Here is a 55627-nt window from a genome sequence, read left to right on the forward strand (position 1 = left end):
TGGAGGGGGTCACCAGTGACCTCTATCTGGAGAAGGCCAACGATGTGCAGCACTACAGCGTGATGTACGAGCATCTGCGCGCCGAGGCGCACAGCCCGGAGCAGACCCGCGATTTCATCGCCGAGATGATCAAGGAGTACACCGTCGCCTAGGGCCTCCGCGGGCCGGACGGCCGCGCCGCCGGAGACCGCCGTCGACGGGGCCCGGCCGGGAAATCCGCATAGGTTACAGGTCTTGGGTAAACATATCCAGAACCGCCTCCATCCATCGCCCGGTTGAGTGATGGATCTCACCGTCTGGGCCACCTGGCTAGTACGGTCACGCCCACACACCGCCGCATGAGCGGGCGTGCAGTACACGGGAAAGGCCAGTGGCACTCATGGCAATGCAGCAGGGCAAGACGCACAGATGGCAGAAGTCCTCCTATTCGGGCGGCAATGGCGCCTGTCTGGAGGTCAGGTCTCCAAACGACGAGACCTTTCTGGTGCGTGACTCCAAGGTTCCGGCGGGGGCACGGCTGGGCTTCCGACCGGTCTCCTGGGAGGTGTTCGTCGCAGCCGCCGGCCGGGGCGCGCTGACCGGCGGCGCCCAGGGCTGACTCGGCCTGCCGCCGACCGTTCCGGCGGCCGGCGGCAGCACCCGCAGCGGTCCCGGCGGGGCAACGGCCCGGCGCGGCAACGGCCCAGCGGGGCAACGGCCGTCACGAAGGGTCACCGGACGGGGGTCACAGGCGGCGGGGGTAGCGTTCCAGCCACGCGGGGGACGCCCGCCCGGGGCTGTGCAGCGCCGGCCCCTGGGTCATCTCCATGGCGAAGTCGTCGGCCAGCTCCAGGATGGTGGCCCGGCCCTCCAGCCCGGCCAGCAGATCGGGCGGCAGCGCGGTCTCCCCGTACATCGCGCCGAGCAGACCGCCGCACACCGCACCGGTGGCATCGGAATCCCCGCCGTGATTGACCGCCAGCAGCAGCCCGTGCCGGACGTCCTCGGCGACCAGGGCGCAGTAGACGCCGATGGCCAGCGCCTCCTCGGCCGTGCGGCCCTCGCCCAGGGAGGCCACCCGTTCGGGGCCGGGCAGGCCCTGCCGGACCGCGCCGAGGGCGCGTTGCAGGGCCTCGGCGGTCTCCTCGTGACCGGCCCGCACGGAGAGCTGGGCCAGGGCCTTCTGCACCGCCGAGTCCAGGTCGTCGCCGCGCACCACGGCGTGCACCACGGCGGCGAAGGCACCGGCCGCCAACTGCCCGGTGGGGTGGCCATGGGTCTGGGCGGCGCACTCCACGCCCATCTGGAACACCAGCCGCGGGTCCCAGCCGGCCAGCAGCCCGAAGGGGGCGGAGCGGGTCACCGTGCCGCAGCCCTTGGAGCCGGGGTTCTTGGGCTTCTCGACGGTGCCCATCACGGCGTCGGCCAGGCCGCTCAGGCAGGCCCGGGCGGGGGCGCGCCGGGCGTAGAGCCATTCCTCGCGGGCCAGCCAGCCGTCCTCGGCGCGCCGCTCGTCCGGTCCCCAGTCGCGCTGGGTGCGGTACCAGCGGCGGTAGGCGGCGTGCACATCGGTGGGCGGGTGCCAGGCACCGGTGTCCCGGCGGACATGGGCGCGGATCAGACCGTCCACGGTGAACAGGGTCAGCTGGGTGTCGTCGGTGACCGCGCCGGTCCGGCCGTAGGCGGGGACATAGCCGGTGACGCCGTCCGGGCCGTACCGCTCGCGGATCGTCTCCAGCGGGTCGGAGGCGATGCCGGCGCCCAGTGCGTCCCCGATGGCGCCGCCGAGCAGACAGCCGCGCACCCGGCTGCGGAACGCCTCCTGCTCCGCCCGCCCCCACAGACCCCCGTCGGCGGTCGGTGCCGTCATCTCGCGCTGCCCCCTTGTCGTCCGGCCCCCGGCCCCCGGCCTCCGGCAATCGTTGGCAGCGTAAGACACCGTCCCGGCCTTCGTCATGAGCCCCCGGGGGGAGGTGTCGGGCACGCACCGTGTGCATCCGGGCACAACCGGGGGGCACCGGGCGCACACCGCCGCGCAGCCGCGCGGTCGACGCCGTCAGTCGGGTGCGGTGAGGGGCAGGAGGGCGGGGAGGCGGCCGTCGGCGGCGAGGGCACGTTCGGCGCGCTCGGCCGGGACCTCGCCGTAGGTGGTGGTGCGCAGCCGGGAGGGCCGGCCGGCCGCCTCGGCGATGGCCCGCAGCTCGGCCACCGAGCGGTGCGAACCGTAACGGGAGCCGGCCATCCGGGAGATGGTCTCCTCCATCAGGGTGCCGCCCAGGTCGTTGGCGCCGCTGCGCAGCATCTCGGCGGCACCCTCGGCACCCAGCTTCACCCAGCTTGTCTGGATATTGGTGATATGCGGATGCAGCAGCAGCCGGGCCATGGCCGTCACCACGCGGTTCTCCCGGGCGGTGGGGCCCGGCCGGGCCAGCCCGGCCAGATACACCGGCGCGTTGGTGTGCACAAACGGCAGGGTCACGAACTCGGTGAAGCCGGCCACCCCCAGTTCCTCGTTCTCCCGCTGCATCCGGGCCAGGGTGCGCAAGTGCCCCAGCCAGTGGCGGGGTTCGTCCACATGCCCGTACATCATGGTGGAGGAGGAGCGCAGGCCCAGCCGGTGCGCGGTGGAGACGACCTCGATCCAGTCGGCCGCGGGCAGCTTGCCCCTGGTGAGCACCCAGCGGACCTCGTCGTCCAGGATCTCCGCGGCCGTGCCCGGGATCGAGTCCAGCCCGGCCTCCTTGGCGGCGGTGAGCCAGTCCCGCACCGAAAGCCCGGTGCGGGCGGCGCCGTTGATCACCTCCATCGGGGAGAAGGCGTGCAGATGGATGCCGGGGACCCGCTCCTTGACCGCCCGGGCGAGGCCGAAGTAGGCGCTGCCGGGCAGATCCGGGTGGATGCCGCCCTGCATGCACACCTCCACCGCGCCCACCTCCCAGGCCTGTTCGGCCCGGTCGGCGATCTGCTCCAGGGAGAGGGTGTAGGCGTCGGCGTCGGTGCGGCGCTGGGCGAAGGCGCAGAACCGGCAGCCGGTGTAGCAGACATTGGTGAAGTTGATGTTCCTGGTGACCACATAGGTCACTTCCTCGCCGACCACCTCGCGGCGCAGCGCGTCGGCGATGCCGCACAGCGCGTCCAGTGCCGGGCCGTCGGCGTGCAGCAGGGCCAGGGCCTGGTCGTCGGTGAGCCGGGCCGGGTCCTCGGCGGCGGTCCGCAGCGCCGCCCGCACCTCGCCGTCCAGCCGCTCCGGGGCGGCGCCGGCGCCGGCGCCGGAAGCACCGGCCCCGGCGCGTTCGCGCAGCGCCTCCCAGTCGCCGTACACCTCGGCGAAGTCGGCCCGGCGGTCGGCGCTGCGGCCGGCGGTGTCGATGGTGCGGTGCAGATCGGTGCGGCCGGAGGCGGTCAGCGGCGCGTCCGGCTCCTGCCAGGGCAGGCCCCGCGGCTCGGCCCCGGCCCTGGCCAGCCCGGTGTCCGGCTCGGCCAGCGCCGTGACATGCGGCAGCAGCCGCGGATCCAGCCAGGGCTCGCCGCGCCGGATGAACTCCGGGTAGACGGTGAGACGTTCCCGCAGGGTGAAGCCGGATGCGGCGGTGCGCTCCGCCAGCCGGTCGATGTGCGGCCAGGGGCGTTCCGGATTGACATGGTCGGGGGTGAGCGGCGAGACCCCGCCCCAGTCGTCGATCCCGGCTCCGATCAGCAGGGCGTACTGCTCCTCCTCGGCCAGATTGGGCGGCGCCTGGATCCGGGCCTCGGGCCCGAGCAGCAGCCGCGCCACGGCGATGGCCGCGGCCAGCTCCTCCGCCCCGGCGTCCGGGGCGCCGCGCATGGCCGTGTCCGGCTTGGCACGGAAGTTCTGCACGATCACCTCCTGGATGCCCCGGTAGGCGCGGGCGACGCGGCGCAGCGCGAACAGCGACTCGGCGCGCTCGGCGAAGGTCTCCCCGATGCCGATCAGCAGCCCGGTGGTGAACGGCACGCTGGAGCGGCCGGCGTCCTCCAGCACCCGCAGCCGCACCGCCGGTTCCTTGTCCGGCGAGCCGTGGTGCGGGCCGCCGGGCTCGGACCACAGCCGGGTGGCGGTGGTCTCCAGCATCATCCCCATGGAGGGCGCCACCGGCTTCAGCCGCTGGAAGTCCGCCCAGCTCAGCACCCCGGGGTTGAGATGCGGCAGCAGGCCCGTCTCCTCCAGCACCCGGATGGCCATGGCCCGCAGATAGTCCAGCGTGGTGGCGTAGCCGTGCGCGTGCAGCCACTCGGCGGCCTCCGGCCAGCGGTCCTCGGGCCGGTCCCCGAGCGTGAACAGGGCTTCCTTGCAGCCGAGTGCCGCGCCGCGGCGGGCGATGTCCAGCACCTCGTCGGGCGTCAGATACGGCTGCCGCCCGGCCGCGCGCAGCTTGCCGGGCACGGTGACGAAGGTGCAGTAGTGGCAGCGGTCCCGGCACAGCCGGGTCAGCGGGATGAACACCTTCCTGGAATAGGTGAGCACCCCGGGACGGCCGGCCGCGGCCAGCCCGGCGTCCCGCACCCGGGCGGCGGACCGGCAGAGCGCGGCCAGATCCTCCCCGGTGGCCCGGAGCAGCACCTCCGCCTCCGCGGCGTCCAGCGCCACCCCGTCCCGCGCCCGGCGCAGAGCGCGTCGCATGGCGGTGGGTGTCGGCCCCGGCACCGGCGGCACCGTGCCCTTTCCCTGCGCGCTGATCGTCATGGACCGAGCATAAGGAAGAGCACGGCAAACATAAGAAAGAGGTGCGACACGCCCGTTGTGCCACCGGGCACACCCGCCCCGGTGGCCGCGTGCACGGCCGGGCTCACTCCCCCCGGAACCGGCGGTCCGCCCCCGGCGTCACGTCTCGGTACCGGAGAGACACGGGACAATGAGCGGTACGAAACGGGTCCACGGCCCCGATGTGCCCGTTGACGTGGACGCACCCTAACGAAATCGGCAGGCACAGGGCAGACTTGCACAAGCGCTCAGGCGCACGCGCGAAAGCAGGTCGGCGCAGAAAGCACAGAGGTATCAGATGACCGACGGTGAGGGGACCTCGGTAGCGGTGCCGGGCCCCCGCGGAGCCACAGCGGACGGAGCCGGTCGGCAGCAGCCCGCCCTGCACTGGTCCGTGCTCGGCCCGGTGCGCATTCGCCTCGGGGAACAGCAGGTCGAGGCAGGCCAGCCCCGCCAGCGTGCGCTGCTGGCCACGCTGCTGCTGCGCGAGGGGCGGACCGCCTCGGCGCAGGAACTCATCGGCGCCCTGTGGGGGGAGGAGCCGCCGCAGCAGGCCAGGGCCGCGCTGCGCACCTACGCCTCGCGGCTGCGCAAGGCGCTCGGCCCACGCGCTGACGCGCTGGTCAGTGAATCCGGCGGCTACGCCCTGCGGCTGGCGCCCGGCGACACCCTGGACACCGCCCAGGTGACGGAGCTGGCCTCGGCGGCCGAGAAGGCCGCGGCCGGAGGTGACCCGCTGCGCGCGCACGCGCTGTACGGCGAGGCGCTGGCACTGTGGGAGAGCGAGCCTCTGACCGCCGTGCCCGGCCCGGACGCCGAGGTGCACCGCAGGCAGTGGGAGGAGCGGCGGCGGGTTCTGCTGGAGCAGCGGCTGGAGAAAGGGCTCCAGGCGGGCCTGCACGCCGAGTCGGTCTCCGAGCTGACCACGCTGACCAATGAGTTCCCGACCAGCGAGCGGTTCCGTGAGCTGCTGATGCTGGCGCTGTACCGGTCCGGCCGGCAGGCCGAGGCGCTGGGGGTGTACGCCGACGCCCGCCGCTATCTGCTCGACGAGCTCGGCGTCGATCCCGGCCCCGAGCTGGCCGAACTTCACCAGCGCATTCTCAACGCCGACGAATCACTGATCATCCGGGCCGAGAACCGCACGTCGGCCGGCCCGACCCCCGTCACCCCGCATCAGCTTCCCGCGGCCGTACCCGACTTCACCGGTCGCAGGGCGTTTGTCGCGGAACTCGGCGAACAGCTCGCCTCGGCCGGCGGCTCGGTGATGGCGCTGTCGGCGGTGGCCGGCATCGGCGGCGTGGGCAAGACCACCCTGGCCGTGCAGGTCGCGCACGCCTGCCGGGACCACTTCCCGGACGGGCAGCTCTACACCGACCTCCAGGGCGCGGGCCAGGACCCGGCCGAACCGGGGGCCGTGCTCGGTGCCTTTCTGCGCGCCCTGGGCGTCTCCGGCTCCGCCATGCCCGACGGGGTGGAGGAGCGCGCCGCGCTCTACCGGTCTCTGCTGGACGGGCGCCGGGTCCTGGCCCTGCTGGACAACGCCCGGGACGCCGCCCAGGTGCGCCCGCTGCTGCCCGGTACCCCCGGCTGCGCCGCCCTGATCACCTCCCGGGTCCGGATGATCGACCTCGCTGGGGCCCATCTGGTGGATCTCGATGTGATGAGCCCGGAGGAGGCGCTGGCGTTCTTCACCCGGATCGTCGGCACCGAGCGGGTGGCCGCCGAGCGGCAGGCCGCCCGTGATGTGGTCGGAGCCTGCGGTTTTCTGCCGCTGGCCATCCGGATCGCCGCCTCCCGGCTGGCCTCCCGCCGCACTTGGACCGTGGCGACCCTGGCCGAGCGCCTCGCCGACGAGCGCCGCCGCCTGGACGAGCTGACCGCCGGAGACCAGGCCGTGGCCGCCACCTTCGAGCTCGGCTACCAGCCGCTCGACCCGGAACAGGCCCGTGCCTTCAGGCTGCTGGGCCTGGCCGACGGCCCCGACATCTCGCTGCCCGCCGCCGCGGCGCTCCTCGACCGCGGCCCGGCCGTTACCGAGGACCTGCTGGAGTCCCTGGTCGACGCCAGCCTGCTGGAATCCGCGGCGCCCGGCCGGTACCGCTTCCACGACCTGGTCCGCCTCTTCGCCCGGGCGCGCGCCGAGCGCGACGAGCAGCCGCCCGCCGAACGCGAGGCCGCCCGGACCCGGCTGCTGGACTTCTACCTGGCCACCGCCGCCACCGTCTACGGGATGCAGCGCCCGGGGGACCGGCTGATCACGCATCTGGAGCCGACGGCCCATCCGGGGCTCCGGTTCACCGACCGGGGCTCGGCGCTGGACTGGCTCTATGCCGAGGGCGAGAACCTGCTGGCCGCGGCCCGCCAGGCGGCCCACCGTCCGGCCACCCTGCGCAAGGCCGCCGATCTGCTGCTGGCCGCCCAGGATCTGGCCGAATCCGGCGTCTGCTCCCATCAGTTCGAGCAGGCCGCGCAGGTGGTGCGCGCGGTGGCGGCGCGGGCCGGCGACGCGCGGGCGCAGGGGCGCGCGGTGTGTGTGCTGGCCCACGGCCACAGCCTGGGCGGCCGGATGGCGGAGGGCAACGCCATGGCCCGGGAAGCCCTGAATCTCGGCGAAGCGGCCGACGATCCGGTGGTGCGGTGCACGGCGGCCAACGATCTGGGCATCATCGCCCACTACCAGGGGCGGCTGGAGGACTCGGCACGCCACTTCGAGCGGGCGCTGGCCGCCTTCCGAGCCGATGAGAACCTGACCGGCCAGGCCAGCGTGCTGACCAATGTGGCACGCATCTACTCCGACCAGGGACTGCTCGACCAGGCGATCGACAGCGCCCGGCACGGGGTGGAGATCTGCATGTCGCTGGGGCTCGCCCTGCGGCTGGCCAACGCGCGTTACTCCCTCGGCATCACGCTGACCAACGGCGGGCGGCCTGAGGAGGCGCTGACCGAACTGCATCTGGCGCTCCGCGGTTTCCGGGACAGCCGGCAGCGGCTCTGGGAAGGGGTCTCGCACTTCCGTATCGCCGAGGCCCATCTCGCCGCCGGACGCCCGGGCGAAGCGGCGAGCCACGCGGAGACCGCCCTGGTGCTGGGCGGCATCGGCGGTGAGTGGCGGCGCGGCACCGTACTCGTGGTGCTGGGCAGGGCGCTGGACGCGCTCGGCCAGACAGACCGGGCCCGCGCCTGCTGGCGGGACGCGCTGGCGGTCTTCGAGGAGCTGGGTTCACCGGAAGTTCCCGTGGTCAGGGAGCTGCTGGGGCTCATGGCCCCGGTTTCGGTGGTGCCCGCCCGCTGACGGAGGCGCGGCCGGGAACCGGCCACTGACCTCCGGCATACTGGCCTGTTCATCAGATGTTTATCGCCGACTGCGAGTCTCCTGCGCAGCATCGCTGGGCTCTGGGGACCAGCAGCCGACAGACCGGCGCCTGTCGCGCCGGAAGCGGGTGAGCCCCGGTGGACACCTGCCTGCTGCCACACCCGAAGAAAGCACAGAGGAGTGACCTTGCCCGAGGAATCGAAGCCGAAGATGCCGCTGACCGAGGACGTGCTCGCCGATCCGGAAGCGTCCACCGACCCGGCCGCCGCCGGAAGCCTGGAGGACCCCCAGGTTCCGACCAAGCCGAAGGGTGACAACCCAGAGCCCGACGATCACTACACCTCCTGATCCGGGAGGACATCGAGCCCAGGAGGCTCGCCCCGCGGTCCGGGGCGAGCCTCCCCGGCATGCGAAGGGCATGCGCACCGCTGTGCCGCCGAGAATGTGCCGCCGACAAGACCACGGGTGGAGGACTCTCACCATGAACCGTTTGCGCGCCACCGTCACCAGTCTGCTCCTCGCCTGCGCCTTGGCGGCGGGGGCGGCCGTCGGCGCCTGGGCGTTGCACGCCGCGACCGGGGACGACCGGGGAACGGAAGTGCTCGCCGACCACTCCACCTCCTGAACTCCCCCCCCGCATCGGGCCGCAACCGGAAACGACGTTTATCGATCGTTTACGGCCGGCTGTCAGACTCGGTGCAACGGGGTCGCCGAGGGGGAACGGCGGCCCGGGGGCGGCCTGTTCGGCGGTCGCGGGGGAACCGCCGAACAGGCCGCCGGCCACGGAGGCCGGTTCCGGTGACGCGGAGGGGACGCCACCGGAACCGGCCTCCTATCGTGCCGCCATGCGTCATGCCGTCAGCCCGCGCCGGATCAGCGGAGTTCACCACGGCACTGGCCACCTTCCGGCAGAACCGGCTGCGCCTGTGGACCGGGATGACCCTCTGCCGGCTGTCCGTGGTCCGTCTCGCCAAGGGCGAGCCCGAGGCGGCGGCGCTGGCCGGGGAATCCCTGTCCACACTGCGGGGAATCGGTGGCGACTGGCGGCGCGCCACGGTTCTGGTCGCGCCCGGCAGAGCCCGCCACGCCCAGGGACGGCTGGAAGCCGCACGAGGCCACTGGGAGGAGGCGTTCGCCCTCTTCGACGAGCTCGGCCACCCCGACGCCCGCGAAGCGGAGGAACTCCTCCAGGGGCTGGGCCCGTGAACCGGCCCGGACCGACGAGCCGCCCCCTGGCGCGGGTCAGTCGGCCCAGGCGGCGAGGATGTCCTGCGGTCCCCACAGCAGCCGTACCGCCGCGCGGTCCACGGCCGTGTGGAGCCCGGAGAGGGAGACCACGACCGGCTCCGTGGTCCCCGGGTCCAACCCGGGCACCTCGGCGGCTCCCCGGCGCAGGGCGGCTAGGTCGTGCTGGTCGAACGGGGTGCCCAGCCACTTCACCGACCCGGCGAAGAACAGTGCACGCGCCACCGGAGCGCGGTCCGCGCCGATCAGATCGATCTCCGGATCGAATCTCCGGTTCCACCAGCCGCCCACCGCTTCGACACCCGGCCAGGGCAGGTCACCCGCCAGCGCAGCGGTCTCCAGCGCTTCCCGCACCAGCGGCTCGACCGCCCGGCCGCGCCAGGCCGTCCAGCGCCGCCGGATGAGCCGGAACGCGGCTTCCGGACGGCCGCGCCGGGTCTGTTCCTGGGCCCCGCGCAGGGCCGCCAGATAGAGCCGGAGGTTGCTGTCGGCCACCCGGTACAGGGCCGGGCGGCCCGGACGGGTGGACAGCGGGCTGTCCACCGCCAGCACCCGCTTGTCCTGGGTCAGCCGGCGCAGCAGGGGTGAGAGCACACCGGACGGCAGTGCCCCTTCGCGCCCCCCGGCCGCCGCCGCGATGGTGGCATGCGTCCGTTCGCCGCTGCCGACTGCCTCCAGTACGCGCCTGGCCTGGTCGGGCGCCGGGAATTCGGCCAGCAGCGCGGACTCGGGGACGCCGAAGAGCGGCGAGGCCGGGTCGGCACACTCGGCCTCCATGAAGTCCAGCGGCGGGGTGCCCGGCGGCCAGGCGCGGATGATGCCGGGCAGCCCGCCGGTGACCAGATGGGCGTCAAGGACGTCGGCCGCGGGGAGGTCCAGGGCGGCCCCGGTCTCCGCCGGATTGAGCGGGCCCAGCACCAGGTTGTCCGCCCGGCCGTGGAAGGGCCGCTCGTAGGCGGTGAGCCGTTCCATCATGTGGAGGTCGCTGCCGAGCAGCAGGAGCAGCACCGGACGGGAGGACAGCAGCCGGTCCCAGGCCGTCTGCAGGGCACCGTCGAACACCGGGTCCTGCTCCGCAAGCCAGGGCAGTTCGTCGAGCACCACAATGCTCGGCCGATCCGGCAGGACGGCACTCAGCACCCGGAAGGCGTCGGCCCAGTCGGCCACCGGCCCGGCCGGGATGCTCTCCCGGTCGGCGGGCAGCGTCGACTCCCGTACCTCGGCCAGGAACGCGGCGACGCCCTCCACCGGGGAGGCCCCCTTGGTCGCGGCGTAGAAGACATACGGCGCCCCGGCCCGGTCGCAGAACTCCTGGACGAGCCGTGACTTCCCCACCTGGCGCCGCCCCCGGATGGCCACCGCCACCCCCTGCCCGGTCCTGGCCACTCGCTCCAGGCGTTTGCCCAGCAGCCTCAGCTCTGCCGCACGCCCGATGAAGGACTCCACCTTCCCTCCGATCTATGTAGAAATCTTCTACATAGATCAAACATACACTGTCTTCCCACATGCATCTCGCCCGGCCGCGACGTCCTCGGGCATGTCACGGGTGAGCCCGTCCGCCGCGGCGCCGTGCAGGGCCCGGCGCCAGGCGTCGGCCTCGCCCTCTGGAAGGGCGGCCGTCAAGGCGTCGTTCGGGTCCTCCGCGCCGGTCTCCGGCTCCTCCGGTCCCAGAATCCGGTCGGTGAAGCCGAAGCCGTCCTCCCGCACGCCGGAGACCGGAGCCGGAACTCCAACGGGGTGGAGTCCAGGCCGTGCTGCCCAAGCCCGGAGATGTCTCCCGGATCTGCAAAGGGGCGGGGCAGGTACTCGAACCCCTGCTCACGCATGCAGTCGGCGGTGAGCCGCTCCGCCTTCTGCCATGCCTCCTCCTGCCACTCCACGATGTCGCCCGGCGTGGGCTGTGCGTTCTCCGATCCTGCTTGGTCCGTGCACCCCGTGGTCGCCGCCGCTGCCGTAACGGCGGAGAGCAGTGCCGCGGCATACCGTCTTCTCACCGGTGAACCCCCGTCTCGTCGCATTGCTCACGGTCCGCCGTGGCGAGCACGGCACTTCCTGTACGGCTCCTGATCCGGACCGGGCGCGCCCTGCCGAATACCGCCGGGGGCGTACCCGGCGGCTCCCGCCGCCGGGTACGCCCCCGGGTGTGGGCCGGGCCTGCGGGTCAGGAGACGGTGCAGGCGGTGCCGTTGAGGGAGAAGGAGGACGGCTCGGAGAAGCTGCCCGAGTAGGTGCCCTGGAAGCCGAAGGACTGGCTGCCGCCCGCCGCGATGGTGCTGTTGTAGCTCATCGGGGTGGCGGTCACCGAGCCGCTGGACGGGCTGATGGTGGCGCTCCAGGCGCTGGTGACGGACTGCCCGCTGGGCAGGGTGAAGGCCAGCCGCCAGTCGTTCAGCGGCGAGGAGCCGTTGTTCCGCACGGTCACATTGGCGGTGAAGCCGCCCGGCCACACGTTCTCGGTGTAGGTCACGGCGCAGCTTCCGCCGGTCCCGCCGGTGGTGCCCCCGGTGGTGGTCGTACCTCCGTTGGTGGTCGTACCTCCGTTGGTGGTGGAACCGCCGTTGGTGGTCGAGCCGCCGATGCTGGGGCCGCCGATGGTGGTGCTCCCGCCGGAGCTGCCGCCCTCGTTCACCTGGGCCGAGAAGGAGTTGACGGCCAGGCCCGCGCCGCCCTCCCAGGGTTCGAAGCCGGCCTGGATGCTGGTCAGGTACCAGGAGTTGTCCGCCATGCCCCGGCGCATCGCCTCGTTGATGAAGGGCATGACGTCGAAGTTCCAGCTGTTGATGGTCGAGTCGGCCAGGAAGGAGATGACGTTGTTGCTGCCGTTGCTCCCGGTCCAGATCTGGAAGCTGCGGCCGTTGATCGTGGTGCTGGCCGTGGGCGAGCCGATCGGCTGGACGGGCCCGACCCGGTTGAACCAGATCATGATCTCGGTCTGGTTGACCCCGTCCCGCTTGGGCGTCGGGTCCAGCCAGATGTCATAGGAGGCGTTGTATGTCGCGTTGTTGACGTAGCTGTAGTCGATGCTGCTGGTCACGCTCTGGATGTCGCTGATGCGCATCGGCAGATTGGTGCCCGGCGAGCAGTTGGTGTAGTGGCAGCCCAGGAAGATGGACGGGTAGGACTTGGGCGCGCCGTTGGTGGGCACGCTGCCGTCGGCCTGGGTGACGCGGAAACCGCTGCTGGTCACATCGATGCACTGGGTGGCGCTGGTGCCCCAGCGGTTGTTCTGCACGACATAGCGGCCCTGGACGGTGGTGCTGCCGTACTGCTCGCAGATGACCGGCTCGGCCTGGGCGGCCGGCAGCGGCAGCGCCACGACGGCAGCGATCGACGCCAGCGCGGCCAGAATGGCCAGGGCGGCGCCACGCAGTCGAAATCGCATGGTGCTCCTCGGGTAGGGGGTGGCCTCTGGTGCTGCGGGAGCGCTCCCATGACGCAATCCGCTGCGGACAGTAGGACGCTTCCGCAGCAGGGACAAGAGACGGAACAGAAGTTGCCTGTCCGAATCGAATCCCCTTCGACACGGGGGGCGCCCCGGCCCGCCGGCCGACCCGGGTGACATGGGCGCCCGGTCCCTGGCCCCGGCCGCTGTGAGACACCCCACACCGCTTGATCGGCCGGGAGGATCCCGGTATTTCTGCCGCATGACCGAGGTTTCCCTGGACGAGACCGATCTGCGGCTGCTTGAGGTGCTCCAGCGCGACGGCCGGGCCAGCTTCGCGGAGCTCGCCCGGCAGGTCTCGATGTCCGCCAGCGCCGTGACCGAGCGGGTGCGGAAGCTGGAGGAGAGCGGCGTGATCGGCGGCTACGCCGCGGTGGTGGATCCGGAGAAGCTGGGCCTGACCATCCAGGCACTGGTCCGGCTGCGCTATCCGACCAACAACTACCGGCCGGTCCACGATCTGCTGGCCGTCCTGCCGGAGGCGGTGGAGGCCCACCATGTGACCGGGGAGGACTGCTTCGTCATCAAGGTACTGGCCCGTTCCATGCGCCATCTGGAACAGACCGTGGGCCGGATCGCCGGGCTGGGCGCCGTCACCACCAGCATCGTCTACTCCAGCCCGCTCCCCGGCCGGCCGCTCTCCCCCGGCCTGGCGCGCCCGGGCCCGCCCGGTCCTCCCCGGTGACCGGAACTGCTCAGGGTGCGGGGCGGGACGACGGGGCGTAGCGTCGGGAGAGGCACGAATCCGTGGACGAGGCAACCTCGGTGGAGGAGGCAACTCCCGATGGTGCGCAATGTGCTGGGGGCCGGAATGGCGCTGGCCGCGGCGGCGGCCCTGCTGATCAGTCCCTTCCTGGACTGGTTCGCGGGGCAGCCCGGACGCGACATCCGGCTGCTGGATCTCTTCGAAACGGGCGACCTGGGCGAGCCCACGGCCGGCCTGCTGACCGGGCTGGCGGTGCCCATGGTGGTGATCACGGTGGTGGCCGTGGTCGGTGTGGTGCTGCGCTCCCGGCTGCTGGTGGGGCTGGCCGGGGTACTGGCCCTCGGCCTGACCGTGCTGTGGATGGTGCGCCGCTACCTGGTCACCGACTCGCTGCTGATCGGCGGCGAGGGCGTGAACGCCGGCGCGCTGACCGCGCTGGGCGCCGGGGTCGGGCTGCTGCTGGCCGCAGTGGTGATGGCGGGGCGGCGGCAGCCGGCCGTGGCCGGGCGGCACGCCCGCACCGCCCGGGAGCCGGAACGGACGGCGCCCGAGCCGGAGCCGTATCCGGAGACGTATCCGGAGGATGCGCGGACCGAACGGCAGCACGCGGCGGGGGCCGGGCCGGGCGGGGAACCGCGGCCGACTCAGGAGCATCCGCGGTGGGACGGTGAGCCGGAGCAGCAGCCGGGGCAGCGGGAGCCGCATGCGCACCCGTACTTCTCGCCCCCGCGGCGCGACGGCGGCCCGGAGGGGCAGCGGCCGTACCGCTATCCGCCCGAGCCTCCCCGGGACCACCGCGACGCCGCCTGACGCCGGGCCCGTCCCCGGCGGCACGGCCTCAGCTCCGGTCGGCTCAGTCCCGTTCGGCTCAGTTCCGGTCGGCGGGGCGGGCGGTGCCGAGGGCGGCGTCCAGCGCGTAGACGCAGCGGTCGGCGCTGCAGGCGAAGACCATGCCGTCGGCGGCCACCGGTGAGCCGGTGATGGCCCCGCCGGTCTTGAGTTTCCAGGTCAGCCGGCCGCCGGCCGCGTCCAGGGTGTAGAGGCAGAAGTCCTCGGAGCCGAAGTGCACCCGGCCGTCCACGACGACCGGCGCGCCGACGATGGGCTCGCCCGCAGCGAACCGCCAGCGCGGGGTGCCGCTGACCGCGTCCAGGGTGTACATGGCGCTGCCGCTGCCCAGATGCACCAGCCCGTCGGCCACCACCACCGGCTCCGGGGACTGCCGCGGCTCGGTGGCCAGCCGCCAGCGGTCGTCCCCGGTGGCCGGGTCCAGGGCGTAGACGGTGCCCAGGTAGTCGGTGAAGAAGACGCCGCCCGCGCCGCCGGTCAGCGCCGCCGGCGCGTACACCGGCGGGCAGAGCACCGCGGCCGGGGTGTCGAACCGCCAGCGTTCCCCGCCGCCGGTGGCGTCCAGCGCGAACACCCGGGAGCCGGCGGCCACATAGACCATGCCGTCCCCGCCCGGGTGCACCCGCACCGGGACCGAGCCGGTGACCGAGGAATCGCCCACCCGGTGCCGCCACAGCCGGTCGCCGGTGCGCGCCTGGAAGGCGTAGAGGTGGTCGTCGCCCCAGAGGTAGACGGTGCCGTCGGCGATCACCGGGCCGGTGCCGGCGGACTCGAACTCGGCCTGCATGCCGGAGACGTCCCACAGCGGCTCGCCGTTGGCGGCCTCCCAGGCGGCGACGGTGCCGCCGCGGGCGGCGGTGACGACCGTGCCGCGGTCGGCGCTGAGCGAGTAGATCCGGCCCTCGGTGGGCCGGCGCCAGCGGTCCGCGCCGTCGGTGGAGTCCAGGGCGTAGAGGCTGTCGCCGTCGGTGGCCAGCACCCGGCCGCCGCTGACCGCCATCGTCCAGGCCACCTCGCGGGTCTTGAACTGCCGCCGCCCGCTGGCCACGTCCAGCGCGTGCACCTCGAAGGAGGTGACGTAGAGCAGGCCGTCCCGGACCGTCGGGGAGCCCCACAGGTCGTTGGACATCCGGAACCGCCAGGGGCGCCAGCCGGGCGCGGCCCCGGACACCCGGCCGGGACCGACCGAGGGCGGCGCGGCGACCGAGCGGGAGTGCCCGTCCGAGGACGGCGCCGGGGCGGGTGCGGCATGGGCGGGTGACGGCCGCTCGGCGGGTGCGGCCTCGCCGCCCGCCGGGCGGGCCCAGCCCGGCGTCCGCTCGGGGGCCGCCGGGCCGGCGGACCCGGAAGCTGCGGAAGCCCCGGAAGCTGCGGAAGCCGAGTGGCGGGGCAGCCGCACCGTGCCGGCGTCCTCCTCCGGGCCGGGCGGCGGCCCGGGGGACCGGGCCGGAGCGGCGCCGGGCGCGGAGGGCGGCGGTGCGGCGGGCTGCGGGGGCACCACGGGCCGCCCGGGGGCCGGCGCCGCCACCGCGGCGGCCGGTTCCCGGGACGGATCGGACGGGGCGTGGGCCGGGTGCCGGGCGGGCGGGCGCTCCGGGCCGCGCGGCGGAGCCGGCGGCGGGGGCGGCCCGGGCTCCGCGCCGCCGGACACCGGACCGGGCGTCCCGGGCAGCACGGACGGCGGGGGCGGAGACGGCGGTGCCGAGGGCGGCGGCGGGGAGGACGGCGGGGAGTGCGGGGAGGGCGGCGCCGAGTGCCGGCCGCGCCCGCCGCCGGAGGCCGGCGGCCTGGTCCGGGCCCGGCCGTAGCGGCGGCGCTCGATCAGGGCGACCGCGCCCGGCGGCAGCCAGGCCGAGGCCGTGCCGCTGTCGTCCCCGGAGGCGAACAGGTGCGGGGCCAGCATTTCCTGGAGCCGGCCCGGGGTGGGCCGCTCCTCGGGCCGCGGGCACATGCAGGCCTCGATCAGCGGGCGCAGTTCCTCGGGCAGCCCTTCCAGATCGGGCTGCTCCCGGAGCAGCATGAAGACCGTCTCCACCGGGTTGGCGCCGTGGAACGGCGGATGGCCGGTGGCGGCGAAGACCAGGGTGGAGCCGAGCGAGAACACATCACTCGCACCGGTGACCCCCCGCGAGTCCCGGGCCTGCTCGGGCGACATGTAGGCGGGGGTGCCCACCGCCACATTGGTCATGGTGAGGCGGGTGTTGGAGACACCGGAGGCGATGCCGAAGTCGATCACCCGCGGGCCGTCCTCCATCACCAGGACGTTGGAGGGCTTGAGATCGCGGTGCACCAGCCCGGCGCCGTGGATGGACTGCAGCGCCTCGGCCACGCCGGCCGCCAGCCAGCGCACCGCCTGCGGCGGCACCGGACCGCACTCGTTGACGATCTCCTCCAGGGAGGGCGCCGGCACATAGGCGGTGGCCAGCCAGGGCACGGCGGCACGGGCGTCGGCGTCCACCACGGCGGCGGTGTAGAAACCGCTCACCGCCCGGGCCGCCTCCACCTCCCGGCTGAACCGGATCCGGAAGAGCTGGTCCTCGGCCAGCTCGGTGCGCACCGTCTTGATCGCCACCCGCCGCCCGGACGCCGAACGCGCCAGGTAGACAAGGCCCATTCCCCCGGAGCCCAGCCGCCCGAGGACCTCGAAGGGCCCAATCCGCCGTGGATCGTGCTGCGTCAGCGGCTCCACCATGTCCTGCCACCTCCCCGTAAGGGCGCTGAGAAATGCCGCCCACAGCAGCATCTCATTACGCCGGGGCGATGCGGTCCTCAGGAATGATTGTTGCGCCAGGGACCGACACCGGCGAAGCCGGGGCCGGATCCGGCCGGCGCGCCATCGTGCCGTCGTACCGTCGTGCCGTGCTGCTTCTCTCCGGTCGTCCTGCCCTGTGGTGTCCTTCCGGTCCCCGGCTGGCGGCGGGATACGGCGGGGTACGGCGGGTCACGGCGGGTCACGGCGGGATGGAGCGTACCTTCCCGCCGCCCGGCCCGGATGAGGGCCCCGGCACCGCCCGCCCGGGGCCGCACCCCATTCGGATGCGATCAGATCGCGCCGTGATCATTTGTCGATAAGCTGACGGCATGACAGGACAAGTGACGACCGTAGACGGGCGGGTGGCCGGCCGCCGCGGTCAGGCGACGCGGCAGAAGCTGCTCGACAACCTCGGGAAGATGCTTGGCTCGTCTCCGTACCGCGATGTCAGGGTCATCGACGTGGCCCGCAAGGCGGGCACCTCGCCGGCCACCTTCTACCAGTACTTTCCCGATGTGGAGGCGGCCGTCCTGGAGATCGCCGGCGAGGCGGTGCAGGACAGCGCCGCGCTCTCCGACCTGGTCACCGAGCGGTCCTGGACCGGGCGCGCCGCGGCGGAGTCCGCCGAGGGCCTGGTGGACGGCTTTCTCGCCTTCTGGCGCAAGCACGACGCCATTCTGCGGGTGATCGACCTCGGCGCGGCCGAGGGCGACCGGCGCTTTGTGCGGCTGCGCACCAAGGTCCTGGGCGCGGTGACCAAGCCGCTCACCGGCACCATGGAGGAGATGCAGGCCAAGGGCCGGTTCGACAAGGAACTGACGCCCGCGGCGGTGGCCGGTTCCCTGGTCTCGATGCTCGCCTCGGTCGCCGCCCAGCCCAAGGCACTGCAGACGCTGGGCGCCAAGCAGACCGATCTCAAGCCCGCCCTGGTCCACCTCGTCCACCTGGGCATCACCGGCAAGAAGCCCGCCAGGTAACCTGCCGGGCGGCCCGTGGACGAGCCCGCCGGCCATCCGGGCCGGCCGCGACCGCGCCGGGCGCGGACGTCGCTCGACACGGGCGCATAACGGACGGCTCGCACCTCTGCTGGGGCATTGCGCCCCTGCGTATGCTCGGGACATGCCGATAGCCGACACCCCTTCCCCGGTCTGCGTCATAGGCGCCGGTCCCGGCGGCCTGGCCACCGCCGCCGCGCTCCGGCAGCGCGGCGTCCGCACCGTCGTGGTGGAAAAGGGCAGCGATGTCGGGACGGCGTGGCGAGGCCATTACGACCGGCTGCGGCTGCACACCACCCGCCGCTGGTCCGCACTGCCCGGCCTGTCCATACCGCGGTCGGCCGGCCGCTGGGTGGCCCGCGACGACTTCGTCTCCTATCTGGAGCAATACGCCCGCCACCACCGGCTGGAGCTGGCCACCGGCGTCGAGGTCTCCCGCATCGAGGCGGCCCCCGGACGGCAGGGCTGGCTGCTGAGCGCCAACGGCGGCCGGGAGCTGCGCGCCTCCTCCGTCATCGTCGCCACCGGCTACAACCACACCCCCCGGGTGCCCCGCTGGCCCGGCCGGGACGGCTTCACCGGTGAGCTGCTGCACGCCGCCCGGTATCGCGAGCCCTCCCCCTACCGGGGCAAGGACGTGCTGGTCGTCGGGGTGGGCAACACCGGCGCCGAGATCGCCGCCGATCTGGCGGGGAACGGCGCCGGACGGGTCCGGCTGGCGGTCCGCACGGCGCCGCACATCGTGCGCCGCTCCACCCTCGGCTGGCCCGCCCAGGCGAGCGGGGTGCTGTGCCGGCGGCTGCCGGTGCGCCTGGTGGACCGGCTCGCCCGGCCGCTCGCCAGTACCCTGCCCGATCTTTCGGAGTACGGCCTGCCCCGCCCGGAGACCGGTCTCTACTCACGGGTTCTGGAGGGGGCGATCCCGGTGCAGGACGCCGGCCTGGTGCGGGCCGTGCGGCGGCGGCTGGTGGAACCGGTCGCCGCGGTGCAGGGCTTCGAGGGCGGCAAGGTGCTGCTGGCGGACGGCGAGATGATCGGCCCGGAGGTGGTGATCTGCGCCACCGGGTACCGCCGCGGGCTGGAGACCCTGGTCGGGCATCTCGGCGTGCTGGACGGGGACGGGCTGCCGCTGGTGCACGGCCGGGACACCCATCCGGCCGCGCCCGGGCTGCGGTTCACCGGCTTCACCAACCCGATCAGCGGCATGCTGCGGGAGCTGGCCCGTGAGGCGCCGCGGATCGCCGCCGCGGTGGCCCGCGAGCTGAGCGATCGCGGCTCCGCCCGCCGGGGCCGCGAACGCGCGGCTGCGGACGGCACCGCGGGAACCACAGGAACCACAGGAACCACGGGCACCGCGAACGCGGCGGGCACGCCGGGCGGCCGGGGCGCCTGAGCGGCCGGCCGGGGCGGGCATGTCATCGCGCCGGATCCGGCCGTCGGCACCTGGCTGAAACCTTTCCGTCACCGGCCCGACACGGACTCCCGGGTCTCCGGCCGGATTCCGGCCGCGGCCCGGTCCGCGCAGTCCAGCTCGCACCAGATCCGCTTGCCGTCCCCCTCGTATCCCCAGCCCCAGCGGTCGGCCAGCAGCTCCACCAGCTCCAGGCCCCGCCCCCCGGTGTCCTCACCGCCCGCGCTGCGCCGCACCGGAGCCCGGCTGCTCACATCGGCGACCTCCAGCCGGACCGCGGCGTCCGGCCGGCCGGCCTCCGGCACCGCGAAGGCGAGCCGCAGCACGGCGGGCCGGGCGGTGTGCACCAGCGCGTTGGTGACCAGTTCGGAGACCAGCAGCACCAGGGTGTCGACCTGCTCAGGGTCCGGGCCGCCCGGTCTGGCCTCAAGCTGTGCCCGTACCCAGTGCCGGGCGCGGCGCACCTCCTCCGGGTCGCGGCCGACGTCCAACTGTCTCAGGAGCCACTGCACTGTCGCTCTCACCGTTTTCGTTCCGGAATTCTTCCCGGATAGCCAGGGGCCGGGCGTCTGGGCAGTCCCGGCCGCGGCGCGGCCGCTTCCGGCCGCCGCACCGTGTTCGTGGAAAACCGCGAACCGGGGGAGCCTCAGCATGGGTGACACACGACGGGGGCAACAAGCGCTTCGGGCATATTCCGGCGCAAAGGAGTACGTCTGCCGCAAAGTGTGCGAGTGTTGGCCGCACCTCTCGAACACCGCGCGTTCGACTCTCCACGGTGCGGGCGAAAACACCCGCGGAGGAACGTTCAGGCGGACAGCGGCTCGGCGGCGTCGTCGGCCGCCGATTCCAGGTCCGGATAGCAGTCGAAGAGCCGGCGCACCCCGAGCGCGGCCAGCACCCGGTTGACATGGGAGCCGTCTTCCGCACCCTGGGCGGGCAGGATCAGCCGCAGGCGCCCGGCGCAGGACCGCATCAGGCGGCGCGCCGCGATCAGCACCCCCACCCCGCTGGAGTCGCAGAACTGCACCCCGGCGAGATCGAGCACCAGATTCCGGCGCCCGTCCGCCACCGCGTCGTGCACCTGCTGGCGCACCGACGGCGCGGTGACCAGGTCGAGCTCACCCTCGACCCGGAGCACCGCCCACTCCCCCCGCTTCTCTCGCAGCACTCTCAAAGACACGTGCCGCAGCCCCTTTGCATCTCGTCTTCCGCAACACTCTTCCGCAACACTGACGCCCGCGGAATCGCGCAGCGCGCCCTCCGCGGCCTGTCCCGTCGGCTGGTACGGGACACCCCTCCCGGGATGAGGAACCACTCTAAGCCCGGCCCGGCTTGCCGGGAGGATCACCGGACGGACGGAAAACGGCTCGTGAAGCGCTCTGCCCACTTTCCGCCGGACCACTCATGACACCGGGTCGCCGGCCGGCTCATCCTGTCCGGCCGGTGCTGCGTCTTCCGGGCCGGGAGCCCCCGTCCTCCGGGCCCGTCACGGGGGCCGGCCGGCCCCGGCGACTAGAGTTGACGGACCACGACGACGGTGGGGAGGGGTGGGGTCGCCATGGCGCACGAGACGCCCCCGCGCTGGGACCGGGCCATGCGCGAGCGCCTGCGCGAGGGGGAGGCCGCCGCCCTGGCGGAGCTGTACGACCGCTTCGCCTCCCTGTCGTACAGCATCGCGGCCCGGCTGGTCGGGGACGGCGAGGCCGCCGCCGAGGTGACCCGGGAGGTCTTCGCCGGGCTGTGGGAGTCGCCGGACCGTTTCGACCCGGCGCGCGGCCCGATGCGGTCCTGGGTCGCCGCCGAGGCGCACCGGCTGGGGGTGGCGCGCCTCCGGGAGCGGGCCGCCGGGGAGCCCGAGCAGCTCGCCGCACAGGTACGGGCGGCGTCCACCGCCGCCCGCGCGGACTACATCGCGACCTCGATGCCGGCGCCGCTGCGGGACGCCCTGGCATTGACGCGATTCCAGCGGCTGTCGTACGGAGAGGTGGCCGAGCGGCTCGGGATAGCCGAGGATGAGGCCCGCCGGAGACTGCGGCTGGGGCTGCAACTGCTCGCCACCGCCGCCGGCTACGGCGGCACCGGGGAGAGCCGCGGCAGCGGCCGGGCGGAGGAGGCACCCACCATGACCCCACCCAGCGCCGTGGCCGCCCCGCCGCCGGCGGCGTTCACCGGTCCCCCGGTGGTCACCTGCGGCCCGGAGCCGGGCGCCCCGGGAGCCCCGGGAGCCCCGGGAACCCTCCGGCGGGACGGCGGAGAGGGGGAGTGATGGCCGAACGGGAGCCGGGAAACCGGGCGCACCCGGGGGAGGCGGCACCGGCCCGGATGCCGCAGCCGCGCCGCCGTACCGCCGCACCGGGTGCTCCGGCCGCCCGGCGGACCCCGTCCGGCGGCGGCGCCGCGACCCGCGGAGCCGGCGAGGGCGCCGCAGGGGGCGGAGCCGACGGCACCGGGGAGGGCACCGGAGCCGACGGGAGCACCGGCTCCGGCGGGCTGCCCGCGCCGTCGGCCGCCGCCCACCATGCCCTGACCTCACTGCTCGGCGCCTGGGCGCTGGGCGCGTGCAGCGCCGCCGAGAACGCCGCCGTCGAGGACCACCTCAACGACTGCGCCGCCTGCGCCGAGGAGGCCCTGCGGCTGCGCGACGCCGTGCCGCTGCTGGAGCCCCGGCGCAGCCTGGACCTGGACCCGGGGCTGCGCGACCAGGTCCTGGAGGCATGCCTGGCCCGTCGCCCGGCCCGGCTTCCGCTGCCGTCCTGGGCCGGTCCCTACGACGCCGAGGCGGCCCGGCTGGACGCCCTGCTGCACGACATGGCCGCCGACGAATGGCGCACCGCGGTCCCGCTGCGCTGGTTCACCGAGGGCGCCATGGCCGAGCACGCCACCACCGTGGCCGGGGTGATGGACCACCTGCTGGCCGTGGACGGGCTGCTGGCCCGGGCCCTGTCGCTGCCCGATCCGCTGGGCGAGTCCGCTCCCGTCGATCCCACCCTGCGCACCCACGCGCAGTGGCACAGCGCGGCCCCGGCCCGCGCCCTCGCCCCGCAGCGGGCCCACACCGAATGGCGGGAACAGACCAGGGCGCTGCTGAGCGCGGCCGGCCGGACCGGCGGCGGACCGGGCCTGACCTCGGTCGAGGTGCCGTACCGGATTCCCGAGCTGCTGGACGGCGGCACGCTGTCGCTGCCGGACGCGTTCCTGGACCGCGCCTTCGCCTGCTGGGTGCACGGCGACGACATCGCCCGGGCCATCGACTACCCCTACGGCCCGCCCCAGGGCGCCCATCTGCGGATGGTGGTGGATCTGGTGGCGCGGCGGCTGGCGGGCAGCCTGGCCCAGCGCCGCCGTGCCGGGCTGGCGCTCTCGCCGCCCCGGCTGACCCCGGTCGGCCAGCCGGGCCGCACCGTCCATCTGGAGGTGGAGGGCAGCGGCGGCGGCGACTGGTACATCCCGCTGGACTCGCCCACCGCACCGGTGTCCGCGGCCGACCCGGTGGCCCGGGTGGCGCTGGAGGACGTGGCCTTCTGTCAGCTGGCCTCCGGCCGGATCTCCCCGGACGAGGCCGCGGCCGGCACCGAGGGCGACGAGCGCATCGTCCACGACCTGCTGTTCGCCGCCGCCGCCCTCTCCCGCCTCTGAAACCGGCGGGCTCAGGAGAAGACGACGGTGCGGCGGCCGTTGATCAGCACGCGGCGCTCGCTGTGCCACTTCACCGCGCGGGCCAGCGCCTGGCACTCCACATCCCGCCCGACCGCCACCAGCTGCTCCGGGGACAGCTCGTGCCCGACCCGCTCGACCTCCTGCTCGATGATCGGGCCCTCGTCCAGCTCCGCGGTCACATAGTGCGCGGTGGCGCCGATCAGCTTCACCCCGCGGGTGTGTGCCTGGTGGTACGGCTTGGCGCCCTTGAAGCTCGGCAGGAAGGAGTGGTGGATGTTGATGATCCGGCCGGGCAACTGCTTGCACAGATCGTCCGAGAGCACCTGCATGTAGCGGGCCAGCACGACCAGCTCGACGCCCTCGTCCTCGATGATCCTCAGCAGCCGCGCCTCGGCCTCCGGCTTGGTGTCCCGGGTCACCGGGATGTGATGGAAGGGAATGCCGTAGGACCCGGCCAGCTCGGAGAAGTCGGTGTGATTGGAGACCACGGCCGCGATCTCCACCGGCAGCGCGCCGATCCGGGTGCGGAACAGCAGGTCGTTCAGGCAGTGCCCGAACTTGCTCACCATCAGCAGCACCCGCATCTTGTCGTCGGCCCGGTGGAGCTGCCAGTCCATCCGGAAGGAGTCCCCGACCGCGGTGAAGCTGGCCCGCAGCTTCTCCAGGGTCACCGCCGGCTCGTCCGCGCTGAAGTGCACGCGCATGAAGAACAGGTTGGTGTCGTGGTCCTTGAACTGCTGGCTGTCCTCGATATTGCAGCCGGTCATGAAGAGATAGCTGGACACGGCGTGCACAATGCCCGGCTTGTCCGGGCAGGAGAGCGTCAGCAGATACTGCGCGGGGCGCGGCGGCCGGGCCGCGGCGGCGGCGGCGGCGCGGGAGGGACTCGACGACGAGGAGGTCATAGCCTCCTAGCCTGGCACACCCCAGGGGCCGCCCGGTCCCCCGCCTGCCATGCGGACAGCGCGACGGCGCCGGGACACCCGCAACACCGGGACGCCCGGGACGCGCGGAGCTCAGAAGGTGTGCAGGGCGGCGCTGAGCTGCTCCAGGCTGGGCGGCGGCGCCTCGGGGTCGTCCCCGTCCGCGGTGGCCAGCCTCAGATGCGCGGCGCGGGCCGCCTGCACCGCCTCCGGCCAGCCGGGGTGCTGGAAGTATGCCTGGGCCGGGGCGTCCGCGCCGACCTGGTGCAGGATGCGCAGCACCCGCAGCACCGCGGCGTCCACCAGCGCGACCTCCTCGGCATCACGGAAGACCGTGCCGAGGTACTTCTCGGCCGACCAGTTGTCCAGCCAGGTGTCCTCCACCAGGCGGTAGACGGCGTCCGTCACGTCGCCGTAGCCCGGAACGCCCGCCGCCCAGCGCTCCTGCTGGAAGACGGGATCGGAGAGCATATGGAGCGCCGAGCGCACATTGGTGCGCCAGCGCCACCAGGGCATGTCGTTGTGCGCCATGCGGTTCATGGTGGGGGACCGACGGCCGTGACGGGAAGAGCTGTCCGAGGCTTGCACGGAATCGATCGTACGTTCCCTGCGGTGGGTGAGCGGCCGGTCACAGGTCGGTGGCCTGGCGCTCCGGCAGACCGTGCTCGGCGGCGATCGGGTTCCACAGGCCTGCCGCCCGCTCCTTGGCGGTAGTGGCCTCGCCGCTGGCCCGGACGGCCTCCGCCGCGTTCCCGGTGCTCTGCGGGCTGCCCTCCTTGCACATCCGCTTCTTGCGGTCACGCACCTCGTCGGCCCAGGCGGCGAAGTAGGCGTCGGCCTCGGCGGAGGCGGTCCAGGCCTCGTGCAGGGCGTTGTACAGCTCCTGGTGCTGCGGCAGGGCGTCCAGCGCGAGCTCTTCCAGGCGGGTGACCAGGGCGTCGCGCTGTCCGGCGGCGGTGCGCAGGGTCTCGGCGGCGGCCTTCAGCCGGGTGCAGGACTGGATGTCGGCGACGGCGTTGATCACGGCCTCGCGGCTGCTGCTGCTCTCGCCGAGCAGCGCGGAGAGCGCCTCGGCCTGCGGACGGGCCGCCCCGGCGGTCTGCTCCTCGCCCTCGCCGGTGCCGTCGGTGCCGTCGGTGCCATCGATGCCGTCGGTGCCGTCGCCGGGCTGCTCGGAGCCGGCCGAGGAGGACCGGTCGTCGTCACCGGCGCCGGAGCGGGCGGGATCGCCGTCGCTCTCGCCGGCCCCGGCCGCCTCGGTGGCGCCGCCGCCGGTGCCGGGGGCGTCGTCGCCGCCGCCGAGCAGGGCGCCGACGCCCAGGCCGACCACGGCGCAGACGGCGACCACGACGGCGCCGAGGGCGAACGGGGAGGGGGCGCTGCGGACCCGCCGGCGTTCCCGCGCCCGGCGGGCGGCGGCCCGGCCGCCGGGACCGGGCGGCGGCGTACGGTGCGGCTGCTGTTCGTACGTCTCCCGCGGCTCATACGGCTCCCGCGGCTCATACGGCTCATACGGCTGATGGTGGGTCTCGCCGGGGACCGGCGGCATGGCGCGGGTCTCGGTGGTGTCCGGTGTGCCGGACACCGGCGGGATGAGCCGGGTCACCGCCTCCTCCGGGGGCTGCGGGGCTCCGGTGACCGGCGGGATGAGCCGGGTCGCCGCCTCGTCGGCTTCCGGCCCGGCCGTGACCGGCGGGATGAGTTCGGTGGCGGCCTCGTCCGGGCCCGGGGCCCCGGGCACCGGCGCGAGGAGCCGGGTGGCGCCGTCGTCGCCGGGGCCGGCGGCGGGCACCGGACGGATCAGCGCGGTCGCCCCGTCCGGCGGCGGGTCCGGCACCACGCCCAGTATCCGGGTCTCCGCATCCTGCGGCGGAGGGGGCGGAGACGCGGGCATCGGCGGCACCGCCGGACCGGCCGCCGCCGGGCGCGGCGCCTGCGGCGACGACTGCGGCAGCGGCTCGGGCAGTGACGGCGGCGGTGGCGGCGGAGGTGTCCGGGGCGGCGGCGGAGCCGCGGGCGCCGCGGGCGGCGGCGCCGCGGGCGAGGAGTCCGCGCCCGGCCCCCAGGGCGTGCCCCACGGCAGCCCCTCGGCGGGCGCGGCGCCGGGCTGCTCCGGGCCATCGGCCGGCCGCTCCCACGGCCGGCCGTTCGACGGCAGCACCACGCCCTCGCGCGGCTCCTCGTCGTGCCCGAAGTGGCTCGTCACCTGGTGACTCCTCAAGTCCTCACGGCGGCCCGGTCCCGGGCGGGCGGGCACCCTGCCCGCGGCAACCGCCGAGCAACGGTACCGGGTTGCACGTGCACCGGGCCACGCCGACCGCTCCTCGCCGCGGGCACCGGGAGTCAGCGGTGGGCGGCCAGGCCGTCGCGCCAGCGGTCGGTGAACTCACGGACCGGCCGCTCCGCCTGGTGCGGCACGAGACGGCGGCGGAAGTCCTCGAAATACTCGGCCCCGCGCCGCGAGCGCACCCCCGCCAGCAGGGCCCCGGCCTCGCTCGCCGTATGGCAGGCATGGTCCAGCTCGCCCTGCTGCAGCCGCCCGGTGGCCAGCACCAGCAGGCCGATGGCGCGCCGCCGGGTACGGCCCTCCGGGTGGCCGGACACCGCCTCCTCGGCACGTCGCTCGGCCGCCGCGCCCTGCCCCAGGTCGCGGTGGCAGTGGGCCAGTTCGTCCGCCAGATACGCGGCGTCGAAGTGCGTGATCCAGACCGGTTCGTCCTCCCCTCCCCCCGAGGCGCGCTCCAGCGCCGCCAGCGCCCGGGATGCCGCCCGGCGGCAGCCCTCCCGGTCCCCGAGCTGCGCGTATCCGCGCGCCTCGGCGGCCAGGAACAGCGCGTCGGCACGGGTCGGCACCCGCCCGCGGGTGCCCTGCTGGGCGGCGCGCGCCAACTGCACCACCTCCCGCGGGTTGCCCAGCTCCCCGGCGAGGTGGCTCATCCCGGCGGCCAGCACATAGCCGCCGAAGCCGCGGTCCCCGGAGCCCTGCGCCAGCCGCAGCGCCTGGATGTAGTAGCGCTGGGCGAGTCCGTGCTGGCCGCTGTCCACCGCCATGTAGCCGGCCAGTTCGGTGAGCCGGGCCGCCGCGCCGAGCAGCCGCCGCCCCACGTCCTCCCGGTAGGAGCCGGTCAGCAGCGGGCCGACCACGCTGTCCAGGTAGTGCACCACCAGGGGCCGCACCAGCCCGGCCCCCCATCTGCGGTCCAGGTCGATCAGGGCGGTGGTGGCGGCGGTGACCGCCTCCACATCCGCCGCGCCCACCCGGCCGCGGGCCGGATGGGCGGCCGGCCCGCCGGCCGGCGAGGCCCGGGCCACCTGCTCGTCCACGGGGGTGATCAGCCAGTCCCGGCTGGGCTCGACCAGCGCCGCGGGCGAGACCGCGGCGGCGGTGCCGCCGCCGGTGGCGGCAGTGGCGGTGGTGGCGACGGTGGCGGCGGTGGCGGTGGCAGTGGTGGCGGCGCCGAGGGCCGGCCCGGCCGTCGGCGCGGCGGTGGCGAGGGCCGGGACCGTGCCCAGCGCGGTGAGCGCCATGTCCCTGCGGCTGACGTCGAACCGCCACAGCTCCCGCGCGCTCTCCAGCCCTTCGGCGAGCCCGCCGGCAAAGCCCAGGCCGATGGCCGAACCCTGCTGCCGGGTGCCGCCCATGCCGATGTCGTCGACGGACACCGCGCGGCCCAGCTTGCGGCCCAGCGCCTCGGCGATCACCTCCGGGGCCCGGCCGCGCGGCTGCTGGCCGCGGATCCAGCGGGCGACCGAGGTCTTGTCGTAGCGGAAATCCAGCCCGCGCTCGGCCGCGCACATGTTGACGCGGCGGGCCAGACCGGCGTTGGAGCAGCCCGCCTCTCTGATCAGCCCGAGCAGCCGTTCGTTGGGCTGCCTGGCAGCGGGTACCCCGGCTCTGTCGATCATCTGCGTCTCCCTCCGGCGCCGCCTGCCGCGCCGGCGCTGATGGTGCTGGTCGTGCTGGAAACCCCGGCCGGCCTCGGGGCCGCACCGGGTGCGCGGGGGGGTCGGGAAGAACAGGTCGGAACGGAATGCTCGGGATCGGGGACGGACGGGATCGGGGACGGACGGGTCGGTGGTGGCCCGGACGGCCGCGAGGCGGCCGTCCGCGGGCCGGGAACGAAGTCCCTGATCATGGATTCCCAGCGCCGCCCGGCGCGCATGCCGTACGCCCCCGCAGATGCTCCGATGCGCCCCGCCCACGAACCGCGCCCCGTGGCGTGCCCGTAACCCCGGCTCGGAGCGGGAGTTGTGATTTATGTGGATGATTGCATCGGAGTGACCTCACGAGTCGGTATTCCGCAGCAGGGTTCCGCCCACCGGGGCGGGGATCCCGCGGAACACGCAGCCCACTATGCCGCGGAGCGGCACTGGGAGGTGCTTCCCGGCGCATGGCTGGAGCAGCACACGGGAGTCCTGCGCTGCTCGTGCGCCGATGAGCACTGTGATGCGCCGGGGGCACACCCGCTGACGCCGGTCTGGGAGACCCAGGTCGCGGGCAGCGCGACGGCCGCCCGGGCGCTGTGGGCCGCCCGGCCGCGGGCGTCCGTGCTGCTGCCCACCGGTCGGAGCTTCGATGTGCTGGAGGTCCCCGAGCACGCCGGCTGTCTGGCGCTGGCCCGGATGGAGCGGATGGGGATCTCACTGGGGCCGGTCAGCGCCACCCCCACCGGCCGGATGATGTTCTTCGTGCTGGCGGGCAGCGCGGCCAGGACGCCGGTGCTGCTGCGCCGGAGCGGCTGGGCGGCCGGCCGCCTGGATCTGACGGCCCACGGCGAGGGCGGTTACATCCCCGCGCCGCCCACCCGGATGGGGCCGCGCGGCCTGGTGCAGTGGGTGCGCAGGCCGACCGTGGCCAACCGCTGGCTGCCGGACGCGGAGGAGCTGGTGCCGCCGCTGGCGTACGGCTGCGGCCAGTCCCGCTGAGCCGGGCCGACGGCCCCGCCGACGCACCTCGGCGGGGCAATGACCGCGCAACTGAACCGTAATTCACTCGTTCGGGTGAGGTCCGGGGGATGGCTGAAAGCCGTCTTCACGGGGAAGTACTTATCCGGGGAGGAGGCGGGAAAGACCCCGGGTGCTCGGGGCCCGGGGTCTCAGCCGCCACCGCCGCCGGCGGATCCGCCGGTCGGCCGCCGGCCTGCGTCAGGCCTTGGCGACAAAGACATGCATGGCGACCGTCGGCTCCAGCTCCGCCGTCTCGCCGCCGCTGCCCACCGTGACACCGCCGTGGCTGCCCAGGGTGACACTCACCGAGGCCCCCGGCTGCACACCCGCCCGGCGCAGCGTGTGCATCACCTGGGTGTCCGTCTGGATGGGCTCGCCGATCCGGCGGACCACGACCGTCTTGCCGCCGTCCGCGTCCAGATCGCTGAGCGCCACCATGCCCTCGTCCAGGAACGGATCGGGCTTGCCCGCCTCGCCCAGCTCGGCCAGGGCCGGGATCGGGTTCCCGTACGGCGACTCGGTGGGATGGTTGAGCAGCTCCAGCACGCGGCGCTCCACCGCGTCGCTCATCACATGCTCCCAGCGGCAGGCCTCGGCGTGCACATGCTCCCACTCCAGGCCGATCACATCGACCAGCAGGCACTCGGCCAGCCGGTGCTTGCGCATCACCCGCTCCGCCAGCCGCCGGCCCTCGTCGGTCAGCTCCAGATGGCGGTCACCGGCGATGATCAGCAGGCCGTCCCGCTCCATGCGGGCGACGGTCTGGCTGACGGTCGGGCCGCTCTGCTCCAGCCGCTCGGCGATTCGGGCGCGCATCGGTACCACCCCCTCCTCCTCCAGCTCCAGAATGGTGCGGAGGTACATCTCGGTGGTGTCGATGAGTCCGGACATGACTGCCCCTCGAATGCTGTGTGCGGTGGCCCTGGAACTCAATTCTGACGCACTCCACCGACAACCGGACCCGCGCGACCGGAGGCTTGTACACAGTCCGTCACAGCCGCCGTCGCACCCCCGGCGCCCGCCCCCGTTGCCGGGGGCCGCTCTTGACAGCAAAGTGGTTTAGACCTCACCGTGACGTGCGGCACACCCACCGGACGGGATCAGCGGGCAGGCGAGGAGACAACCCCAGATGACGGACACCGGCCAGGCGCGGCAGACGCGAGCGGCGACGACGGCGACGACGGCGACGACGGCGACGGACACGCTGGCCGACCGGTTCTTCGACGCGGCCGTGGGGCTGCTGCGGCGGGTGCAGGCGGAGGAGGCCGGCCCGATCGCCGCGGCCGGCGCCCTGATCGCCGACACCGTGGCCGCCGGCGGCCGGGTCTTCACCTACGGCGCCGGGCACTCCTCGCTCCCCGCCCAGGACGTGGTCTACCGGGCCGGCGGCCTGGCCCTGGTCAACCTGCTCTCCGTGCCCGGCACCACCGGCGTGGACGTCCGCCCCGCCACCCTGGGCAGCGCCCTGGAACGCGTCTCCGGTCTGGCCGCCGCGACCCTGGACACCTCCCCGGTCCGGTCCGGCGACCTGCTGGTGGTGATCTCCCTCTCCGGCCGCAACGCCCTCCCGGTCGAGATGGCCTCGCACGCCCGCGCCCGGGGCCTGAAAATCATCGGCCTGACCTCCGCCGTCTACGCGGAGCGGACCACCCCGAAGAACCCGTCCGGCAGCTTTCTGCGCGACCACTGCGATGTCGTCATCGACAACAAGATCGGCATCGGCGACACCGAACTGACCCAGGAGGGGATCGACGCCCCCTTCGGCCCGGCCTCCACCGTGGTCACCTCCGCCATCATGCAGGCGGTCACCGCCACCGCCGCCGGCGAACTCGCCGCCCGCGGCATCCAGCCGCCCATGCTGCGCTCCGGCAATGTCGAGGGCGGCCGGGAATGGAACGCCCGCGTCTGCGCCGAGCACCCCGATCACATCCTGTGGCAGCGCTGACCTGCGGTTTCGCGAGGCGCGTAAATCCCTTGTGCGGTGGCGGCCGGAAACGTACTGTTCCCGGTACACGAGAAGGGAGGTGGTTCGGCAGATGTATGACAGTCGGACGCGTGAGGTGACTGCGGCCTAGGGCCGAGTCTCCGCATCAGCGCGGTTTGCCGGCCCAGCCGGCCAATCCCAAGCAGTCACCCGACCCGCGGGCCGCCGGTAACGTCCGGCCGGCTCCCCCGGCCGCCGCCAGGCGGCGGGGGAACCAGGCCCGCGGGTTGTCCGTTTTTCCGGGCCCTGCCGCTTCTCCCGGGCCCGGGGCTCGGGCCCAGGCCCAGGCCCGGGCCCGGGCTCAAGGGCTGAGGCGCTCGATCCGCCAGGCGGTGGGGTCGCCGCCGCCGGGCCGGCGGGTGTAGCGCAGCCGGTCGTGGAGACGGTTCTCCCGGCCCTGCCAGAATTCCACTTCCTCCGGGACCACCCGGTACCCGCCCCAGTGCGGCGGCGCGGGCACGTCCTCACCCTCCGGATAGCGCCGGGCCAGCTCCGCATACATCCGGTCCAGCTCCTCCCGCGAGGCCACCACCTCGGACTGCTCGCTCGCCCAGGCACCGAGCTGCGAGCCGTGCGGCCGGGTGCGGAAATACGCCGCGGTCTCGTCCCGCCCGGTGCGCTCCGCCCGGCCCTGGACGATCACCTGGCGGGCAATGGCATGCCAGGGAAAGACCAGGGAGACGGCCGGATTGGCGTCGATGTCCCGGCCCTTGCGGGAGCGGTAGTTGGTGAAGAAGACCAGGCCTCGCTCGTCGAACCCCTTGAGCAGCACGGTGCGGGCGGTGGGACGGCCGGAGGCGTCGGCGGTGGCCAGGATCATGGCGTTCGGCTCATGGATGCCGCTCTCCGCGGCCTCGGCGAACCAGCGCGCGAATTGCCGGACCGGGTCGGGGGCGAGACCCTGCTCATGGAGTCCTTCGCGCCGGTAACGCACCCGCATCGCGGCGGGATCGAGAAACGGGGAAGGTACGGACGAATGTGCGGGCTCGTGCACCGCCTCGGTGGCGGGGTCCCGGTGGCCTGCGGCGCGGCCTGCGGGACGGCCGGCGGAGCGGCCGGCGGAGCGGCCGGCGGAGTCGGTGGCGGGACGGCGGCGGTCGGGTCGTTCGGCGTGGGCGGCTTGGGACACGGCCATATCTTGCAGCATGCCGCCGACAGCCCGGACGCGCCGCCCGGCGGCGTTCCCCTGTGGCCGCGCCGCGCCCGGCGCTATGGTGACCGTCCGGGTCTCGGGGCACTGCGTGCCGCCAACGACAGCGGCACCGGCTTCCCCGGACCCCGCGAGGCCATTCCGGAACGCGCACGACGTGCCGAAATGCCGCGCAGCGGACCGCCGGAGGCACGAGACACCGCGTGCCCGCCCCACCGCCCCACGGTCCGTTACCGCCTGACGCACACAGCCTGACAAGGAGCCGCAGATGTCGGATTTCGTACCTGGTCTTGAAGGGGTGATCGCCTTTGAGACGGAGATCGCCGAGCCGGACAAGGAGGGCGGCTCGCTCCGCTACCGCGGGGTGGACATCGAGGACCTGGTGGGGCACGTCTCCTTCGGGAACGTGTGGGGGCTGCTGGTGGACGGCACCTTCGAGCCGGGCCTGCCGCCGGCCGAGCCGTTCCCGATCCCGGTCCACTCGGGCGACATCCGGGTGGACGTGCAGTCGGCGCTCGCCATGCTCGCCCCCGCCTGGGGCCTGAAGCCGCTGCTGGACATCGACCCGGCGCAGGCCCGGGACGACCTGGCGCGCGCCGCGGTGATGGCGCTGAGCTATGTGGCGCAGTCGGCGCGCGGCACCGGTCTGCCGATGGTGCCGCAGAAGGAGATCGACAAGGCCGAGACCATCGCCGAGCGCTTCATGCGCCGCTGGCGCGGCGAGCCCGACCCCAAACACGTCGCGGCCGTGGACGCCTACTGGACCTCCGCCGCCGAGCACGGCATGAACGCCTCCACCTTCACCGCCCGGGTGATCGCCTCCACCGGCGCGGATGTGGCGGCGGCCCTGTCGGGAGCGGTGGGCGCCATGTCCGGGCCGCTGCACGGCGGCGCGCCGTCCCGGGTGCTGGGAATGATCGAGGAGGTGGAGCGGACCGGCGACGCCCGGGCGTTTGTGCGGCGCGAGCTGGACGCGGGCCGCCGGCTGATGGGCTTCGGGCACCGGGTGTACCGGGCCGAGGACCCGCGGGCGCGGGTGCTGCGGCGCACGGCCAAGGAACTGGGCGCGCCGCGCTACGAGGTGGCGGTGGCGCTGGAGGAGGCGGCGCTGGAGGAGCTGCGCAGCCGCCGCCCGGACCGGGTGCTGGCCACCAATGTGGAGTTCTGGGCGGCGATCATGCTGGACTTCGCCGAGGTCCCGGCGCACATGTTCACGGCGATGTTCACCTGTGCGCGGACGGCGGGCTGGTCGGCGCACATTCTGGAGCAGATGCGCACGGGCCGGCTGGTGCGTCCCTCGGCCCGCTACACCGGCCCGGGCGGGCGCGACCCGCGCGAGATCCCCGGCTATCCGGCCGCCGCCCGCCCGCCCTACGGCTCCGGCGTCTGACCCCGCCTCCGCTCCCGCCGGGGCGGGGCGGGGCGGGGCGGTTCTCTGCCCCCTTCCCGCCCCGCTCAGGCGTGCGAGAGCGCGAAGGAGACCAGAAAACCGCAGACGGTGATCAGGCCGATCGCCAGATGCGCGTCCTGGAACGCCTCGGGGATCATGGTGTCGGCGATCATGGCGAGGATCGCCCCGGCGGCGATCGCCGTGACCGCCGCCACCACGGCCGTGGAGAAGGTGCCGAGCACCGCGTAGCCGAGCACCGCCGAGACGGCGGCAGCCACGGCGATCGAGCCCCAGACACCGTAGACATAGCCGGGGCGGCGGCCCGCCCGCCGCATCCCGGCGGAGCTGGACAGCCCCTCGGGGACATTGCTGATGAAGACCGCGATGACGGTGACGGTACTGACCGCGCCGCCGTCCAGCAGGCTGACGCCGATGGCCGCCGACTCCGGCACCCCGTCCAGCAGCGCGCCCAGCGCCAGCGCGGCGCCGGAGCCGGCCATTTGCGCCTCGGAGGGCTGCCGGTGCTTCGCGGCCCCGGCGGCCCCGGACCGCTTGCGGTGCCGGGCGCCGCGCCGGTCCAGCCAGACATTGCCCAGGGTGTACGCGACGGCCCCGGCCAGCGTGCCGATGGCCGCCGGCCCCATGCCGCCCTGCTCGTACGCCTCCCCGACGAGCTCGAACGAGACGGCGGAGAGCAGCACGCCCGCGCCGAAGGCCATCACCGAGGCCACGATCCGGGCGGGCACCGGCACCCGGTAGCCGATCAGCGCCCCGATCAGCAGTGCCGAACCGCCCATTAGCCCCCAGAGTCCGGCCTCCACGATTTCCGCCATGCGGTCCGGTCTACCGGGTGGCGGCCCACCGGGCCACGACGACGCAGCTCAGTCAGCCGACCGGCCCAGCGCCCCGCCCCGCACCGCCCGCAGCAGAGCCGCCACCCGCACCGCGTCCGCCACCAGCACCGCCCCCGGCGCCTCGCTCTCCCGCAGCAGCAGCGCACGGGCGGCGCTGCCTATTTCGACGCATTCATGCTGGTCTGTCGAGAAAGACGATTTCTGCCAGTGGATCTCCGTCATGCCACGCCCGCCTTCACATGAATCGCGCGATGTCTGCGATGAGTTCACGCGTCTCTTCAGGGGTCAGGGAGATGTTTTCGACCCGGCTCATGGTAGCCCGGTAGTTCTGTAGGTGGGTCTCCGCGTCCAGCAGTGCGTGGCCGTGGCGGACTTCGAGGTGCACAGTGTCGAGCTGCGGCACGGCAGCGTAGGCATATACCGTGGAAAGCCCTGTGTTGGGGAGCACTCCGGCCGAGAAAGGAATCGCCCGGAGCGTCACATTGGGCCGCTCGGAGGCTTCCAGCAGATGGTCGAGTTGCCGCCTGGCGACTTTGGGCCCGCCGGTTTCCAGGCGGAACGCTGATTCGTGCACCAGGAATGTGCACTGCGGCGGGTCGTCCCGGTCGAGCACATCCCGACGCCGCATGCGAAAGGAAATCTTGCGGCGCAGCTCTACGGGATTCGGCTCCGGTACGTCGATGGCGAGTACCGCCCTGGCGTATTCCTCGGTCTGGAGCAGCCCCGGAACGTGCATGATCTGGATGGTGCGCATGGCTCGTGCGAAGTGCTCCAGCTCGGCCAGATCCAGGGCGGTCGCGGGCAGCTTGTCCCGGTAGTGCTCCCACCACCCCCTGACCCGCTCTTCGGCCATCGCCGCCAGGGCATCGACGTAGGCCGCGTCGGGGCAGGAGTAGATGCGGGCGAGGGTCCTGACCCGCTCCGCGCTGACGCCGAAGCGCCCGGTCTCCATGTTGCTTATCCCGGCCCGGTTGGTCCCCAGTTCCTCGGCCGCCTGCATCGGTGTCATCCCGATCCGCTCGCGCAGCTTCCGCAACTCGCAGCCGATGCGCCTCTGTCGAGCGGTAGGTGCGGTCCTCGATGGCATGAGACTTCCTCCTCGCCGCCATCCTGCCACAGCGCCGAAATAGAAAGACTGTTCTGGGTAGCATCATCGCCGAATGCGTAGAAAATTATCGACAGCAGGCTCTAGGCTGAGAACCCCCTCACGCTGAGCGAGTCAGTGAATCCGCAGTGCAGTCGGGGCAGTTGCCCGGCCGGGCCACGGTGGCGCGCCGAAACGGTGAGGCAGACGACGAGCGTTGGGAGTCCGCATGGTCACCGCCCTGTCCGCCCGCATGCGCCGGGTCCCGGCACATCCGGTCCGCACCTACCGCTTCACCGCACCGAACGCCTCCGACACTCCCCGGCTGGCCCGCGACCATGTCGCCGGCCTGCTCCGGCACACCGGACACGGCAGCCTCGCCGAGACCGCCAGACTGCTGGTCAGCGAGGCCGTCACCAACGTCTACCTGCACACCCGCGTACCCCTGCTCACCGTCCGGACCTCGGTGCGGCCCGACCGGGTCTTCATCGCCGTGGTGGACGCCTCGCCGCGCACCGTCCCCGAGGAGCGCGCCATGGCGGCCCACGACGCCGACGACGAATGCGGCCGGGGCCTCGCCCTCGTCGCCGCACTCGCCACCGCCTGGGGCATCACCTGGCACGGCGCCCCCGACCCCCACGAGAAAAGCGTCTGGTTCGAACTCCGCAAGACCGCCTGACGCGATTCCGCCTTGTCCGGCCCCCCACCGATCCCTACACTCCGTAGCGAGGACATCACCATTCATGCATGACGCACACGTTTCCCGTGGTACGGACAGGGGGTCCCGGTGGCACGAACGTGGGAAGCAGACCCGTCGGCGTCGTTCGCCAAACGGCTGGGGAAACCGGCACGGGAACTCGGCAACTCCGACGGCGAGGACGAGTGTCCGGACATCTGGCTGCTGGACAACGGGGATGTCGCTGTCATCGGACGGGATCTCACCTCCGCCTACGAGAGCCGTCTGCCCGAGGGGGTCGCCCTCGGGGCGGATGAGCGGCTGGTGGTCATCCCCGGGGCCATGCTGAGCGCTGCGAAACCGGACATCACCGATGCCGTCTGAAGTACTGGAGCCCTTGCGGCTTCGCCGGAGCGCCGGGGAACGCCTGACTCGGGAGGTGTACCGGCCCGACTTCCGGCGACGGATGGAAGCCCTGCGGGACAGCGGCTTCTGGAAGCTGGAACGCCGGCAGCACTTCGAGGAGATCGGGAGCGCCAGCCGCGACGCCCTCCGCCGGGGCGACTGGGCCGCCGCCCTGCGGCTGTTCGACGAGCGACGCCCACAACTCGCCCAAGAGAAGCAGAAAGACGCACAGAGAGGACTCGTCAAGTACCGGGTACGCATCGTGCGGCAGCCGCTGAGCCCTTACGTGCAGTGGGAGCTGCACTCGCTGCGCCAGCAGGCGGAGTACGGCACCCGGGTGCGTGTGGTGAGGACCGAGCAGCTCGGCGGCCTGGAGGCGGCCGGACCGCTCCCGGAGCTGGTGTCACTGGGCGGGCAGGTGCTCTACGAGGTGTGCTACACGCGGGACGGCGTTCCGGACGGTGCCATCCGGTTCACCGCCCCCGACACCGTGAGACGGGCAGAGGAACTCATCAAGGGCCTGTACAGAATCGGGGAAGACATCGCCCCCTACTTCGCCCGTGAGGTGGCGCCGCTTCCTCCGCCGCCGGCCGCCTGAGCGGAAAGGGGACAGGATCATCGGCGGGGACAGGGAACGCCCCGGGGAGCGGGCAGGCGGTACGCACTCCGAGCTGTCGGGAACATCGCGGGACGTGGTGCAGGCCGGTCAGGTCAGCGGCGGGGTGCACTTCCACCGGGCCGAGCGCACCGGCGACCGGGAGGTGCCACCGAAGCCACGGCAGTTACCGGCGGACGTCCGTGGGTTTGTGAACCGTACCGAGGAGCTTGAACGCCTCAACGCGGTGCTGACCGGGGAGGACGGCAAGCCGCTCATGGTGCAGGTCTGCGTGATCGCCGGGACCGCCGGGGCGGGAAAGACATCCCTCGCTCTGCACTGGGCACACCAGATCAAGGACCACTTCCCCGACGGACAGTTGTACGTCAATCTGCGCGGTTACGATCCGGGCGAGCCCGTCACGGCCCCACAGGCGCTGCACCGGTTCCTGGTGGCGCTGGGGGTGCCCGCCACCGGTATTCCGGCCGATACCGAGGCCGCCGCCTCCTTGTACCGCTCGCTGCTGGCGGACCGGCGGATGCTCATCGTGCTGGACAACGCCGCTTCCCTCGGCCAGGTCCGGCCACTGCTGCCGGGCAGCGGCGCGTGCCTGACCATCGTCACCAGCCGCAGCCGCCTGTCGGGGCTGGCGATCCGGGACGGAGCGCAGCGGCTCCCGCTCGGCACTCTCCCGGAGCACGACGCGGTGGCCCTGTTGCGCGCCCTCACCACCGGATATCGCCCCGAAGACGACGCGGGGCGGCTCGCCGAACTCGCCCGCCTGTGCGCCCGGCTGCCGCTGGCCCTGCGGATCGCGGCCGAACGGGCGGTCAGCCGCCCGTATCTCCGGCTGGAGGACCTCATTGCCGATCTGCGTGACGAATCCGCGCTCTGGGACGCGCTCAGCACCGGCGACGAGGACGAAGCCGAAGCCGTGCGTACCGTCTTCGCATGGTCCTACCGGGCACTGCCGAAGGACGCCGCGCGCCTCTTCCGGCTGCTGGGTCTTTTTCCGGGACCGAGCTTCACTGCTGCGGCAGCGGCGGCGCTCGCCGGGACGGCCCCGGGACGGGTGCGTCAATTGCTGGACTCGCTCGTCGGCGCGCATCTTGTGGAGCAGACCGCGCCGGACCGGTTCGAGTTCCACGATCTGCTTCGCGCGTATGCGGCGGAACAGGGACGGACCGAGGAACCGCCGGAGGAGCGCCTGGGGGCGGTGCGCAGGCTGGCGGTCTGGTATCTGCGTACCGCAGCTGCCGCCCGGCGCGAGTCGGCCGGGGGTACCTCTCTGATTCCGGAGGAGGACCCGGGGACCGGTGACGAGGAGGCCGCCCGTCCCGTCACGTTTGCCGACTACGACCAGGCGGTGGACTGGATCGAGGCCGAGCACCCGGGCTTTCTCCCCCTCACCAGGGCTGTCCGGGAGGCCGGCTTTGCCGGCCTGGTCTGGCGGCTGGCAGAGGTGTTCTGGGGGGCGCGGGCGCAGTCGGTACCGGTGACGGACTGGCTGGCCATGGGGAGGATCGGCCTGGAAGCCGCCCGGGAGACGGGTGACCGGGAGGCACAGGCCCGGCTGCGCACGGCGCTCGGCATGGCCTGCACCCGGGCCGGGCTGCCGGCGGAAAGTGCCGAGCACCACGGCGAGGCGCTGGCGATCCACCGGGCGCTGGGCAATCGGCAGGGGGAGGGAGAGGCGCTGAACGCGCTGGCGCTGGCCCGGCTGCGCGGGCGGGAGCTGGGCCGGGCGGAGGAGCTGCTGACGGCGGCGCTGGGCATCTTCCGGGAGTCGGGCGAGGTGCGCTGGGCGGCGACGGTGCTGGCGAATCTGGCCAGTGTCCATGTCCGGGCGGGCCGGCTCGCCGAGGGCGATGCGGCGGTGGGGGCCGCGCTGGAGGTGTACCGGGCGCGCGGGGACCGGCGGGGCGAGGGCAACGCGCTGCGGCTGCTGAGCGAGATTCAGCGGGAGCGCGGGGAACCGGCCGAGGCCGTGCGGAGCGCCGAGGCCGCCGTGGAGATCGCGCTGGGGCTGCGCAATCGGGTGCTGGAGGCGTACTGGCTGCTGAGCCTGGGCGCCGCGCGGCTGGCGGCCGGGGAGCCGGAGGGGGCGCTGGAGGCGTTCCAGCGGTCTTCGGTGCTGCACCGGCGGCTGGGTGACCGCGGGCGGGAAGGGCTGGGGTGGCAGGGGGCCGGGGAGGTGTACCTGGCGCTGGAACGTCACGCGGAGGCGGCGGAGTTCTACCGCCGGGCCGCCGCCGCGCACGGTGAGCAGGCCGACCGGTGGAACCGGGCCGTGGCGCTGGACGGGCTGGCCCGCGCGGTGGACGGGAAGGCCCCGGAAACGGCTCGGGAGCGGTGGCGGGAGGCGCTGGGGCTGCTGGACGGGTACGGGGACGCCCGGGCGGTGGGGTTGCGTGAGGTGATCGTGGGGCGGCTGGTCAGCGCGGGGCCGGAGGGCTGATGAGCAGGCGGAGCAGGCCGGTGAGGGTGGCGCTGGAGACGATCTGCCGGCGGTCGATCATGGCGGGCAGGTCGCGCAGCGGAATCCATTCGATGCGGGAGGCTTCGTTGAGTTCGGTGGGCTCTCCGATGTGCCGTGGGTCGTGGCCGAGGAAGACATGGTGGTCGGAGCTGAGGATGCCGGCCGCCGGCTGGGCGTAGACCAGGGGCGTCAGGCGGCCGGCCCGCCAGCCGGTTTCCTCCTCCAGTTCGCGGGCGGCGGCCTGTTGCGGCGTCTCGCCGTTCTCGATCAGGCCCATGGGCAGTTCCCAGGCCCAGGTGTCGGTGACGAAGCGGTGCCGCCAGAGCATCAGGACCCGCTCGCGGTGCTCGTCCAGCAGGGCGGCCACCGCCAGGTCGCGGAGCCGGATGACGTGGTGCTCGTAGCGGTGGCCGTCGGGCTGTTCCACATCGGCCAGCCAGACGTTCATCCAGGGGTTGCTGTAGATCTGCCGTTCGCCGTGGACCTGCCACCGCATGTGCCGCTCCTGACTGCCGTGTGCCGCCGCATGATCGTTCCCGGTGGGTGATCCGTATCCACGGGCGGCGGCCGGATAACCACCCGCGGCGGGGGCTCTCGGGGTGCGCGTGTCACCTGAGAGAAGTTACTAACGGTTACTTACTAGTAGGAGTTCGTTACCGAATGCGAAAGCCGCTAGGTTGCTTCAGCACAAGGCCCCTGCCGACGAAGGAGTGGCCGGGGGCGGGCACATGGGAAGGCAGGCCGTGGGCGGGCTTGGGTGCGGGGACGAGTGCGGGGACGAGTGCGGGTACGAGAACGGGGCCGGGGGCCGGGGGCGGCGGGAGGACGGCGGGCAGGCGCCGGAGCCGGAAGCGGTGGCGAGGATCAGGGCCGGGGACGGGGAGGCGCTGGCCGCGCTCTTCCGGGAGCATCACGCGCAGGTCTACCGCTATCTGCGGACCCGGCTCGGCGGTGACCGGGACACGGCCGAGGACCTGGCGAGCGAGGTGTTTCTCCGGGCGCTGTCGCACATCGGGCGTTACACCTGGACGGGGCGCGACATCGCGGCCTGGCTGATGACGATCGCCCGCAATCTGCTGACCGACCATCTGCGGTCCAGCAGTTTCCGGCGGGAGGTCAGCACGGCCGACCCGGGCGCGCGGGAGTGCGGCCACCGGGTGGTGCGGGCGGCGGAGGAGCTGGTGCTGCGGGAGCTGGACCGCCGGGAGGTACGGGCGGTGGTGGCCCGGCTGCCGGAGGAGTACCGGAAGGTGATCGTGCTCCAGATGTGGGGCGGCATGAGCATGCGTCAGATCACCACCACGCTGGGGCGGGAGTCCATCGGCGCGACGCGGGTGCTGCGCTTCCGGGCCATGAAGCGGCTGCGGGCGCAGGCGGAGACGCTGACCGGGCAGGCCGGCCGGGCCGGGCGCGGCGGGGCGGGGACGTAGCCGGGCCGGTTCCGGACGGGTCCGGGGACGGGTTCGGAAGTGGGGTGGGGATGGAGTGGGGGTGGGGGTGGGTAGCGGGGTTCGGGACGGGTTCAGGAGGCGGCCGGGCCGTGGTGGTGGCCGGGGGCCGGTGCCGGCCGGCCGCCCCCGCCGGTGATCAGCCGCAGTCCCGCCCGGGGTTCCCGGGGCGCGGGCGGGCGGCGCGGCTCGGGCGGCAGTTCGGCGGCGATGCGGTGGGCCCGCTCATGGGCGAGTTCCCGGCGCAGCGCGGCGATGTCCCGCCGGAGGCGGAGCACGGCCGCGCACAGCGGCGCGAGTGCCGCCAGCGTCAAGGCGGCGGCGAGGACGTGGGCGAGGACGGTGACCGGCATGCGGATTCCTCCAGACCAATAGCGCGATCAACCCCACATCGGACATTTGGAGTTGCTCAGACTACCCGCCCGTATCCCGCTCCCCGCCCGTTTCAGCCCGTGCCGGTGGCCTCACGCGTGTCGCCGGACTCCGCCGCGGCCCGGCGCTCCCGGTCGCGCTTGCGCATCTGGAGGATGTGCCAGATCCGTTCGGACTCGGGCAGATCGGTGATGGCGAATATCCGTACCTCCCGCGGGTCGTCCACATCGAGCACGAAGCCCCGGCCGCTCGCGGCGTCCTCGATGCCGCCGTCCGCCGCCGCCACGGCCGCGGATCCGGTTCCGGGCCCGTGCTCCGCGGCGGCGGCCGGTTCGTCGCCGTCCGCGATCGCCTGGTAGGTGCCGGGGAGGCGGCCGAGGACGCGTTCGATGGCCGCGTAGGTGGTGTCGCGCACCGAGCGGCCGGCCTCGGCCTGGCGGTAGGTGACGATGGTGATCCCCGCGGCGTCGGCCGCCTGTTGCTTGCTCCAGCCCTGCCGCAGGCGGTCCGCCTTCATGGTCTGGGCCACTCGGGCTCGGGCGCGGGCGCCTCTGATATCAGCCATGAGGCCATCTTCGCAGTTCTTCGCATGTTCTCGCAGTTGCTCGCAGCTTCTTTCAACAAGCTCGGCACGGCGCGCGAGCCCTGCCGTGATCAATGTAAGAAACCGAAAGAAATAACGACCACTTACTCGCCGGTACAGTTAGAAACAGATAGAAGAACCAGATAGGTTGCAGGCATGTCAGCACCGACGGAACCTTCCCCCAACGCAGAGGACTTCGTGCTGGCCGAGGTGGCCGCCCGCTACCTGAAGTGCGGTGAGCGGTGGCTGCGCGACGGCTGCAACCACCGCGGCTTCCCCCACCACCGCATGGGCAACCGGCTGGTCTTCAGCCGCGAGGACCTCAGCGAGATCGCCGCCATGGCCCGGCGCCCGGCCCGCCCCTCCGGGGAACGCCGCACGCCCGCCCCGACCGTGGCCGCCTGAGCCGCGCCGGCCCTGGCACATGACGACGGCTCCCCCTCCTCCTCGCCGAACCGGGGAGCCGGGACAGCAGGACATGCACCGCAGCGCAACCCACAGAACAAGGAAGGCAGGGCAGTGAACCAGACCGACAACCCGACGGCAGGCGCGGCCCCGGCGGCCCCGGCAGCCGCGACCGCCGCGACCGCCGAACCGGAGAGCGTGAGCCGCGCCCGGAACGGCGATCCGGACGCGCTCACCAGTCTCTTCCGGGAGCACTACGAACCCGTCCGCCGCTATCTCCAGGGCCGGGTGCAGGACCCGGCCACGGCCGAGGATCTGGCCAGCGAGGTGTTCCTGCGCGCGCTGTCGCACATCGGGCGCTACACCTGGACCGGCCGCGACATCGGCGCCTGGCTGACCACCATCGCCCGCAATCTGCATACCGACCATGTCCGTTCCTGCCGCTTCCGGCGGGAGGTCTCCGCACCCGATCTCACCGACCGCTGCGGCCAGGTCAGCGGCCCCGACGAGGCGGTGCTGCGCGACCTGGCGGACCGCGAGGTGCGGGCGGTGGTGGCCGGACTCCCGCCCGACTACCGCACCGTGATCGTGCTCCAGATGTGGGGCGGCATGTCCATGCGGCAGATCACCACGGCGATGGGGCGTGGCTCGGTGGCCTCCACCCGGCTGCTGCGGTTCCGCGCCATGAAGCAGTTGCGGGCCCGGGTGGCCCGGCCGGCCGGGGAAGGAGCGGTGGCATGACGGGCAGCCGCCCCGGTTCCGGGGCCGAGGCGGTGGCCGAGAAGCTGCGCCAGGAACACCCCTATGGCACCGCGCCCGGTCTGATGTCCCTGTTCCACGAGGGCGACCGGGTGCTGATCACGGTGCGGGTCTCGGCCCTGGACGACTGGTACTACTGGCTGGACGCCATCGGTCCGCAGCTCACCAGGGAGGTGCAGCGCATCGGCGTGACCCTGGCGGCCACCGGGTCCATGGGCGGCGTCCCGGTGGATCTGCTGGCCTATGGCGCCTACGACCCGCTGGAAGCGGCCTGGCGTGCGGCCGGCCTGCCGTATCTGCTGTGGGGCCGGGTCTACGACCTCTCCGAGCCGCTGCGGGACCGCGCCGGCGGGCACTGGACCTACACCGGCGGCACGGCGGAGGGCGAGGTGCCGCTGCTGACCGCCTCCGGCGGCGGCGGTGCGGACGCCCGGACCCTGCCGGTGGTGGTGTGCCACGCCGGGCCGCTGGGCGCGAACGCGAACCGGAACGGGAACGGGAACGGCGATGGCGCGGACGGCGCCCGGGCGGCGGCCCGCGGAAACGATCCCGCGGGTGCGGAGGCGGCAGCGCGCCGCCGGGAGGCCGGCAGGCAGCCGCAGCCGTAGAGCGGAGCACGGGGAGGCCGGGGCCCCGGACGGAGCGGAGTCCGTCCGGGACACCCGGCCTTCCTTCGAGGGGGTCCCGGTCGCCGCCACGAGCGGGGAGGCAGAGGCGGGACCGGCGCGGTTCAGCTCTTGATCATCTTGCCTTCGGGCGAGACCACGTACCACTTGCCGCCGACGCCCTGGCCGTTGACGTCGCCGGGCTCGGCGTCGCCCGCGTACCGGTAGAGCGGCCAGCAGTCGATGACAAGCTGCTGGATGCCGTCGGGACGGTTGAAGACATCGAGCAGTTCCGCATCGACGCCCGCCACGTCCGCCGGGTCGGCCGGCGGCCCCGCCGCCGGCCAGTTGTCCAGGCAGTCGCCGGTGCACAGGGACTCCATCGGCCAGGCGCTGTCGTCCGCGAAACGGTAGAGGGTGCGGCCCTGGCCGTCCCGCAGGATCTCGCCGTACTCCGGGTGTTCGAACACCGACAGCCCCGGCAGGTCCCCGGCGGCCTCTCCGGCGCCCTCGGCCCCGCCCTGCCCGGAGGCGCGGGCGCCGTCCGCGGCGATCGCCCACCAGCTTCCGCCGGCGCCCTGGCCGGCCGTCTGCTCCGGGCCGGTGTCGCCGGCATAGCGGTAGGCGGGCCAGCCGGCGATGGTGAGCTGCTCACTGCCGTCGGCCCGCCGCACCGTGCCCAGCAGGCCGGGATCGATGCCGGTGCCGGCCGCGGCGTCGGCGGAGACCGGCGGCCAGTTGACGGCGCAGTCGCCCGCGCAGTTGGAGGCGGGCGGGTCGGCGCTGTCCTCGTCGAACCGGTAGAGGGTGAATCCTTCGCCGTCCTTGACGAGTTCGCCGAGCTCGCCGCTGTCGTAGGTGGCCAGTTCGCCGGCCGCGGCGAGCTGGACGGCGCCCTCGGCGCCCTCGGCGCCCTGCGCCTGCTCCCCGCCCTCGTCGCCGTAGTCGTAGCCGTATCCGGAGTCCTCCTCGCTCAGCGCGGCCGGATCGGCATACGGGTCGTCGTTGCCGGCGTTGGCGTTGCCGCAGGCCGCGGTGGTGACCAGCACGGCCAGACCGGCCATGGAGACGGATATCTTCCGCCAGTTGCTCATGATTTCTCCCGGTTTCTCGGCCTCGATGCCGTAAGCCGCTGTGGGGGATGTTCCGTGCTGATGTGCAGGCCTGCGCAACGTATGCGGTGGTGCGTCGTGGTGCGTTGCGTACTGTCCACACGGACGGGGAGCGGCGGCGGTTCACGGCCGGCCGGGAATTTTTTCCCCCGGCGGCGGACACGGCGATGCGGCCCCGCCCGAGGTCCGGCGGGGCCGCATCGGGGGCGGTTCACCAGGGCCGGCGCCGAAGCGCCGGTCAGGGGACGGTCAGGGACGGTCAGGGCCGGTCAGGAGGAGGCGGTGACAAAGGTGTGGCCCTGGTCGTTCTCCACGGCCACCGCGGCGACGTTCTCCAGCGGGATCGCGGCAAACCCGTCCAGGCTGGGCTTCTTGGCGCCGGGCGGAGGCTTGCCGACCACCCAGCTTCCGGCCACCTCCCGGCTGCCGTCCTTGCCCAGCACCACCAGCCGGCACAGCTCGCCGGGGGGCAGATTCTCGGTGACGGCGCTCACCAGCACCCAGTCCGCCACCGGATCGAGCGTCACCTGGAGCCCCGCCGAGGTGACCGGGTCGGTGGCGGCGAGGGTGACCGCCTCCGGCGAGACGGTCTCGCCCGGCCCGGCGATGCCGGAACCGGCCGAGGAGTCGTCACCGAGCAGGAAGCCGCCGTAGAAGACCGCGGCGGCGACCGCGGCGGCGGCCAGCCCGGCGTACACCCGGCGCCGGTTGCGCGCGGCGCCGCGCTCCGCCCGCACCTGCCGCAGGGTGCGCTGGAGCATCAGGTCGCCGCCCTCCGGCGGCCCGTCCAGAAACGCCTCGGGGGGAACCTCGCCGAGCGCCGTCTCGATGCTTCGCAATTCGGCCACCTCCTCCCGGCACTGGACGCAGGAGGCCAGGTGTTCTTCGAGTGCCCGCGCCTCCTGGCCGTCGAGTGCCCCGAGGACATATGCGCCGATGAGTTCGCCGCCGTGCTGCTGTCGCATGCTGCTCATGGGGCCGCCTCCCGCAGCCTGACCGGAGTGACCGGCTTGCCTGACGTGCTGTGTCTGCCGGTACGGCGTGACCGCCGTCCGCCGCCCCCCGCTCCCCCGGTGCCGTCGTCCCCGCCGGCTCCGGCCGCGCGGCCGGCGAACAGCTCGCGCAGGGCCTTGAGCGCGTAGTGCGAACGGCTTTTGACCGTGCCGGCCGGTATGCCCAGGATCTGGGCCGCCTCCGTGACGGACCGCCCCTGGTAGTAGATCTCCATCAGAACATTGCGGTGTTCGGAGGAGAGCTGGTCCAGCGCGTCCATCACCACCATGGTGTCGACCACGGCCTCGGCATGGTCGGCCTGCGCGGGCGCCGCCGCGGCGGTGGTCTCCGCGACCTCGGCCGGCCGGGCGGCGCGGGCCCGGTAGCGGTCGGTGACGATGTTCCGGGTGACGGTGAGCAGCCAGCCGCGCACCGAGCCCTTGCCGTTGACCAGCACCTCCGGGTGACGCCACGCCCTGATCAGGGTCTCCTGCACGATGTCCTCGGCGGCGGCGCGGTCGCCGGTGAGCCGGGTGGCGTACGCGAGCAGGGCCCTGCCGTGTTCCTCGTAGAGCGATCGGATCAGTGCCTCGTCACTCGTACTCTCGCGAGTGCGGGACCGCAGAGCCGCCATCCACTCACTCCGTTTCTTCCGCGTGCTGCGTCACGGGTGGTACACGGCGAAACCCTGTCGGGAAGTTCGGAGCCGCGCTGTGACCCGGATCACATTCCCCTCTCACGGTCCGGTCTCGCTCCCGCGGCTCCGTCGTCCGGTGCGGGGAGCCGGTCCGCGAGAACCTCGGCGAGGTGGCGGGAGGGGTGGCCGGAGAGCTGGTGGAGCTGGGTGCGGCAGGAGTAGCCGTCGGCCAGCAGCACGGTATCCGGGTCGGCGGCCAGGGCGGTGCGGACGGCGGGCAGCAACTGCTCCTCGGCGCAGGCCGTGGAGACCTCGTAGTGGCCGCGTTCGAAGCCGAAGTTGCCGGCCAGGCCGCAGCAGCCGGTGGCCAGGGTGCCGGTCAGACCGGCCCGTTCGCGCAGCCGGCGGTCTGCCGCGTCGCCGAGCACGGCCTGCTGGTGGCAGTGGGTCTGGCCGGCCACCGGGCGGCCGATGTGCGGGGGCCGCCAGTGCGGCGCGTGGTGTTCCAGGGTTTCGGCGAAGGTGCGGGTGGCGGCGGCCAGGCGGGCGGCGCGCGGGTCGCCGGGCAGCAGCTCGGGCAGATCGGTGCGGAGCGCCGCGGCGCACGGCGGCTCCAGCACGGTGACGGTGGCGCCGGCGTCCAGCGCGGGCTCCAGCCGGTCCAGGGTGCGGCGCAGCACGGTGCGGGCGCGGTCGAGCTGGCCGGTGGTGACATAGGTCAGGCCGCAGCAGACCGGCCCGGCGGAGCGGCGGGAGCGGCCGGAGCGGCCGGGCAGGGCGGCGGGGACGCCGGCGGCGGCGAGGACGCGCAGCGCCGCCAGGCCGGCCTCCGGGGAGAGGTGGCTGGTGAAGGTGTCGGGAAAGAGCAGGACCTCGGGGGCGGGGGGCGGGGCGGGCAGGGCCGGGTGGCGGGTGAGCGGCACGGGGGCCAGGGGCGGGAGGGGGCGCTGCGGGGCGATGCCGGCCAGCAGCCGGGCGGTGGCGGCGAGGGGACGCGCCCGGGCCAGGGCGTTGGCCGGGCGGGCCAGCCGGAGGGCGGCGGCCAGCCGCAGCCATGCGGGCAGCCGGCCCAGGGCGTAGTGGGAGCGGGGGCGGAGCCGGCCCGCGTAGTGATGGTGCAGGAACTCCGCCTTGTAGGTGGCCATGTCGACGTGCACCGGGCAGTCGCCGCGGCAGCCCTTGCAGGACAGGCACAGGTCCAGGGCGTCGCGGACCTCGGCCGAGCGCCAGCCGTCGGTGAGCACCTCACCGGCGAGCATTTCGTGCAGCAGCCGGGCCCGGCCCCGGGTGGAGTGCCGTTCCTCGCCGGTGACCCGGTAGGAGGGGCACATCACGCCGGCGCCCGGCTCGGGGTCGCGGCACTTGGCCACCCCGACGCAGCGCCGCACGGCGGCGGCGAAGTCCCCGCCGTCGTCCGGATAGGAGAAGGCAACCGGCAGCGGGCGGGAGGGCAGCGGGGCGAACCGCAGATGGGAGTCGAGCGGGGCCGGGCGGGCCAGCACGCCGGGGTTGAGGCCGCCGTCGGGGTCCCACAGGTCCTTGAAGGCGTGGAAGAGGCCGACCAGGTCCGCCCCGTACATCCGGGGCAGGAGTTCGGCGCGGGCCATGCCGTCGCCGTGCTCGCCGGAGAGCGAGCCGCCGTGGGCGGTGACCAGATCGGCCAGTTCGCCGGAGAAGGCCCGGAAGCGGGCGATGCCGTCCGGGGTGAGCAGGTCGAAGTCGATCCGGACGTGCACACAGCCCTCGCCGAAGTGGCCGTAGGGGACGCCGGTCAGGCCGTGGGTGCGCAGCAGGCGGCGGAAGTCGCGGAGGTAGCCGCCGAGGCGGGCGGGCGGGACCGCGCAGTCCTCCCAGCCGGGCCATGCCTCGCTGCCGTCCGCCGCCCGGGTGGCGGTGCCGGCCGCGTCCTCCCTGATCCGCCACAGGGCGCGCTGCCCGGCCGGGTCGGTGACCACGCTGTGGCCGGTGAGCGCCGAGCCGGTGCCGCCGGCCGCCCGGCAGAGCTCACCGGCCCGGGCGGCGGCCTCGGCGGGGGTGTCGCCGCCGGTCTCCGCGAACAGCCAGGCGTCGCCCCGCGGCAGCCGGCCGGCGCCGGGGCCGCCGCCCAGCAGGTCGCGGGCCATGCCCTCCAGGGTCAGCGGGGAATGCGCCAGCAGCGCCGGGACGGCGTCCGCGGCGGCGCTGTCGTCGGGGAAGCCGAGCACCGCAAGGGCGCGGGCGGCCGGCACCGGGACCAGCCGCACGGTGGCCTCGGTGAGCACGCCCAGGGTGCCCTCGCTGCCGGTCAGGGCGCGTGCCCAGTCCCGGCCGTGCTCGGGCAGCAGCCGGTCCAGGGCGTAGCCGGAGATGCGGCGCGGCAGCCCGCTCATCCGGGTGCGCAGCAGGGCCAGATGGGCGTCGGTCAGGTGCTCCCCGGCGCGGCGCAGCGGCTCCGGCAGCCCGGCGCCGCCCGGCTCGGCCCGCGCCCGCTCGCCCCGGTAGGTCAGCACCTCCAGGGCGAGCACATTGTCGGCGGTGGTGCCCCAGGCCACCGAGTGGGCGCCGCAGGAGTTGTTGCCGATCATGCCGCCGAGGGTGCAGCGGGCGTGGGTGGAGGGGTCGGGGCCGAAAGTCAGGCCGTGCGCGCCGGCCGCCCGGCGCAGCTCGTCGCAGAGCACCCCGGGCTGGACCACGGCGGTGCGGGCCCGCGGGTCCAGGGAGACGATGCGCCGCATGTGGCGGGTGAAGTCCAGTACCACGCCGGTGCCGGTGGCCTGCCCGGCGATGCTGGTGCCGCCGCCGCGGGCGGTCACCGGGACGTCGCGGGCCCGGCACACGGCGAGCGCCGCGGCCACGTCCTCGTCGTCCCGGGGGGCCACCACTCCGGCCGGAACCCGCCGGTAGTTGGAGGCGTCCATGGTCATCAGCGCCCGGTCGCCGGGGCCGAAGGAGACCTCGCCGCGGACCGCCGCGCGCAGTTCCCGGGCCAGCGCGCGGTCCTCGGCGGGGTGCTGTCGGTCTGCCGTCTCCGCTGCCTTCTCCATGGGTACAGCCTGCACCCTTGCGGCCGGTCCGGGCGGGGAGCGGCCCGCCGGGCGGACGGCCGGAAGCCGCGGCCGGAAGCCGGTCGCGAGGAGGTGAACAGCCGTCACTTACTGCCCACCACGGATCAATTCCGGCCAGATGCGGACCCATTGCGACCGGCAACTCACCTATAGTGTTCCGGAATTGCCCATGGTCCGCGACAAGGTGCCGCGCACCGTGCGCGATTCCGGCACCACCCGGCAGACCCGCATCAGATCCGCATCAGACCAGCCATCAGACCCGCATCAGACCCGCCATCCCGTCATACCGTCCGCCTCGTCCACGAGGACTGTCCACGAGGACCGATTGATGACAGCGCACACCGCCCCGGCGCGCCCCTGGACGGAGCGTCCTCCCCTCCGCAGGCCCTTGCTGGCCCTGCTTGTGTCCGTCACCGTGACCGGTGCCGCCGGTCTGTGGGCGGTCTGGGCCGCCCCCGAGTCCTTCCGGCAGCCCATGGCCTACGGAGCCGGTGCCACCGCCCTGGTGCTCTGCCTGGTGCTCACCATGGCGGTGCACCAGCGGGAGAAGGTGCGGCGCTACCGCCGCCGCACCGCGTATCTCGCGGACCAGTCCCGGAAGCTGGCCGAGGAGGTGGTGCCGGATCTGCTCGCCCGGCTGCGCGGCGGCGCCTCCGCCGACAGCGCGCTGGCCGCCACCCCGCCGCTGGAGAACGAGTCCTACCAGCGGGTGGTCGAGCAGCTGGCCCGGGCCATCGGGCAGAGCGAGAGCCGCCGCGCCGCGGCGCTGGCGGCCAGCGCCAACGCCGCCGGCCGGATGCAGGCGCTGGCCACCAGCATGCTGGCCGACCTGCGGGACATGGAGCACCGGCACTCGGACGAGGAGGTGCTCGCCGATCTGCTGCATCTGGACCACCGCACCGCGCAGGCCGGCCGGCTGGCCGACTCCATCGCCGTGCTGACCGGCGCCCGCTCCGGACGCCGCTGGGCCAAGCCGATCGTGATGGAGTCCATCCTGCGCGGCGCCATGGGCCGGATCGCCGGATACCAGCGGGTGCGGCTGCACTCCACCACCGGCATCGCGGTGGCCGGGCACGCCGCCGAGGGTGTGATGCACGGGCTGGCCGAACTCCTGGACAACGCCTGCAACTTCTCCCCGCCCACCGCCGAGGTGCATGTCTATGTGGAGGAGGTGCCGGCCGGGGCGATCATCACGGTCGAGGACAGCGGCCTGGTGATGAGCGATGTGGCGCTGCGCCGCGCCGAGAAGGCGGTGTCGCCGGAGGCCGCCGCCGATCTGGCCGGCCTGTCCGGCACCCGGCTGGGCCTGGCGGTGGTCGGGCGGCTGGCCCGCAAGCACGGCCTGACCGTCTCCTTCCGGCCCTCGGCACGCGGCGGCACCGGCGCGCTGATGATGATCCCGCAGGACCTGATCTCCCGGCCGCAGGACCGGGAGGACCCGCCCGCCCGGGCGGCCACCGCCGGCGCCACCGGCACCGGCGGCTTCTCCGCCACGTCCGCCACGCACGCCACGCCCGCGCCGGCCCCGTCCCGGCGCGGCCGGCGCACCGCCGCGGCCGGCGGCGAGGCCCCGTGGACGGACGGCACCGACGGCGAAGGCGCCTGGCCGGCCGAGTCCTGGCCCGCCGCGGCCACCGGCAGGGGACGCGGCGGCGCCGAGCCGGCCGCCACCCCGGACCACGCCCCGGCCGCGCCCGCCGCCGGGCCCGCCCCCACCCGGGCCTCGGCGGACGCCGGGGCCGGGGCCGGCTCCGGGCCCGACGACCCCGACACCCTGGGCATTCCCCGGTACAGCCCCGGCGGACTGCCCAAGCGGCGCCGCGGCCAGACCCTGGCCGCCGCCCACTCCGCGGGGCAGAGCGGCTCCCCCACACCGGCACCGTCGCCGGCCCGCACGCTCTCCCCCGCGGAATCAGCGGCCCGCTTCGGCGCCTTCCGCCGGGCCGTTCAGGGACAGGACCGCGGACAGGACGGTTCCGGCTCCCGTCCCGCACCTGACCGATCCGCTTCCTCTTCCCCATCCCACCCGGAGGATGACGCATGACCGCACCGACCACGGGGGCAACGCAGCACACGCCGGCGGCAGTGGCGGCGACCAGGCTGACCTGGCTGCTGGACGGGCTGCTGGACCGCACGCCCGGAGCCAGACACGCGCTGGTGCTCTCCCGGGACGGGCTCAAGCTGTGCCACACCCCGGAGCTCAGCGAGGACCAGGCCGACCAGCTCGCCGCCATCTCGGCCGGCATCCAGAGCCTGTCGCACGGCGCCTCGGTCGAATTCGGCGACGGCACCGGCGGCGTCCGCCAGTCCATGACGGAGTTCTACGGCGGCATCCTGTTCATCGTGGAGGCGGGCGAAGGGGCCCACCTCGCGGTGGTCGCCGCCGAGGACTCCGACCCGGGGCTGATCGGCCACAACATGAACGAACTCGTCGAGCAGCTCGGCGAACACCTCAGTGCCCCGCCCAGGGGCCCGGCCGAGGAGGGCGGAGGCGCGTGATCCGGCCGGGCAGGGACGACGATCCGGACCGGCTCTACACCGTCACCGGTGGCCGCAGCCGGGCCGCGTCGAAGGACTTCGATCTGGTGACCCTCGTGGTCAGTGAGTGCGATCCGGTGCCGGGCATGCAGTCCGAGCACGCCGCCATCCTGCGGATGTGCCGCTACCCCACCGCCGTCGTCGAGATCGCCGCCGAGCTCGGGCTGCCCGTCTCCATCGTCAAGATCCTGCTGTCCGACCTGCTGGACAGCGGCCGGATCACCGCCCGTCATCCGCAGACCACGGGGGCCGCCGCCCGGGGCCGTCCCGGGCAGCCCGTGGCCGCGCAACTACCCGACCCCACCATCCTGGAGCAGGTGCTCGTTGGACTCCGCAACCTCTGACACCAGCCGCAGCAGCAGCGGTTCCCGCGCCCCACTGAGCAGCACCGCCGACAACGGGCTGAAGATCGTCATCGTCGGCGGCTTCGGCGTGGGCAAGACCACCATGGTCCGTTCGGTCAGCGACATCCGGCCGCTGAACACCGAGGAGACGATGACCCAGGCGGGCCGGGGCGTCGACGACCTCACCGGAGTGACCGGGAAGTCGGCCACCACGGTCGCCTTCGACTTCGGGCGGATCACGCTCAACGAGCGCACCGTGCTGTATCTCTTCGGCGCGCCCGGCCAGGAACGGTTCTGGTTCCTGTGGGACCGCCTGTTCAGCGGCACCCTCGGCGCCGTGGTGCTGGTCGACACCCGGCGGCTGGCCGATTCCTGGTACGCCATCGACCGGCTGGAACACCACGGCACCCCGTTCATCGTGGCCCGCAACGACTTCGGCGGCCCCCGCTACGCCCCCGAGGAGATCCGGGACGCGCTGGATCTGGACGAGGAGGTGCCGCTGATCGAATGCGACGCCCGGTCCCGGGAGTCCAGCAAGCAGGTGCTGATCGCCCTGGTCGAGCACCTTCAGCAGCTCGCCGCCGCGGCCTCGGCCGGCACTCCGGTGCCCGTGGCCGCCGCCGCCCTGCCGCACGGAGTGCACGGAGAGACCTCATGAGCACCCAGCCCCGCACCGACCCGCCCGGCCCCGGCGTCGCGGGCGCCCCGGCCCCGTCCGGCGGCCCGCTGCCGCCGCCGTCCTGCCCGGCGCACGCCGTCCCGCTCAGCGGGCCGCGTTTCCACACCGAGCCGATCCTGCTCTACCGGGAGATGCGCCGCGACCACGGCCCGGTGGTGCCGGTGGAGCTGCCCGGCGGCTTCCCCGCCTGGCTGGTCATCGGCTACCGGGAGCTGCACCAGGTCACCAACGACCCCAAGCTCTTTCCCCGCGACGTCGGCCTGTGGAACCAGTGGCCCAAGGTGCCGGCGGACTGGCCGCTACGGCCCATGGTCGGCCAGCGCATGCCGTCGATCTACTTCACCGCCGGGGCCGAGCATCTGCGCCATCTGGCCATGGTGGAGCCCGCCCTGGAGGCCGTGGACCCGTTCGAGCTGCGCCGCCACGCGGAGGAGTTCGCGGACCGGCTGATCGACCGGTTCTGCGCCCGGGGCACCGCGGAACTGGTCGCCGACTACGCCATGCTGCTGCCGGTGCTGGTGCTGGCCCGGATCATCGGCTTCCCGGACGAGGAGGGCCCGGAGATCGCCCGCGGCCTGAACGCCCTGGCGGACGGCGGCCCGGACGCCATCGAGGCCCAGATGCGGGTCACCGGCAACATGCAGCGGCTGCTCGCGGCCAAGCGGGAGCGGCCGGGCGCGGACGTCACCTCCCGGATGCTCGCCCATCCCGAGCCGTTCAGCGACGAGGAATACGTTCTCGACCTGATGGCGATCACCGCGGCCGGCCACCTGCCGACCGCCGACTGGATCGGCAACTCCGTCCGGCTGATGCTCACCGACGACCGCTTCGCGGCCTCGCTGGGCGGCGGCCGGCACAGCGTGGGCGAGGCCATGAACCAGGTGCTCTGGGAGGACACCCCGACCCAGATCCTGGCCGGCCGCTGGGCCGCCCGGGACACCCAGCTCGGCGGCTGCCACATCCAGGCCGGCGACATGCTGCTGCTGGGCCTGGGCGCGGCCAACGGTGATCCGGAGATCCGGCAGGCGGCCGGGTTCGACGCCCTGGGCGGCCCCGGCTCCGGCGGCCGGAGCTTCCACGACGGCAACAGCGCGCACTTCTCCTTCAGCTACGGCGAGTACCGCTGCCCGTTCCCCGCGCAGGAGATCGCCGAGGTGATCGCCAGGACCGGCATCGAGGTGCTGCTCGACCGGCTGCCCGACATCGACCTCGCCGTGCCCGCCCAGACGCTGGTCCGCCGGCCCTCCGCGTTTCTGCGCGGCATGTCGGTCCTGCCGGTCCAGTTCACGCCCGCTCCCACCGCAGGAGGCTACTGACGATGAACTGTCCCTACACCGGCAGGCCGGGGTCCGGATCCGTGTCCGGCTCCGGCGACGGGGCGGAGCCCGCCGGAGCCGGCACCGCGCCCTATGTCTGCGCCGAGCCGTTCGTCATCGACCCGATGGTGACGGATCTGAACGGCGAAACGGTTCGGCTGCGGGATGCCGGGACCTTCGTCCGGATCGATCTGCTGGGCGCACAGGCCTGGACGGTCACCCGGCACGCCGAGGCCCGGCAGCTGCTGACCGACCCCCGGCTGGTGAAGGACATCTCCGCCTGGACGCTGTGGCGCAACGGCACGGTGACCCGGCAGTGGCCGCTGATCGGCATGATCGACGCGGGCCGCTCCATGTTCACCGTGGACGGGGCGGAGCACCGGCGGCTGCGCGCCAAGACCGCGCAGGCCATCACCGCCCGCCGGGTGGAGGAGCTGCGCCCGGCGATCGAGCGGATCACCGCCGGGCTGCTGGACGAGCTGGACGCCGCCTCGGCCGCGGCCGGCGGCGAGCCGGTGGACCTGAAGTCCGTCTTCGCGCTGCCGCTGCCGATGTCGGTGGTGTGCGAGCTGATGGGCGTGGACCGGGCCGACCAGCCCCAGCTGCACCGCTGGTACAAGGCGTTCTTCTCCATGCTCACCCCGCAGGAGACGCGGCTGCGGGTGATCGAGGAGCTGGACGTCTTCTTCACCCGGCTGGTCCGGGAGAAGACCGCCCACCCCACCGACGACCTGACCAGCGCGCTGATCCTGGCCGAGGAGGGCGGCGACCCCCTCACCGAGGAGGAGGTCACCGGCAACCTCAAGGCCATGGTGGCGGCCGGCCACGAGACCACCATCGGGCTGATCCTCAACGCGGTGCGTGCCCTGCTCACCCACCCCGAGCAGCTCCGCAAGGTGCTGGACGGCGAGATCCCGTGGGAGACGGTGGTCGAGGAGACGCTGCGCTTCGACACCCCGACCACGCATCTGCTGATGCGCTTCGCCACCGAGGACATCGAGATCGGCGACTTCACCCTGCCCAGGGGCGAGGGTCTGGTGATCTCCTACCGGGCCATCGGCCACGACCTGGGGCACCACGGGCCGGATGCCGACGAGTTCGACATCACCCGGCCCACCCCGATCCGGCACATGACCTTCGGGCACGGCCCGCACATCTGCCCGGGTGCCGCGCTGTCCCGGCTGGAGGCACGGATCGCGCTGCCCGCGCTGTTCGCGCGTTTCCCGGAGC

The 55627-nt window shown here is 73.8% G+C and carries 53 protein-coding genes (2 of these 53 running past the window's edge); 29 read left to right on the plus strand and 24 right to left on the minus strand.

Annotated elements, in window-relative coordinates; all coding sequences use genetic code 11:
- Both BM242_RS05965 and BM242_RS05970 read left to right on the plus strand, forming a co-directional pair.
- Nucleotides 1–152: the end of a helix-turn-helix domain-containing protein gene (locus BM242_RS05965; RefSeq protein WP_093837594.1), read on the plus strand. The gene continues 715 nt to the left of window position 1, outside the view; 152 of the gene's 867 nt are visible here — the last part of the coding sequence; its start codon lies off the left edge, out of view; the stop codon is at nucleotides 150–152.
- Nucleotides 153–379: 227 nt separating this feature from the next.
- Nucleotides 380–598, plus strand: coding sequence for a DUF397 domain-containing protein (locus tag BM242_RS05970; protein WP_093837595.1), 219 nt, complete (start codon nucleotides 380–382; stop codon nucleotides 596–598).
- A gap of 126 nt (nucleotides 599–724) precedes the next feature.
- On the opposite strand, the gene BM242_RS05975 is transcribed toward BM242_RS05970, so the two are convergent.
- Nucleotides 725–1849 (minus strand): ADP-ribosylglycohydrolase family protein, encoded by a 1125-nt coding sequence (locus BM242_RS05975; RefSeq protein ID WP_093837596.1) that lies wholly within the window; start codon nucleotides 1847–1849, stop codon nucleotides 725–727.
- A gap of 186 nt (nucleotides 1850–2035) precedes the next feature.
- A complete protein-coding gene (locus tag BM242_RS05980) occupies nucleotides 2036–4684 on the minus strand; it encodes a bifunctional FO biosynthesis protein CofGH (RefSeq protein ID WP_093837597.1) in 2649 nt (882 codons plus the stop codon).
- Nucleotides 4685–5000: 316 nt separating this feature from the next.
- Here BM242_RS05980 and afsR point away from each other — a divergent pair, with 316 nt between their 5' ends.
- The 4 genes from afsR (at nucleotide 5001) to BM242_RS05990 (ending at nucleotide 9224) form a co-directional block, all read left to right on the plus strand.
- Nucleotides 5001–7997, plus strand: a complete 2997-nt coding sequence (gene afsR, locus BM242_RS05985) for an SARP-family global regulator AfsR (protein ID WP_093837598.1) — start codon at nucleotides 5001–5003, stop codon at nucleotides 7995–7997.
- A 207-nt stretch (nucleotides 7998–8204) separates the two neighbouring features.
- On the plus strand, nucleotides 8205–8366 hold the full coding sequence (locus tag BM242_RS29225; protein WP_175541288.1) for a hypothetical protein: 162 nt from the start codon (nucleotides 8205–8207) through the stop codon (nucleotides 8364–8366).
- Between the two features lie 133 nt (nucleotides 8367–8499).
- Entirely contained in the window at nucleotides 8500–8643 is a 144-nt protein-coding gene (locus BM242_RS29230; protein WP_175541289.1) for a hypothetical protein, read from the plus strand.
- Nucleotides 8644–8870: 227 nt separating this feature from the next.
- A complete protein-coding gene (locus BM242_RS05990; protein WP_093837599.1) occupies nucleotides 8871–9224 on the plus strand; it encodes a hypothetical protein in 354 nt (117 codons plus the stop codon).
- Nucleotides 9225–9260: 36 nt separating this feature from the next.
- On the opposite strand, the gene BM242_RS05995 is transcribed toward BM242_RS05990, so the two are convergent.
- The 3 genes from BM242_RS05995 to BM242_RS06005 all read right to left on the minus strand — a co-directional run bounded on the left by BM242_RS05995 (nucleotide 9261) and on the right by BM242_RS06005 (nucleotide 12645).
- Nucleotides 9261–10709 (minus strand): AAA family ATPase, encoded by a 1449-nt coding sequence (locus BM242_RS05995; protein WP_093837600.1) that lies wholly within the window; start codon nucleotides 10707–10709, stop codon nucleotides 9261–9263.
- A 36-nt stretch (nucleotides 10710–10745) separates the two neighbouring features.
- The gene (locus BM242_RS06000; RefSeq protein WP_093837601.1) at nucleotides 10746–10970 is read right to left on the minus strand and encodes a hypothetical protein; all 225 of its coding nucleotides are present in this window, start codon (nucleotides 10968–10970) and stop codon (nucleotides 10746–10748) included.
- A gap of 454 nt (nucleotides 10971–11424) precedes the next feature.
- Entirely contained in the window at nucleotides 11425–12645 is a 1221-nt protein-coding gene (locus BM242_RS06005) for a glycoside hydrolase family 12 protein (RefSeq protein WP_093837602.1), read from the minus strand.
- 262 nt (nucleotides 12646–12907) lie between these two features.
- On the opposite strand from BM242_RS06005, the gene BM242_RS06010 reads away from it, so the two are divergent.
- Together BM242_RS06010 and BM242_RS06015 are read left to right on the plus strand one after the other, a co-directional pair.
- Entirely contained in the window at nucleotides 12908–13390 is a 483-nt protein-coding gene (locus BM242_RS06010) for an Lrp/AsnC family transcriptional regulator (protein WP_093837603.1), read from the plus strand.
- A 99-nt stretch (nucleotides 13391–13489) separates the two neighbouring features.
- Nucleotides 13490–14221 (plus strand): hypothetical protein, encoded by a 732-nt coding sequence (locus BM242_RS06015; protein ID WP_093837604.1) that lies wholly within the window; start codon nucleotides 13490–13492, stop codon nucleotides 14219–14221.
- A 58-nt stretch (nucleotides 14222–14279) separates the two neighbouring features.
- On the opposite strand, the gene afsK is transcribed toward BM242_RS06015, so the two are convergent.
- Complete coding sequence (gene afsK / locus BM242_RS06020) at nucleotides 14280–16952, minus strand: outer membrane protein assembly factor BamB family protein (RefSeq protein ID WP_093837605.1); 2673 nt, start codon at nucleotides 16950–16952, stop codon at nucleotides 14280–14282.
- Nucleotides 16953–17341: 389 nt separating this feature from the next.
- Between afsK and BM242_RS06025 the strand changes: the two genes are divergently transcribed.
- Both BM242_RS06025 and BM242_RS06030 read left to right on the plus strand, forming a co-directional pair.
- Nucleotides 17342–17989 carry a TetR family transcriptional regulator gene (locus BM242_RS06025; protein ID WP_093837606.1) on the plus strand — a complete coding sequence of 216 codons (648 nt, stop codon included), beginning with the start codon at nucleotides 17342–17344 and terminating at the stop codon, nucleotides 17987–17989.
- A 142-nt stretch (nucleotides 17990–18131) separates the two neighbouring features.
- Nucleotides 18132–19400, plus strand: a complete 1269-nt coding sequence (locus tag BM242_RS06030; protein ID WP_093837607.1) for a flavin-containing monooxygenase — start codon at nucleotides 18132–18134, stop codon at nucleotides 19398–19400.
- Between the two features lie 68 nt (nucleotides 19401–19468).
- Here the strand turns inward: BM242_RS06030 and BM242_RS06035 are convergent, their stop codons facing one another.
- Both BM242_RS06035 and BM242_RS06040 read right to left on the minus strand, forming a co-directional pair.
- Complete coding sequence (locus BM242_RS06035; protein ID WP_245833857.1) at nucleotides 19469–19930, minus strand: ATP-binding protein; 462 nt, start codon at nucleotides 19928–19930, stop codon at nucleotides 19469–19471.
- 293 nt (nucleotides 19931–20223) lie between these two features.
- Nucleotides 20224–20598 (minus strand): STAS domain-containing protein, encoded by a 375-nt coding sequence (locus BM242_RS06040; protein WP_175541290.1) that lies wholly within the window; start codon nucleotides 20596–20598, stop codon nucleotides 20224–20226.
- 378 nt (nucleotides 20599–20976) lie between these two features.
- Here BM242_RS06040 and BM242_RS06045 point away from each other — a divergent pair, with 378 nt between their 5' ends.
- Nucleotides 20977–21684 carry an RNA polymerase sigma factor gene (locus tag BM242_RS06045; RefSeq protein WP_093837609.1) on the plus strand — a complete coding sequence of 236 codons (708 nt, stop codon included), beginning with the start codon at nucleotides 20977–20979 and terminating at the stop codon, nucleotides 21682–21684.
- Entirely contained in the window at nucleotides 21684–23054 is a 1371-nt protein-coding gene (locus BM242_RS06050; protein ID WP_093837610.1) for a zf-HC2 domain-containing protein, read from the plus strand. Before BM242_RS06045 ends, BM242_RS06050 begins: the two co-directional genes overlap by 1 nt.
- A gap of 11 nt (nucleotides 23055–23065) precedes the next feature.
- Here BM242_RS06050 and purU read toward each other — a convergent pair whose 3' ends face one another.
- The 4 genes from purU to BM242_RS29235 form a co-directional block, all read right to left on the minus strand.
- A complete protein-coding gene (gene purU, locus BM242_RS06055) occupies nucleotides 23066–23980 on the minus strand; it encodes a formyltetrahydrofolate deformylase (protein ID WP_093837611.1) in 915 nt (304 codons plus the stop codon).
- Between the two features lie 111 nt (nucleotides 23981–24091).
- Nucleotides 24092–24538, minus strand: coding sequence for an SCO4402 family protein (locus tag BM242_RS06060; RefSeq protein WP_425443813.1), 447 nt, complete (start codon nucleotides 24536–24538; stop codon nucleotides 24092–24094).
- An 88-nt stretch (nucleotides 24539–24626) separates the two neighbouring features.
- Nucleotides 24627–26204 carry a hypothetical protein gene (locus BM242_RS06065; RefSeq protein WP_093837613.1) on the minus strand — a complete coding sequence of 526 codons (1578 nt, stop codon included), beginning with the start codon at nucleotides 26202–26204 and terminating at the stop codon, nucleotides 24627–24629.
- Nucleotides 26205–26341: 137 nt separating this feature from the next.
- Complete coding sequence (locus BM242_RS29235) at nucleotides 26342–27904, minus strand: NsdA family TPR-like regulatory protein (RefSeq protein ID WP_093837614.1); 1563 nt, start codon at nucleotides 27902–27904, stop codon at nucleotides 26342–26344.
- Between the two features lie 372 nt (nucleotides 27905–28276).
- On the opposite strand from BM242_RS29235, the gene BM242_RS06075 reads away from it, so the two are divergent.
- On the plus strand, nucleotides 28277–28924 hold the full coding sequence (locus BM242_RS06075; protein ID WP_245833859.1) for a bifunctional DNA primase/polymerase: 648 nt from the start codon (nucleotides 28277–28279) through the stop codon (nucleotides 28922–28924).
- A 219-nt stretch (nucleotides 28925–29143) separates the two neighbouring features.
- Here the strand turns inward: BM242_RS06075 and BM242_RS06080 are convergent, their stop codons facing one another.
- Nucleotides 29144–29836 carry an iron-dependent transcriptional repressor DtxR gene (locus BM242_RS06080; protein WP_093837616.1) on the minus strand — a complete coding sequence of 231 codons (693 nt, stop codon included), beginning with the start codon at nucleotides 29834–29836 and terminating at the stop codon, nucleotides 29144–29146.
- Nucleotides 29837–30074: 238 nt separating this feature from the next.
- Between BM242_RS06080 and BM242_RS06085 the strand changes: the two genes are divergently transcribed.
- Nucleotides 30075–30890, plus strand: coding sequence for an SIS domain-containing protein (locus BM242_RS06085; RefSeq protein ID WP_093837617.1), 816 nt, complete (start codon nucleotides 30075–30077; stop codon nucleotides 30888–30890).
- Between the two features lie 340 nt (nucleotides 30891–31230).
- Here BM242_RS06085 and pdxH read toward each other — a convergent pair whose 3' ends face one another.
- Nucleotides 31231–31869 carry a pyridoxamine 5'-phosphate oxidase gene (pdxH, locus tag BM242_RS06090; protein WP_093837840.1) on the minus strand — a complete coding sequence of 213 codons (639 nt, stop codon included), beginning with the start codon at nucleotides 31867–31869 and terminating at the stop codon, nucleotides 31231–31233.
- A gap of 478 nt (nucleotides 31870–32347) precedes the next feature.
- On the opposite strand from pdxH, the gene BM242_RS06095 reads away from it, so the two are divergent.
- On the plus strand, nucleotides 32348–33469 hold the full coding sequence (locus tag BM242_RS06095) for a citrate synthase 2 (RefSeq protein WP_093837618.1): 1122 nt from the start codon (nucleotides 32348–32350) through the stop codon (nucleotides 33467–33469).
- 65 nt (nucleotides 33470–33534) lie between these two features.
- Here BM242_RS06095 and BM242_RS06100 read toward each other — a convergent pair whose 3' ends face one another.
- The 3 genes from BM242_RS06100 to BM242_RS06110 are packed head-to-tail and all read right to left on the minus strand — an operon-like array spanning nucleotide 33535 to nucleotide 35410.
- Entirely contained in the window at nucleotides 33535–34302 is a 768-nt protein-coding gene (locus tag BM242_RS06100; protein ID WP_093837619.1) for a ZIP family metal transporter, read from the minus strand.
- Nucleotides 34303–34350: 48 nt separating this feature from the next.
- The gene (locus BM242_RS06105) at nucleotides 34351–34545 is read right to left on the minus strand and encodes a DUF397 domain-containing protein (protein ID WP_093837620.1); all 195 of its coding nucleotides are present in this window, start codon (nucleotides 34543–34545) and stop codon (nucleotides 34351–34353) included.
- 13 nt (nucleotides 34546–34558) lie between these two features.
- Nucleotides 34559–35410, minus strand: a complete 852-nt coding sequence (locus tag BM242_RS06110; RefSeq protein WP_093837621.1) for a helix-turn-helix domain-containing protein — start codon at nucleotides 35408–35410, stop codon at nucleotides 34559–34561.
- A 226-nt stretch (nucleotides 35411–35636) separates the two neighbouring features.
- Here BM242_RS06110 and BM242_RS06115 point away from each other — a divergent pair, with 226 nt between their 5' ends.
- The 4 genes from BM242_RS06115 to BM242_RS06130 all read left to right on the plus strand — a co-directional run bounded on the left by BM242_RS06115 (nucleotide 35637) and on the right by BM242_RS06130 (nucleotide 39541).
- Entirely contained in the window at nucleotides 35637–36086 is a 450-nt protein-coding gene (locus BM242_RS06115) for an ATP-binding protein (RefSeq protein ID WP_245833860.1), read from the plus strand.
- Between the two features lie 108 nt (nucleotides 36087–36194).
- The gene (locus tag BM242_RS06120; RefSeq protein ID WP_093837622.1) at nucleotides 36195–36467 is read left to right on the plus strand and encodes a hypothetical protein; all 273 of its coding nucleotides are present in this window, start codon (nucleotides 36195–36197) and stop codon (nucleotides 36465–36467) included.
- On the plus strand, nucleotides 36457–37086 hold the full coding sequence (locus tag BM242_RS06125; protein WP_093837623.1) for a DUF6879 family protein: 630 nt from the start codon (nucleotides 36457–36459) through the stop codon (nucleotides 37084–37086). Before BM242_RS06120 ends, BM242_RS06125 begins: the two co-directional genes overlap by 11 nt.
- Before the next feature lie 94 nt (nucleotides 37087–37180).
- The gene (locus tag BM242_RS06130; protein ID WP_107365091.1) at nucleotides 37181–39541 is read left to right on the plus strand and encodes an ATP-binding protein; all 2361 of its coding nucleotides are present in this window, start codon (nucleotides 37181–37183) and stop codon (nucleotides 39539–39541) included.
- Here BM242_RS06130 and BM242_RS06135 read toward each other — a convergent pair.
- Entirely contained in the window at nucleotides 39519–40058 is a 540-nt protein-coding gene (locus BM242_RS06135) for an NUDIX hydrolase (protein ID WP_093837624.1), read from the minus strand. The genes BM242_RS06130 and BM242_RS06135 overlap by 23 nt on opposite strands.
- A 232-nt stretch (nucleotides 40059–40290) precedes the next feature.
- On the opposite strand from BM242_RS06135, the gene BM242_RS06140 reads away from it, so the two are divergent.
- A complete protein-coding gene (locus BM242_RS06140; protein ID WP_093837625.1) occupies nucleotides 40291–40992 on the plus strand; it encodes an RNA polymerase sigma factor in 702 nt (233 codons plus the stop codon).
- A gap of 92 nt (nucleotides 40993–41084) precedes the next feature.
- Here BM242_RS06140 and BM242_RS06145 read toward each other — a convergent pair whose 3' ends face one another.
- On the minus strand, nucleotides 41085–41363 hold the full coding sequence (locus tag BM242_RS06145; protein WP_093837626.1) for a hypothetical protein: 279 nt from the start codon (nucleotides 41361–41363) through the stop codon (nucleotides 41085–41087).
- Nucleotides 41364–41455: 92 nt separating this feature from the next.
- Complete coding sequence (locus BM242_RS06150) at nucleotides 41456–41947, minus strand: helix-turn-helix domain-containing protein (protein WP_093837627.1); 492 nt, start codon at nucleotides 41945–41947, stop codon at nucleotides 41456–41458.
- Between the two features lie 174 nt (nucleotides 41948–42121).
- Between BM242_RS06150 and BM242_RS06155 the strand changes: the two genes are divergently transcribed.
- The 3 genes from BM242_RS06155 (at nucleotide 42122) to BM242_RS06165 (ending at nucleotide 43737) form a co-directional block, all read left to right on the plus strand.
- A complete protein-coding gene (locus BM242_RS06155; RefSeq protein ID WP_139238276.1) occupies nucleotides 42122–42370 on the plus strand; it encodes a helix-turn-helix domain-containing protein in 249 nt (82 codons plus the stop codon).
- Between the two features lie 114 nt (nucleotides 42371–42484).
- On the plus strand, nucleotides 42485–43111 hold the full coding sequence (locus BM242_RS06160) for an RNA polymerase sigma factor (RefSeq protein WP_175541291.1): 627 nt from the start codon (nucleotides 42485–42487) through the stop codon (nucleotides 43109–43111).
- Nucleotides 43108–43737 carry a BN159_2729 family protein gene (locus BM242_RS06165; protein WP_093837630.1) on the plus strand — a complete coding sequence of 210 codons (630 nt, stop codon included), beginning with the start codon at nucleotides 43108–43110 and terminating at the stop codon, nucleotides 43735–43737. Before BM242_RS06160 ends, BM242_RS06165 begins: the two co-directional genes overlap by 4 nt.
- Nucleotides 43738–43859: 122 nt before the next feature.
- On the opposite strand, the gene BM242_RS06170 is transcribed toward BM242_RS06165, so the two are convergent.
- The 4 genes from BM242_RS06170 to BM242_RS06185 all read right to left on the minus strand — a co-directional run bounded on the left by BM242_RS06170 (nucleotide 43860) and on the right by BM242_RS06185 (nucleotide 49499).
- Nucleotides 43860–44828, minus strand: coding sequence for an SCO0930 family lipoprotein (locus BM242_RS06170; RefSeq protein WP_093837631.1), 969 nt, complete (start codon nucleotides 44826–44828; stop codon nucleotides 43860–43862).
- A 287-nt stretch (nucleotides 44829–45115) separates the two neighbouring features.
- Nucleotides 45116–45820 (minus strand): anti-sigma factor family protein, encoded by a 705-nt coding sequence (locus tag BM242_RS06175; protein ID WP_093837632.1) that lies wholly within the window; start codon nucleotides 45818–45820, stop codon nucleotides 45116–45118.
- Nucleotides 45817–46473 carry a sigma-70 family RNA polymerase sigma factor gene (locus BM242_RS06180; RefSeq protein ID WP_093837633.1) on the minus strand — a complete coding sequence of 219 codons (657 nt, stop codon included), beginning with the start codon at nucleotides 46471–46473 and terminating at the stop codon, nucleotides 45817–45819. Before BM242_RS06180 ends, BM242_RS06175 begins: the two co-directional genes overlap by 4 nt.
- A gap of 89 nt (nucleotides 46474–46562) precedes the next feature.
- Complete coding sequence (locus tag BM242_RS06185; RefSeq protein WP_093837634.1) at nucleotides 46563–49499, minus strand: FAD-binding and (Fe-S)-binding domain-containing protein; 2937 nt, start codon at nucleotides 49497–49499, stop codon at nucleotides 46563–46565.
- Nucleotides 49500–49848: 349 nt separating this feature from the next.
- Here BM242_RS06185 and BM242_RS06190 point away from each other — a divergent pair, with 349 nt between their 5' ends.
- The 6 genes from BM242_RS06190 to BM242_RS06210 form a co-directional block, all read left to right on the plus strand.
- Nucleotides 49849–51564, plus strand: a complete 1716-nt coding sequence (locus BM242_RS06190) for a sensor histidine kinase (protein WP_093837635.1) — start codon at nucleotides 49849–49851, stop codon at nucleotides 51562–51564.
- Nucleotides 51561–52019 (plus strand): roadblock/LC7 domain-containing protein, encoded by a 459-nt coding sequence (locus tag BM242_RS29800; protein WP_217652378.1) that lies wholly within the window; start codon nucleotides 51561–51563, stop codon nucleotides 52017–52019. Before BM242_RS06190 ends, BM242_RS29800 begins: the two co-directional genes overlap by 4 nt.
- The gene (locus BM242_RS29805; protein ID WP_217652380.1) at nucleotides 52016–52402 is read left to right on the plus strand and encodes a DUF742 domain-containing protein; all 387 of its coding nucleotides are present in this window, start codon (nucleotides 52016–52018) and stop codon (nucleotides 52400–52402) included. Before BM242_RS29800 ends, BM242_RS29805 begins: the two co-directional genes overlap by 4 nt.
- Nucleotides 52383–53060 carry a GTP-binding protein gene (locus BM242_RS06200; protein WP_093837636.1) on the plus strand — a complete coding sequence of 226 codons (678 nt, stop codon included), beginning with the start codon at nucleotides 52383–52385 and terminating at the stop codon, nucleotides 53058–53060. The genes BM242_RS29805 and BM242_RS06200 overlap by 20 nt, the downstream gene beginning before the upstream one ends.
- A 152-nt stretch (nucleotides 53061–53212) precedes the next feature.
- Nucleotides 53213–54397, plus strand: coding sequence for a cytochrome P450 (locus tag BM242_RS06205; protein WP_245833882.1), 1185 nt, complete (start codon nucleotides 53213–53215; stop codon nucleotides 54395–54397).
- A gap of 2 nt (nucleotides 54398–54399) precedes the next feature.
- Nucleotides 54400–55627, plus strand: the 5' portion of a protein-coding gene (locus BM242_RS06210; RefSeq protein WP_093837637.1) for a cytochrome P450 family protein. The gene runs 116 nt beyond the window's last position; only the first 1228 of its 1344 coding nucleotides appear in the window; the start codon lies at nucleotides 54400–54402; the stop codon falls past the right edge of the window.

The organism is Streptomyces aidingensis, from assembly GCF_900112355.1.
In the GTDB taxonomy this organism is placed as follows: Bacteria; Actinomycetota; Actinomycetes; order Streptomycetales; family Streptomycetaceae; genus Streptomyces; species Streptomyces aidingensis.

Bases quoted from the DNA above. Each gene is read 5' to 3' on its own strand.
- BM242_RS05970 (WP_093837595.1), top strand. From the start codon at position 380: ATGGCAATGCAGCAGGGCAAGACGCACAGATGGCAGAAGTCCTCCTAT.
- BM242_RS05975 (WP_093837596.1), bottom strand. From the start codon at position 1,849: ATGACGGCACCGACCGCCGACGGGGGTCTGTGGGGGCGGGCGGAGCAG.
- BM242_RS05980 (WP_093837597.1), bottom strand. From the start codon at position 4,684: ATGACGATCAGCGCGCAGGGAAAGGGCACGGTGCCGCCGGTGCCGGGG.
- afsR (WP_093837598.1), top strand. From the start codon at position 5,001: ATGACCGACGGTGAGGGGACCTCGGTAGCGGTGCCGGGCCCCCGCGGA.
- BM242_RS29230 (WP_175541289.1), top strand. From the start codon at position 8,500: ATGAACCGTTTGCGCGCCACCGTCACCAGTCTGCTCCTCGCCTGCGCC.
- BM242_RS05990 (WP_093837599.1), top strand. From the start codon at position 8,871: ATGCCGTCAGCCCGCGCCGGATCAGCGGAGTTCACCACGGCACTGGCC.
- BM242_RS06005 (WP_093837602.1), bottom strand. From the start codon at position 12,645: ATGCGATTTCGACTGCGTGGCGCCGCCCTGGCCATTCTGGCCGCGCTG.
- BM242_RS06010 (WP_093837603.1), top strand. From the start codon at position 12,908: ATGACCGAGGTTTCCCTGGACGAGACCGATCTGCGGCTGCTTGAGGTG.
- BM242_RS06015 (WP_093837604.1), top strand. From the start codon at position 13,490: ATGGTGCGCAATGTGCTGGGGGCCGGAATGGCGCTGGCCGCGGCGGCG.
- afsK (WP_093837605.1), bottom strand. From the start codon at position 16,952: ATGGTGGAGCCGCTGACGCAGCACGATCCACGGCGGATTGGGCCCTTC.
- BM242_RS06025 (WP_093837606.1), top strand. From the start codon at position 17,342: ATGACAGGACAAGTGACGACCGTAGACGGGCGGGTGGCCGGCCGCCGC.
- BM242_RS06030 (WP_093837607.1), top strand. From the start codon at position 18,132: ATGCCGATAGCCGACACCCCTTCCCCGGTCTGCGTCATAGGCGCCGGT.
- BM242_RS06045 (WP_093837609.1), top strand. From the start codon at position 20,977: ATGGCGCACGAGACGCCCCCGCGCTGGGACCGGGCCATGCGCGAGCGC.
- BM242_RS06050 (WP_093837610.1), top strand. From the start codon at position 21,684: ATGGCCGAACGGGAGCCGGGAAACCGGGCGCACCCGGGGGAGGCGGCA.
- purU (WP_093837611.1), bottom strand. From the start codon at position 23,980: ATGACCTCCTCGTCGTCGAGTCCCTCCCGCGCCGCCGCCGCCGCCGCG.
- BM242_RS06060 (WP_425443813.1), bottom strand. From the start codon at position 24,538: ATGAACCGCATGGCGCACAACGACATGCCCTGGTGGCGCTGGCGCACC.
- BM242_RS29235 (WP_093837614.1), bottom strand. From the start codon at position 27,904: ATGATCGACAGAGCCGGGGTACCCGCTGCCAGGCAGCCCAACGAACGG.
- BM242_RS06080 (WP_093837616.1), bottom strand. From the start codon at position 29,836: ATGTCCGGACTCATCGACACCACCGAGATGTACCTCCGCACCATTCTG.
- BM242_RS06085 (WP_093837617.1), top strand. From the start codon at position 30,075: ATGACGGACACCGGCCAGGCGCGGCAGACGCGAGCGGCGACGACGGCG.
- pdxH (WP_093837840.1), bottom strand. From the start codon at position 31,869: ATGCGGGTGCGTTACCGGCGCGAAGGACTCCATGAGCAGGGTCTCGCC.
- BM242_RS06095 (WP_093837618.1), top strand. From the start codon at position 32,348: ATGTCGGATTTCGTACCTGGTCTTGAAGGGGTGATCGCCTTTGAGACG.
- BM242_RS06100 (WP_093837619.1), bottom strand. From the start codon at position 34,302: ATGGCGGAAATCGTGGAGGCCGGACTCTGGGGGCTAATGGGCGGTTCG.
- BM242_RS06105 (WP_093837620.1), bottom strand. From the start codon at position 34,545: ATGACGGAGATCCACTGGCAGAAATCGTCTTTCTCGACAGACCAGCAT.
- BM242_RS06110 (WP_093837621.1), bottom strand. From the start codon at position 35,410: ATGCCATCGAGGACCGCACCTACCGCTCGACAGAGGCGCATCGGCTGC.
- BM242_RS06115 (WP_245833860.1), top strand. From the start codon at position 35,637: ATGGTCACCGCCCTGTCCGCCCGCATGCGCCGGGTCCCGGCACATCCG.
- BM242_RS06125 (WP_093837623.1), top strand. From the start codon at position 36,457: ATGCCGTCTGAAGTACTGGAGCCCTTGCGGCTTCGCCGGAGCGCCGGG.
- BM242_RS06135 (WP_093837624.1), bottom strand. From the start codon at position 40,058: ATGCGGTGGCAGGTCCACGGCGAACGGCAGATCTACAGCAACCCCTGG.
- BM242_RS06140 (WP_093837625.1), top strand. From the start codon at position 40,291: ATGGGAAGGCAGGCCGTGGGCGGGCTTGGGTGCGGGGACGAGTGCGGG.
- BM242_RS06145 (WP_093837626.1), bottom strand. From the start codon at position 41,363: ATGCCGGTCACCGTCCTCGCCCACGTCCTCGCCGCCGCCTTGACGCTG.
- BM242_RS06150 (WP_093837627.1), bottom strand. From the start codon at position 41,947: ATGGCTGATATCAGAGGCGCCCGCGCCCGAGCCCGAGTGGCCCAGACC.
- BM242_RS06155 (WP_139238276.1), top strand. From the start codon at position 42,122: ATGTCAGCACCGACGGAACCTTCCCCCAACGCAGAGGACTTCGTGCTG.
- BM242_RS06165 (WP_093837630.1), top strand. From the start codon at position 43,108: ATGACGGGCAGCCGCCCCGGTTCCGGGGCCGAGGCGGTGGCCGAGAAG.
- BM242_RS06170 (WP_093837631.1), bottom strand. From the start codon at position 44,828: ATGAGCAACTGGCGGAAGATATCCGTCTCCATGGCCGGTCTGGCCGTG.
- BM242_RS06175 (WP_093837632.1), bottom strand. From the start codon at position 45,820: ATGAGCAGCATGCGACAGCAGCACGGCGGCGAACTCATCGGCGCATAT.
- BM242_RS06180 (WP_093837633.1), bottom strand. From the start codon at position 46,473: ATGGCGGCTCTGCGGTCCCGCACTCGCGAGAGTACGAGTGACGAGGCA.
- BM242_RS06185 (WP_093837634.1), bottom strand. From the start codon at position 49,499: ATGGAGAAGGCAGCGGAGACGGCAGACCGACAGCACCCCGCCGAGGAC.
- BM242_RS06190 (WP_093837635.1), top strand. From the start codon at position 49,849: ATGACAGCGCACACCGCCCCGGCGCGCCCCTGGACGGAGCGTCCTCCC.
- BM242_RS29800 (WP_217652378.1), top strand. From the start codon at position 51,561: ATGACCGCACCGACCACGGGGGCAACGCAGCACACGCCGGCGGCAGTG.
- BM242_RS06205 (WP_245833882.1), top strand. From the start codon at position 53,213: ATGCGCCGCGACCACGGCCCGGTGGTGCCGGTGGAGCTGCCCGGCGGC.